Consider the following 57,671-nt stretch of genomic DNA (forward strand, 5'->3'; position numbering starts at 1 on the left):
TGATAAACCAGCCGCCATGGCAACACCTTGCGCTCTACCTAGTTTTAACATACTTTGTACGTTCTTTCCAAAAAAAGGTGCTTCAATGGCAATTTCATCAGGGTGATGGCTTTCAATAAGTTCTATAGTGCGTTCAAAAATTAGCTTCAACTTTAAATAATGGTCGTCATACTTTTTCAAATCCAACTCATTAAGTTGTATAAACTGCATGGATTTTCCAGTTACTTTTATGAGTCCGAAACCCATGATACTTGTTCCTGGGTCTATACCTAATATAATTTTTTCTTTGACCATTATATATTAAAATCCATACTATACATCATTATAGTATATTAATGATTTATTTTGCGTCTTAATTTATGATGTATTCGTTGCCATACAAAACTAAACAATTCTTTATTGTGCTCAATTTTTAAATTCCCATATAATAAATTAATATGCTTATAATTGGTTTTATAATAACACTTTTTTATGTTCTTTTAATTGGAAGTTTCATTCTCGGTTTTGATAAAATAAAAGTTTTTAAACTAGAAAAGGCGGTTTCAAAAACAACATATTCGGTTATTATTCCATTTAGAAATGAAGCTAAAAATTTACCTGTTTTATTGGAATCCATTTCTAAATTAAACTATCCAAAACATTTATATGAGGTTATTTTTGTTGATGATGAATCTGAAGATGAATCAGCGAATATCATTCATAAAGTTCTCGATACATCTCGATTGCATCGAGACACTCGAACTGACATGACGATAATTAACAATGAACGAAAAACCAAGTCCCCAAAAAAAGATGCCATTACTTCGGCCATTAATTTGGCAAAACATGAATGGATTATATCCACCGATGCCGATTGCCAGCTTCCTGAATTTTGGTTAAACTGCTTTGATGAATTTATCCAACAAACTAATGCCAAATGTATTGTAGCTCCTGTAACTTACTGTGAGGACACTAATTTTTTAAACAGATTTCAAGCGCTGGATTTGATTAGTTTACAAGGCGCTACCATAGGGGGTTTTGGTATTAATAAACCCTTTTTATGTAATGGCGCTAATTTTGGGTATCAAAAAGCAATTTTTAAAGAACTGAACGGGTTTGAAGGTAATACCAATATGGCCAGTGGCGATGATATTTTTCTTTTGGAAAAAATGATTAAATCATATCCAAAAGAAAGTCACTATTTAAAATGTGACAATGCTATTGTAACAACAAAACCTCAAGAATCATGGAAAGAATTGCTTATGCAACGTATTCGATGGGCTGCCAAAACAAGTGCTTATAATAATGGGTTTGGCAAACTAACCGGACTTATTGTTTTGTCAATGAACGCACTTATTGTTACAGCTTTATTATTGTCTTTAATCAACATGTTTAATGCCAAAACATTGCTTTATATTTTAGTTATTAAACTCTATTTAGATTTTTTACTTATTTATAAAACGGCTTCTTTTTTTAATCAGAGAAGTGTGTTAAAAAGTTATTTGGCAGGGTTTTTAGTGTATCCTTTTTTTAGTGTTTTTATTGCTTTTTTGTCCATTTTTAATGGTTATACTTGGAAAGGCAGAACGTTTAAAAAATAACCTAATTAACACTTATAATTATAGGTAATTTAAATTCGGTCGTCACTTGTTGACCACGCTTTATGGCTGGAAATATTTTTGGCAAAGAATCTAAGCTTTCGGTAAGTAGCTGTTTGATATTTGGTATTTCAGTATTGGTCAATGAATCTATTTTGGTATCTAAAAGAATTAAATCGCCCGTATCGGTTACTTTAAATTTCAAGTTTATCGTATCATGAATATCTTGGGTCACTATAATGGCATCTTTTTGTAAATAACTGGTAATAAAACCGGTTAATGTTTGCACAAAACACGCTTTTCTTTCTTGTTTTGTAGACTGTGAATCGCAGACAGAAAACGTAGGATATTCATCTACATCATTCCAATTGAATGTTTGTAGTTCTTCCTTTAAAATAGTTTCAGAAGACACTTTTTTCACATTAAAATACTCGCATGAACAGAGCATCAATAATAAAAGAAAAGTAGAAATTTGTTTCATGGATTAAAACTGATGCCGAAAAGTACGATTTTTTCTTAGATTTCAATCGTTTACAGCCCCTTCCTTAACGAATTTTTCATTTTTAAGTTCACTAATTCGGGCATCAATGTATTGCGCGTAGGGATCTGAAGCAAATCTCCTTTTAAAATCTTCATAAGCTTCTATTCTGGAGTCTATATCGGCATAATATCTATCTTTTGTTAACACCAACATAAATTCTGTGCCAATGTTTTCAGGGTTTTCTTTTATAGCCTTTTTTAAAGCAGCTATGGCTTCATCATGTTTTTTCTGACTGTTCAAAACAACTGCCAATTTAGAATATTCGGCATCCAAAGGATTATCCATTAACTCTAAAGCTTCTTTTATATACTTTTCTGAATTGACAAAATCATTATTTTCATAATAATACGTGCCAATAACGTAGATGGCTGTAGCATTTTGGGGATTAAATTTTAAAGCTAATTGTCTTTGTTCTATGGCTTTCTCAAAATTATATAACCAATAGTAACAAAAACTAAGTTGTTCATGAATAAACTCCGATGATTCCCCTAATGCAATCAACTTTTCAAACCAAACGGCTGCACTTTTATAATTTTTCTTCAAATAATAATTTTGGGCCTTTAAACTTATGAGTTCCAGATTATTTTCATAGGTTTTTAAACCGATGTCTGCATAGTCTTCAGCTAATTGGTTTTTACCTTTTTGAAGAAAATATTTGGCTATTTTATAAATGGCTTTTTGATGGGTTGAATCTAATTCGAAAGCAGAACGAAAATGATTAATAAATGTGGAGTCATTCATTTTTTCTAGGGTTAAACCCAATTGGTAATGGTAATTTGGATTTTTATTATCCACATTCAACAAATCTTTAAAAACCACTGAAGCCTCTTTATTCTTTTTTGTTTGGGAAAGCAATATGGCATATTCGAATTTTATTAAAGCATCATTGGGGTTGGCAGCAATGTAGGCCTCAAAATTATTTATTGCTTCATTGTAATTACCAATGGCTACATAAGATTTTGCCATTTTGTTATATACTTCACTCGGTGTTTTGTATAGCTTATAGTGTTCTATGGCTTTGGAATAGTTTCCTGTAGCATACAAACTATCTGCAAAGTTTAAAACCGAAGTTTGAGCTTCGGTTCTAAACATAATTAATAACAAAAAAATTAAAGCAGGTCTTGTCATTTACTTTAAATCAATATATAATTCACTTCTTTTCTAATTCAGGTTCATCGCCTTGTACCACAAAAACAATGGGTAAAGAATATGGTACAATAACGGGTTTTCCTCTTTGTTTACCAGGTTGCATTTTTGGCAATAATTTAATTACACGAGTTGCCTCTTCTTCCAGCGCTGGATGTGGTGCTCTTGATTGCACACTAACAATATTGCCTTCTGTATCAATTTTAAACATAACAGTAATGCGTTGTCTACCAGATAACCCTAAATCACTTGCTAAGTCTGTATTGAATTTTTTTCCAACAAATTCTTGAATCTTTTCAGACATACATTTTTTCTTTTGCTCATTATTCCCTTTTTCACAACCAGGATATGTAGGAACATTTTCAATAACTGCAAAAGGGACTTCTACCTGCCCATCTACCACTTCACCTTCACTTACATTTGTAGCTACACTAACTTTCCAAGGGCTATCTTTATCTTTTGCAAAGTTTACATTTTCCAATAGTTTTAGCAAACTTTGCTTTTCCTCATCAGTAAGTTGTCCGTCCTTAGCGTTCATTGTTGCTTTTAATGTCTCAATTTGTTCTGAAATCGACAACGACGATTCTTGAGGTAATTTGTTAACTTCATCTTTAGCACACGATGTATAAACCAACATCCCAAAAACTATGGGGATTAATAGTGCATACTTAAATAATTTGACTTGTTTTGATTTTGATTTTTGTAACATAACGATTCGTTTTTTGATTAATGATTGATGAAAAAATGGATTGATGAATGATATATTTTGAGTTTGAAAAACCTGTGATAACAAGTTTTGATAATAATGTGATTTATCTAGATGCTTAACGGCTTCTTGGTCGGCAATAAACTCGTGCAGAGCCATGATTCTATTTTGGTACATATACACTAAAGGATTAAACCAAAAGAGAATACGCATCGCCTCAAAAAACAACAAATCGAACGTATGCTTTTCTCTAACGTGTACCATTTCATGTTTTAAAATAGCGTTTTTATCATTGTCATTTAATCGTTCTCCTAAAAATATATAATGGAAAAAAGAAAACGCAGCATTGCTATTTAATAGATTTATGATAAGCAAATTGCCAAACCTGCTTTTAGGATTTTTAATAAGCATCAAAATCACTTTTACAATTTTAAAAACAAATAAAAGTGTAGCTATGATGATGCCCACGTATAATATATTTTCCCAAGTCCAAAATGGTCTCGATTCTATTACAACTGTTTCCAATTGTATAGCATTTTGGTTTGTTGGTGCATTACCAATAATTACTTCAGGAAGGTTTATAATGTATTGTTGCGGTAAGGTATTTTTTAAAACTTCCAATCTAATAAATGGAATAACAACCGACAGCAAGGCAGTGGCAAGCAAATAGATTCGGTTCCAATTAAAAAAGGTTTCTTTTTTTAAAAAGGCATCATAAATCATTAAAAACACCAATTGAAATGCCGCAACTTGTATAAAATATGCTATCATGACTATTCTTTTTTATTGATTTCCTTTAAAACAGATTCCAACTCTTTTAAACTAATATCATTTTTCTTGACGAAAAAGGATACCATGCTTTTAAATGATCCTTCAAAATAATTATCCACCAATTTATTTATAGACTGATTACTGTAATCTTGTTGCTGAATTAATGGAAAATACACATGCCCCTTACCTTCTTTTTTATAATCTACAAAACCTTTGCTTTCTAAAATCCTAACAATGGTAGATACCGTATTATAAGCGGGTTTGGGCTCTGGAAACTCTTCTACGATGGCTTTTACATTGGCTTTTTTTAATTGCCAAAGTATTTGCATAATATCTTCTTCTGCTTTTGTAAGTTGTTTCATATATAGATAATTATTTGTTTTTAAAGGTCATATGGAATCGCTTATCTCATTGGTGTTTGCAGGCAAACTTCTTGTTTATTGCGATTTCATCTGTGTGTTTTTATTGTTCTATTTCTGTCAGATGCAACATTCATTTTAATATTTAAGTTTAATTAAATAATCGTTTATGAATGTTTCATTTTTTAACGTAATTTTATAACTAACTATTTAGTTTAATAAAACAAATATAACTAAAATTATAGTTCAAACTAATTTTTTAGTTAAAAACTTTCATTAATACTTAATTATTGTCCTACAATAAAAAATTATTACTATGGATATCATTATAATCACCTTTGCATCTTTACTGATGGTTTTGGGCCTTCTTGGAAGTTTTTTGCCTGTTATACCAGGCCCATTTACAAGTTGGGTTGGATTATTACTATTATATTTTACCGAAGCCATACCTACTAATTTAACATTAATAATTGTTACTCTTGTTATTGCCGTACTCATTTCTGTTTTAGATTATATCATTCCATCCATGGGTACTAAACGGTTTGGCGGTACTAGAGCCGGTGTTATAGGAACGTCAATAGGATTGGTTGTCGGTTTATTTGCACCGATTCCAGGAGGCATCATAATTGGGCCATTTATTGGCGCATTTATTGGAGAGCTGATAAATAAAAGCAATTCTAAAACAGCTTTAAAGGCAGCCTTTGGAAGTTTTATAGGCTTTTTGGCATCTACCTTTATAAAGTTTATAGTGGCCGTGATTTATTTCGGACTATTCATTTCCATTATTTGGGAGTATAAAGAAGCTCTTTTTTCTTTTTAAAAGAAGAAGTCCCGTGGGTCTCTCACCTCCACGGGACTTATGTAAATTGCTATTATCAACATAAAAATTGAGGGATCAATTAATTTTGAAGTGTTGACACAACAAAGATAATTATTCATTTTTTGTTTAAAGTGTGGGAAAACCGTAATGAGGTTACGGTTAAGACCGACTTGTTAGATACAGCCTAGTTTTTTCACAGATAAAAAAAATGTTAAAATAGAAACTTTAACATTCTATAAGATGAAAAATATTACGCATATCTAAACAAAACCCTTTTTCCTTGCTTCTTCGAGTAATGTTTCATCTTGTCCATCTTCAACCGAAAACAGATTTTTAAGTTGCTTTTTACGTTTTTCAACAGCACTTAAGGAGATATCTAAATGCGCTGCTAAATTTTTAGTCTTTACACCTTGTGATAGTAAATGGAGTATTTTTCTGTTTTTTTCATCAATGACAATATCTGAAGTAATGGATTTTCGAATATGGCTGTTGACTGTTCCGCTATAAAATGGCGGATTTTTAAGTACCGCTTGAAAGGCACTTGCTAACTCACTAGATGTTAAATCACTTTTAATTAAAAACCCTTCAGGATCGATGTTTTTTATAATATTATGAATCCTAAACGACTCATTGAACATGGTTAAAATAATAATTTTAGCCTTGGGTAAAATAGTACGCGCATATTCTGCCAAATCTTCTCCAGATTGCATTAAACCGTCTTTAGATGGTGGCAAACTAATATCAACAAACAACACATCGTAAGGGATACCCCTTTCTAAGGATTTATCCATAAATGCTATGGCTTCATCACAATTATTGGCAATATCTATATATAATTCTTGATTTAATTTTTTAGTAAATTGTAATGTGTTTTGATATCCTTCTATTATCATAGGGTGATCATCAATCATCAATATTCTAATTTTTTCTGACATAATTTTAATTGACGGTTATTAATTGGCAGGTTAAGTGGGTATATTAATTTTTATGGTTGTTCCTTTTTGTTTTTCTGAGATGACATCTAATGTACCGTTAATCTCTTTAATTCTGGAGTTAATATTTTTAAGGCCAATTCCTGCTTTTGCTTTATGAACATCAAAACCAGAACCATCATCTTCAATCAGTAAGCAAATTACATCATTTTTCAATTTAAAGCTAATTTTAATCTTTTTGGCATTGGCGTGCTTATAAATATTATGCAAAGATTCTTGTACTATTCTATAAATATGTATTTTGTTTTTGTTAGAGATTTCATCCCAATTAATAGCGCCGTCATGGTCTATTTTATACTTTAAATTATAAACGTTGGTTTGAGTTTCTACCAATGTATTAATGATATCAACAAAGCCTGAACCTGCAACAAAATCGGTGTTCAATTCATGGGATACTTTTCTAATATCATGCTCAATAGTTTTAAGTTCATTAATATATTGCCCCCTTGTTTTAATGGCATCTGGTGTTGTACCCATATTCAAACTATCAAGACTTAATCTTGTGCCAAACAAACGGCCCAAAACACCATCATGTAATTCTTGAGAAATACGTTTTTTTTCTAAAGCTCTAGCTTCTTCAACACTTTCATTTTGATTTAACATGAGGTTATATATTTCTTCATTGGCTTCTTGTTGCTTTTGAATAAACTTTAACTCTTTGTTTTTGTTTCGTTGGTGTATAACTATATATATTAAAAACGAGCTTATTATTAGAACTATAGACGTTATTAATAACCACATGCGTTCCCTTGTTATTTTAATATTCTCTTCTTCAATTTTATTGGTTTCGTACTGTATTCTAACAAATTTATTTCTGGTGGCTCTTTCATTTTTTATAAGACTATCATTTAACGTAATATACTGATCATAATATTTTACAGCAATACTATCATCTTCCACTTCAGCAATAACAGCATACGATTCCAGTAAATTATCAGTATAATTTGGATAAGCAATATCCTTTGCTCGATAAGCATAATACTTAGCTGAGTCTTTTTGATTTTTGAAATTATAATATTTTGCTAAATGCTGATTAATCACAATGGTTTTATAACTGTCACCAATGCTATCACAAATTCTCAATGCTTTGAGAAACAAACCGGGAAGCTGTTCATAATTTTGGGATAAAAACAAGGTGTGTGCATAATTATCAAGCACAATTGCATAAAAATCGGGTCTTTCAGCCATTAAATTTTTATTCTCAAAAATCTCATTGTAATATTTAATTGCCAAATCATAGTCTTTAGAGTTTTTATATACGTTTGCCAAATTATTTTTTTGGTTATCTATAAGCATGGTATTGTTCCCTTTTAACCGTTTTTTTAAATCAATGGCTTTCAAATTATACTTTATTGATTCATCAAACTGGGAAAGTTCTTTAAACAAAATGCCTAAGTTATTATAGAAATAAGATTTGTACATTATAACTTCATCAGATTCATCTAATTGGTCCAGTAAAGATATGCCTGTTATAGAAGTTATTTCGCTCCCGGTATAATCCTTATCATTTTTTTGAAGCAAAGCAATATCGAGAAGCACTAAAGCTGTAGTAAAATTGTCTTTAAGATTTCTATATAATTTTTCAGCTTTATTATTATAATAGTAGGCACTATCAACAGATATATCAAAATAATAATAACCTAAATTCTTGTTGACTTCAGCTAATGATAACGAATCATTTAGTCTTATGGCTAACTTTAATGCCTTGTGATTATCCTTTAATAATAGAACATCATCATAATTTATATTTAATTTGAAATTTTTATTATTGTCAAAATAAATGGAAGATAACTCTAAATAACTTTTTAGTTTAAGAGAGTCTAAATCATATTGTTCGGAAAGTTTTTTGGCTCGTTTTGCATTTTTTAGTCTCCCCCCAATATCCGACATATTTCTATTTGAATTTTTCAAATAAAACTTCACACTATCAACAATAGAACTGTTATCTTTTTGAGCAAAAGAAACACATGAAAAAAAAACCGCTAAAATAAAAATTCTAAGATTCAATACAATTACATATATGAATCTCAAATGTATCTATAATTTTTGTTTTTTAAAAAGAGAAAGCCTTTATCTTAAGATAAAGGCTTCAATTATATTACGTATGCTAATATTATCTTTCAATAACATCACCATCACCAATTAAAACAACTGGATTTTGGCCATCCAATAAATCATCTTCATTTAGGTCTTGTTTTGTACATGATGACAAAGTTCCAAAAAGCACGGCTAATAATAAGGTAATTTTTAGGGTTTTCATATTTATTCAATTTTAAGGTTATACAGTTTTTCTCTATTTGTTTTTAAAAAATTTTAAAATGTTTACAAGGATTTTGAAACCAAAATCACTGCTGAGGGAAAAAATGGATAATTAACTTAAAATCGAATGCACGTAAAACGGCAAAGATTTTTTATTTTAAATTTTGAGGGAACTGACTGTTAAGTCAAAAAATGGATTAATTTATCTTACTGAACTGAGGGGATATTTGGGGCGTTCGTTAAGATGATGTAAATGTATGTCAAACGGTAGAGTATATTACAATAAAATCGATAAAATGTAATATTTAATCGATTAAGTGTAATTTCTCGGTATAGTTATTAACTTTTAACTGTTGATAACTCTTTGGGGAAACTATAAAGTTGATCCGTTTTTTATCAAACTTGTCTTGATGATTCGAGTGGAGACATCACTATCGGAAGCATTTTTATTTTGCAAACGTTTAATTAATAATTGCGCTGCATTGGCGCCTATATCTTTCGCATGCTGCCTTATACTTGTTAATCTGGGTATAGAATGGTTAGAAATGAATTTACTTGAAAATCCTATTACAGATACATCTTTTGGAACATTAAGCCCCATACTAATAGCTGTATTAATAGCTATAACGCCAGATGCGCTATCTGCTGCGATAACACCATCAATATGATTACTCTCTAAAAATGCTTTTATTTTTAATTGAGAATCTTCCATTTTAGAGATTCTTAAAACCAAAGGCACTTGATTATTGCTCTCCAATATGGCTTTATTATAACCTCTCTCTCTTAACTTCCCTACACTTAAGTCATCAATACTACTAATAAAACCTATTTTTTTCCTTCCTTCAAGCAATAACACTTTAGCCGCATTATAAACGGCATCAAAATCGTCAACAATGACTTTATCACACAACACATCATGCGCCACCCTATCAAACATGACTATTGGCAATCCTTGACTAATTGCTTTCTTAAAGTGGTTCACTTCGTTTTTTATCTGGGTTTCTTGTGCAACCGATAAAATAAAACCATCTACACTCCCATTGGCTAATAGCTGCAGAGCTTCCTTTTCCTTGTCAAGAGTTTCGTTTGAAATACAAGTAATGATATTATAACCATGTAATGTCGCTTCTCTTTCAATTCCAAACAACACTTTGGCCAAAAAGTGATTCAATATATCTGGTATTATAACGCCTATGGTTTTGGTTTTATTCTGCTTTAAACTCAAAGCCACTCTATTGGGTTTGTAATTATAAAGCTCGGCAAGTTCTTTAACACGCTTAATAGTGTCCTCACCTATTTCTTCGCTATTATTAAGCGCTTTTGAAACGGTTGATATCGAAACATTTAATTCTTTGGCAAGTTGTTTAAGGGTGACCATAATAATGCATTAACTAAAAGCACCGTAATTTACAAAATTACAATTTGCCTTGTATATTAGTGATAAAGAAGTTACCATATAATCATTTAAAAATGTGTTTTTTTTAATTAAAAAAAAATGGCGTATATTAAAATATACGCCAAATTGCTATTAATTTCCTCAATTCTCTAAGGAAAATTTTGAAGGTAACAAATATCATATTATCACAAAAAATGTTATGTAACATTTGTTACATAATATTGAATGAAGGTTATAAAAAGATTAAAATTAGACTTTAATAATCATTCTACATTAATTTTCTTATTTACCACTCCATTGTTCGTATTTAATTTTACAATATGAATTCCCGAATCTGGCGTTAGTGGTATTGATACGTCTTCTGAAGAATCAAGCTTGATGGTTTTTTTGTTCTGACCAAGAATATTATATAACCTAACTTCAGAAATATTGATATTATGCTTATTAATGATTCTGAGTTCAGATATTTTAGAATTATAAAATACCGAAATAGTGTTATCAATGTCTACTTCACTAAAAGTTTCAGATGTTGCGAATGCTTCACCTGGTTGAAAGACGAGTTTAAATCTATCATTATAGTTTCCAGATTCTAGATAAATCTCAAATGGCTTATCATTAATTTCAAACACTTCTTTGGTAACCTCATCTTTAATATAAAGGCTTAGCTTTGGGTCTATATTTTCTAGTGCATCAACTTTTATTCGTACCGAACCAGCTTTTTTAACAATAAGTCCAAGTGATAATTCTTGGGATGCATCAAAATCACTAACCCCTTGTATTACAAATTTACCACCATCAATAATCCAATACATGTCTTCTTTGTTAATATCTACCATAAAGGCATCATAACCTATATCAAATTTATTAGACGCTTTATCGCTTGTACCCAGCACAAGCTGCCTGTGATAGCCCTGTGGGGAATCATACATCAATCGAATTACAGGATTATTAGCAATAATTTGTTTACTAGTTTCTGTTCCTCTTTCTCTTGTTGTAATTTTTCTCCTAATAGAAGGTTTCAAAAACAAAGAGGTTGACCCATCTTCTGGAGCAAAAACACGTTGACTGTTTTTAAACACAATATCACCCCCATTTACTGTAGTTATGGGTACGCCATTGTCATTCTCAAATCCTTCTACAATAGTAGACACAAAAAACCCTTGATTCACAGGAATATATTGCCCAGGAACTTTTGAACCAGTTGATAAATTAGCATCAATTCTAACATCGTTGGAAATAGCAACTGCGCCACCAATTAAACTGTATGTAGCATAACCGCCCACATAATCTTTTAATACATGTGAGTTTTGTTCTCCAAAATGATCCCAAAAATATAAGGCTCCGTTAAAAATGGTCCCATTAGTATTGTTTCCGCCATCAGCTACACTTAGATTGTCCAATATAAACTCAATAGCATCAATGGCTGACGGGTAAGGGTTTCCTATGAGTCTATCTACATTACCCCCAGATATTTTATTTAATGGCAAACTAATATCCCCATTATTTGGCAAACCCTTAAACACATAGTTTTGGTAATCTGATAAAGCTGTTGTACCCGATGTGCCTTTCATTGTAAAGCCTTCCCCTGCAAGCAACGAAGAGAATTGGGTTATTTTAGCCCATGAACTATAACTATCACTTGGCCCATAAAATTTGTATAACCAATAAGCACTTGTTGTTTTGGGGGTAGTTGGTGTGCTTGAGTCGGCAGCAAATGCAGATGTTCCATAAGTTAAACCTTGATAGGATGAAGACGATGTGCCATCATTTAAAACTCCTGCTATGGTATAATTTGAATTTGTACTTGAAACACCTGTTCCTCTGGTAGATGTATTGCCTCCTATCGGCCCTACCGAAGACGACCAATAATTATAGTTAAATGAATTTGCTATGCCTTGTTGATCTCTTTCAATATAGCCACCACTATCGGCATCAATAATACTTCCTTCTGTTTGCACTAATTGAGATTCTCCAACCAAATCTATAACACCATCTAATTCCAAATAATTTATGATGACTAAGGCCTGTCCCGAATTTGTTTCATCTTGCGCATCAACCGGATCGGCAATTGTTAATGTCCCTGCCGTTTGTATTAATCCCAAAAGGTAAATATCCCTATCACCAGAAGTGATATTATGATTTATTTGAACAATATTCCAATCTATCATGGTTACTCCATCTAAACTTAATGAGTTTGGAATGATTTGGTCCATACTATTACTCCATGTAGCATCTGAATCCCAAGCGCCATCATTTGCTGAAATATAAGGTAATGGGGTAGTTTGATTATCAACAATGTCTTTATTCTTAGCTAAGTAATTTATTCTTAAAAAATACCTGTTATCTGCCAATCCCTCGACTGTAGAGCCATAAAAAGAATTAAAATCATAATATGCTTTTAGCTTGCTCCAAGGTATCATTGCCACTTCATTACTTGACGATGATTGAGGAATGAGCTTGCCAGTTACAAAGTCACCAGTGCCTTTTTCTACCTCCTGATTCATTAAGAATTGGACTTGATCTTCTGTAAGTCCTTGATCCCAAATATAAACCTCGTCAATTTTTCCTAAGAAGGGGTTGATTATATTGTTTTTATCAATATAGAGTGCTCCAATTGAAAACCTATTATAATTTGGTGATGGTGCCACTACATTTTGCTCAGATTTGTCCAGAACGCCATCAACGTATAGATATATAGTACCACTTATGTATACAAAGGATATTTGATGCCATTTATTATCATTTAATGCCATGGATGATATAAATCTTGGGGTCGTTTCATCATCTAACATGACTTCAATTTGATGTGATGAGTTCAATCTCAACTGAAGTTTACTTCCTTTAGCCATAATGGTTCTAGTGGAAGTTTGACTCGCATCAGCTTTCACCCAAGCTGAAATTGTAAAATCGTTAGCATTTAAATTCAAATCATATTCACCAACCAAATAATCACCTGAACCAATATGTATGGAATGATTTTCAGATAATTTAGGTGCTTTACCAAACGTAAAATATTTGATTCCATCAAAATCATACCAAGTTTTAAGATTTCCAACCCCATCTAATTGTAAAGGAATAACATCTATTATGTCTCCATTTGCAAAAGCATCATCATCTGCAACAATTAACACATATTCTTCATTAGCACTTAATGCAAAACTACTAAACGCATCTATAGGTATGGAGACTTCTATGTTTTCAATATCGCTATTTATATCTTCAGTTGATTCAACAATTTTCCATTGTCTCAATATTCTAGTAACCGATGTAGTAATACCTGAAGCTATTGTTATGGCATTACTTCCACTTGCTGAATAGGCATCATTATTACTGCCCCAAACTAAAAAATCTCCATCTTTATTAAACTCGTTAATATTTAAATTATTTGTCGCAAATACGCCATTCAATCCAATAACAACTTCATTTGATGTATTTAAGGTTTTTGATTGTTTTTGGTTTAAATCAGAAATGGAGTCCCTGCCTATACCTGCTACATGATAATTATATCCTGAATTTGCTGAAATGTCCCAAACTTTGGTGCCAAAAGAATTTATATAATCCTTTTGTGCTGTGTTTGAACTCCCAAGTGTAATACCATATTTAATAGCTAGGTATGATTCTATTTTATGTCTATCTGCATCAGACACACGTTCTGCAAAAGTAAATATTTCAGCAACCCGTCCATTTAGATTTCCCAGAGTGGAATTAGTATTTTTTCCTATAAAATAAGGAGTTCCATAAATAACATCTGGATCGGGAACCGTATCTATATAGCCAACGTTTTGAAAAGAAGTTATGGTTTGAGTTGAAGATAACGCATCATCTACGCTATTAAAAATTATACGCATGCCATCTGATACTGTTGTTGTTTTATTTCCTGCATTAATAATCCCTGGTGTATTATAAGTTCTACTTGAAGCTGCGGGTAATGCGTAATAAGGGTTGGCGGCAGAAGATCCTTGATTGTACCATAACCGTTCTCCTGTTAAATTAGTTGTGTAATTACCCAATCCTATACCTGTAATATCATCCACATCATCCACATAATTTTCAGGCGTAATAATATTTGAAATAGATCCTGAAAAAATCGTCATTCCTGTAGAACTCGTAACATCTTCATCAGGTTCCATAACAATAAATATATCTTGATTATAGAAACCATTATCTAAATTATACAAGTGCTGACTGATGGTGCTTCCGTCATTTTCAAATTTTATGACTGGATTAAAATTAATATTTGATGCTTCATCATCTAAATAAGTAGGTTGGGCACTAGAAATTGGTTGGATGGCATGTTTACCATTTGTACCTATATCTGACCACTGCGATACTTTTGAACTTGATTTTGTAACACCGCGAGTTGATTTTAACCATAACCTAAAATCGGCTGTTATGCCTCCTGGTCCAGGTATATTATAATTAAACATTTCTGCACTTACATTAAATGTAAACAAGGTATTGGCCGTATTTGATATACTAATCGTGGATGTTAGAGTTCCAGAACCTGCAACTGGGGCAATAAAAGTAACAGGTAGTATTACATAAGAACCCGCAGCTACATTTGCTGTTAAAAATGATTGCGAGTTATTGGGTAATAATACATAAGGTGCTGGGGATGTTGGCACAACAAAATCAGTTGACGAACTTGTTATCGACGTGATACTTAAAGGACAGCTCCCTGTATTTGCAATAATGTAATACCTTGTCTCTGTATTGCCTTCATCCACCACTCCAAAATAAGTGCCATTTGTAGGAGCCGTAGTTGTTGATCCATTAAGTATATTGGCAGAAGGACTACCGCCTAACAAATTAATTTCTGGATTTCCGCTAATTGAAAATGTAAATAAAAAATTAGGATCTTTTTTAACTTCAATTATTATATCTGTCGATGCCCCACAGTTACCACTTATATTGGTTATGGTAAAGTCTATGTTATTAGTATTGCCTTTACAATCTGGAGAATCTACATTTTTAGGCACTTTATCTGCTGATAAACTAAAGTCTGCAGTATTGGTTATGCTTATGGATTCAATTTTAACTTTTTCGCAATCAGTCCTAATATTTGTAATTCTAAAGGAAATTGTGTTACCTGCAGAAATTGCAACTATTGAACCATCTGATACCGTAGAGCCCCCTAAAACTTGGACTTGGATATCTTGAGCACTACAAAAAAAACCAAATAGTGACAATACAAATATTATTCTTATTGAGCGTACCTTTAAGAAATGTTTCATTGAGAAATTTATAGCATTTTACAATCCAAAAATAAAATTAATTTTTAAAAATATACGATTAAATACATATAAATGCGATAAAGTGCGAATTACTTACCGTTCATCGATAAAATATCGTTTTGCAGATTACTTTTGTAAGAATATACTATCATCATTTTGCTTAGATTATAACAAAACTTATAAGCATATCTGAGAAATTTTGTGTCAATTAAACTCATATTATTAAGAATATAACCACTTTTGTAACAATCGAATAGTAAAATTTCTTAGTTTTATTGATTCAAACTTACAGCATAAAAAAAATGACTAAACTAAAATTTGCAATACTAATTGCCTCATCCCTTTTACTTAACTGCTTTTCACAATCTGAAAAAAAAGAATCCATAATTGCCCCCAATGCAACATTAGAATTGGTGACATCGGATTATGAATTTGCCTTTACCGAAGGTCCCATTGCTGATAAAAAAGGTCGCGTATATTTTACAGATCAACCTAAAAACAAAATCTATATCTGGGATGAAAAAAAAGGGGTTAGCCTATACACTGAAGACGCTAAAAGAGCCAACGGTCTGTTTTTTAATGCTAAATGGGAATTATTTGCTTGCGCTGAAGAAGACAACCAAATTGGTTATTTTGATAAAAAGAAAAACTTTCATGTCATTTTTGAGGATTATGATGGAAAGCATCTTAACGGCCCTAACGATTTATGGATTGCTCCAAACCAAGGCATCTATTTTACCGATCCTTATTGGCCAAGACCATTTTGGACAAAAGACCATAAAGAAGTCCAAGACACCAAAGGGGTATATTATATAAACCCGAAAGGAGAAACAATCAGGGTTATAAATGATTACAGGATTCCAAACGGTATTATAGGAACTCCCGATGGAAAAACACTTTATGTTGCTGATATGGGAGCAAGAGAAACGTTTAGGTACAACATTCAACCCGATGGTTCTTTAACAAATAAAACGCCATTCGTAAAGTATGGAAGTGATGGTATGACAATAGACAATAAAGGGAATGTTTATTTAACCACCTCAAATAAAGTCATGGTTTTTAATCCACAAGGTGAACTTCTTGAAGAAATTGTAGTTCCTGAAGCACCAACGAATGTATGTTTTGGAGGTAAAAAACGAAATATTTTATTTATTACATCAAGAACCACAAATTATACATTAAAAATGAACGTGAAAGGTGTAGACAAGGTATAAATAATAAGTTTATAATTTTTAATTTAGTTGTTCGTTTATAATTAAAAAGGCCATGCAAAAATTAATACTTATTGCGATTATATTTCCTTTACTATCTTTTGGTCAAGCAAACAAGTTATTAAGGCAAGGTTTAAAGTCAACAAATTTTAATGAGCAAATTGAACTCTTTACTCAAGTCATTGAATTAGAACCAAAAAATCTGGATGCTTATTTTTATAGAGGACTTGCAAAATATAATTTGGGCGAATACACTGGTGCTATTTTAGATTATACAAACGTTATATTTTATAAGCCAGATGCCGATACGTATTACAACAGGGGCAATAGCAAGTTTGCTCTTGAAGATTATGCTGGTGCAAAAGAAGATTACACTAAAGCATTAGAATTAAACAAAGGACTTATAGATGCTATTTATAATTTAGCACTCACAAACGTTTATTTAGGCGAATTTAAGGAAGCCATTATAGATTTTGATAAAATCACCAATTTGTTCCCAGGTGATGCTAATGCATATAATCAAAAAGGAATGGCTTACATGGAGCTTAAAAATTACAAAGAAGCTTTTAACAACTTTGCGAATAGTATTTTGTTAAATCCAAATAGCAATGCCTTTTACACACGTGGCATTGCGCTGTTAAGTATTAATTATTACAAAGAAGCCCAATCCGATTTTTATAAAGCCATAGAACTTGATAGAAATAATTTGCCTTGCTATTTTTACATAGGCGTAACCCACCTTTTTTTAGGAGAGTTTGTCCCTGCCGTTACAGCATTTACTGAATCTATTAAGTTTGATGGTTTAGACTTTGATGCTTATTTAGGATTAGCCATGACCCAATACAAGGCCAATGATAAAACACAAGCAAAAATAAACTTTCAGAAGGCAAAAAATATTATAAGTCCAATTGCCCCCGACGATGATAGTATAGAAGTGTTCAGCAATACTTATTGGTATAAAAACCAATCTTTTTACTTCAATGATATCTTTAAAGAACTTAGTGCTTTATAAATAGCTATCCTTTGTATTTTAAAGGCAAGTACACTAGTTTTTTAGTTTCATAAAACCCCTCTGTGAAATAATCGCTTAAATTATGAACCATAACGTTTTTATAATCTTTTAGCTCTTCTTCTAAGTCGCCCCCCTTCAAATATAAAATGCCATTCTTGATGGTATGCTTTTGATCCTTAGCTATTTTTCCTTTTGTCCAATGTACAAAGGTAGGCATCGCTGCTACCGCTCTACTAATTATAAAGTCGTAATGACCATGAATGTCTTCCACACGGCTATTGGTGGTTTTTACATTTTCTAAACCCAATCCTTCAACAACCTCATCAACAACCTTTATTTTTTTTGCAATACTATCCACCAAATGAAAAGAACATTCGGGAAACATAATGGCTAATGGAATGCCAGGAAAACCCCCACCTGTACCCACATCTAAAATGTTGCTTCCATTGTTAAAACTTATAAATTTAGCAATCCCTAAAGCATGTAAAACATGACGCAAATAAAGCTCTTCAATATCTTTCCTTGAAACCACATTAATTTTTAAATTCCAATCTTCGTAAAGAGACTGCAAGGCTGTGAATTTAGTTATTTGGTCTTCGGTGAGATGTGGGAAATATTTTAAAATAAGCTCCATTTACTTGATATTTACAGCAAAAATATACTTTTTAAAGTCATAATTTTACTTAAAAACGTTATTAGTTAAACTCGTTTATACATATCTTTGCACCACCTATGGTATAACGCCAAAAACTAAATATCATATTTAAATTAATAGCATGAACAAACAAGCACTTTCATTTTCAAGAACAGATTCTGCAAATTTTTTTAGAACGCTTAATAAGCGTGTTAATGATTATTTTAAAGAAAATAATATAAAACGCACTGGAAATTGGAAAATTTGGTTAAAGACCGTAGTTATGTTTTCTTTATTTTTAACTCCCTATTTTTTATTATTGACATTAAGCATTCCTGGTTGGGCACAATTATTACTGACTATTGTTATGGGTATTGGTATGGCAGGTGTTGGTATGAATGTGATGCACGATGGTAACCATGGATCGTTTTCTAACAAGGATTGGGTAAACCGTTTGATGGGAAGCAGTATTTATATCCTCGCTGGAAACACCTATAATTGGAAAGTACAACACAATGTGTTGCACCATACTTATACAAATATTCATGGTCATGATGAAGATTTAGACGCTGGACGTATTTTGCGTTTTACTGAACACACCGAATGGAAATGGCATCATAAATTTCAGCACTATTATTCTGTTTTGCTATACGGCTTGTTAACCATTAATTGGGCAATAACTACAGATTTTATGCAAATGAGACGTTACATGAAACGTAAATTGTCTTATGGCAAATTCCCTAATCCAACATGGAACTGGAGCAAACTTGTTATTTCAAAAGTGATTTATGTCAGCATTTGGATTGTTATTCCTATGCTTATTTTAAGCATTGCTTGGTGGAAAATACTCATTGGCTTTTTTATAATGCACTACACGGCTGGTTTAATTTTAAGTGTGGTATTTCAATTGGCGCACGTTATGGAAGATGCTGAGATGCCATTACCAGAAGCAGATGGCACTATGAAAAATACTTGGGCTGTACACCAGCTTAAAACAACCATAAACTTTGGTACAAATAGCAAAATCGTAAATTGGTTTACTGGTGGCTTAAATCACCAAGTAGAACATCATATTTTTCCGCATATTAGCCATGTTCACTACAAGAAAATATCAAAAATAGTTAAGGAAACCGCTAAAGAATTTAACTTACCTTATAACGAATATCAAACAACCCGTAAAGCCATCGTCGCTCACTTTAAACACTTAAGGGATATGGGCATGAAACCTGCTTTACAAGTCTAACCATTATTATTTATTAAATGCAATTACTATCCGATAGAATTTTAAACATGGCTACGTCTGCTACTTTAGCAATGGCCGCTAAAGCCAGAGAGCTTAGAACTGAAGGAAAAGACATTATTGGTTTAAGCCTTGGCGAACCAGATTTTCATATTCCCGATTTTATTAAAGATGCTGCAATTCAAGCTATTAATGAAAATTATAATTCTTACTCACCAGTTGATGGGTATGTAGAGTTAAAACAAGCCATTATTACCAAGTTTAAACGTGATAATAACTTAACTTATACCCCAGCTCAAATAGTTGTTTCAACAGGAGCTAAACAATCTTTAGCAAATATTGCAGCGGTTATGACCAATAAAGGGGATGAAGTGATTTTACCTTGTCCGTATTGGGTTAGTTACGCCGACCTTATAAAACTTAATGATGGTATTCCTGTTGAAGTTCCAACAACCATTGCTACCGATTTTAAAATGACTCCAGCACAATTGGAAGCTGCTATTACACCAAAAACTAAAATGATTTGGTTTAGCTCTCCCTGTAACCCAAGTGGATCTATTTATAGCAAAGATGAATTAAGGGCCTTGGCAGATGTATTGGTAAAATACCCTAACGTTTATGTAGTATCTGATGAGATTTACGAACATATAAATTATGTTGGGAAACATGCCAGTATGGCTCAATTTGAAGATATGTATGACCGCACTATTACCGTAAATGGTGTTTCTAAAGCATTTGCTATGACTGGTTGGCGTATTGGATATATTGGTGCACCAGAAAAAATTGCGCGTGCTTGCAACAAAATGCAGGGACAAATTACCAGTGGCGCCAATTGTATTGCGCAACGTGCTACAATAACCGCTTTAAATGAGCCACCATCTAGAGTGCAATATATGATTGATGAGTTTAAGGTACGTCGTGATTTAATACTTGGTTTACTTAGCGACATTGAAGGTTTTAAAACCAATACACCTGAAGGTGCTTTTTATGTATTCCCAAATATTTCTTATTTCTATGGAAAAACAATAAAGGGAATGACTATAAACAATGCCTCTGATTTCTCCATGTTTTTATTGGAAAAAGCTCTCGTTGCTACTGTTGATGGAGAATCATTCGGAAATCCGGATTGTATTCGAATTTCGTATGCAGCTTCACAAGAGCAAATTATTGAAGCGATTAAAAGAATAAAAGACGCTGTTAGTTAAACAAATACAATATAAATATTTAAAGCTGCTAATAATATTAGCAGCTTTTTTTATATTAAAAAAACAATTAAAGCGATTAACAGAAAAATTGTTATTGCATAAAAACCAATTTGTTTTGTTCCATTCCGCCTCTTATCTAATTGAATTTTTTCCTTTATCAGTTTTAATTGTCGTGGAGTTGATTTTGGAAAATTAAATTGCTGACTTTTAGTCCAATCAAAGCTTCCTGGGGTTTTTACAAATCTTTTTGTCTTATCCAACATAATGGATTTGTTACTCCTAATTGTGCTTTGAAATGATTCTCCAAATGGCATATTAAAAGAATTAGAAATAATAATAAAAAACTAAAAGTAAAATAATCATTACTTCAATAGCAACAATAATTCTCCTTCTCATTATTAATTGGTTTTCTCTTCGAATTCTTTCACGAAGAAATCTTAATTCAGAAAGTGTCGCTTTACGAGCTTTAAATTCAACTTTATTTTCACTAAGGCCAGAAAGAGTGCTTTTAAATTTATTTCTTTTTGAAATTAATTTTCGATTGTTATTTATAACTGATATAGCAGATTGTACAACACCAAAACTCATGGCTTTCAGGTTTTAAATTGAACAAAAAGAGAGCGATTTATTTAATATTAGATAGATTATATTCCAGTATAATCATCATTCAATATTAAATAAGGTGCTTTATAGGTAAGTAGTAAGTTTTAGAAAAATGTTACCATATGGGACTGAAATTTCCATATTAACGATTGTAGTGCTTAGTGTAACCTTACACTATCAAGGGAATGTCAAAATAATAATTGGCCAAAAATTTCAAATATTATTTATTCAATTCCTATTTAAGATAATAATTTACAATAAAAAGAGTTAACAATAAAAACTGCCTAGAATTTTATAACGTGTTTTTAATTCCCAAACTAATACAAGTCATGCCTTTAATGATTCTAGACAGTTTTTTATAGGTTTTATAACCTTAAACAAAGGTAATATTGTAGAGCTTATATTAAATTACACAATTATTGCTAATTATTATAAGATTCAATGAAATCGTGTTTTGAAAGGTTGGTTATAACTATTAAATACTAAATACTTTTATCTATTCCTCCAAAAGAAAGGTGTAAATAAAATAAGTACCGTAAAGAGCTCTAATCGACCAATAAGCATCAAAAAAGATGACCACCATTTTGCCAACGGAGGCAATGCCGAATAATTATTAACTGGACCAAAATTACCAAGTGCTGGACCAATATTACCTAAACTAGAAGCCGATAAGCCTATTGAAGATTGAAAGTCTATTTGAAACATGGAAAAGACCAGAGCCCCCACTATAAAGGAAAGCATATAAAGAATAAAGAATGCCAATATATTAAAAACAATAAACCTATTAATGGCCTTATTATTATATCGAACAGGTACGATGGCATTTGGATGCAGTGTACGTTTAAATTCTAAAAAGCCATTTTTAATAAGAATTAAATGCCTTACTACTTTCACACCACCTGCCGTACTTCCTGCCGAACCACCCAAAAACATAAGTCCGAAAAAGAAAACCAATAAAAAAGGTGTCCACAAGGTATAATCTGCGGTTATAAAACCTGTCGTAGTAATTACCGTTAATACTTGAAACAAGGCGTGCCTAAAAGCACTTTCACCCGCTCCCCAAACCATAGGGTGCTGTATTGACGATATAGATACATCTGCTCTAAAATAAATAATAAGCGCTGCTATTATTGTAAAAACAAAAATAAACTTAAAATACAGTTTAAACTCTTCGTCATTAATTATTTTTTGAACCTTTCCTTTAAACGCAAAATAACTAAGCACGAAATTTGACCCGGCCAAAAACATAAATAAAATTATGATATACTGAATAATTGGTTGATGATTCCAATAAGCCACACTTGCATTTTTTGTTGAAAATCCTCCTGTTGACAAGGTTGCCATAGAATGATTGATAGCATCAAAAAAAGACATTCCAGCTAGTTGAAGCAGTAATGTTTCGGCAATGGTGTAACCAAAATAAATTAACCATAAACGCTTAGCTGTATCGGTAATTCTAGGATGTAATTTATCGCCACTGGGACCAGGGGCTTCTGCTGCAAAAAGCTGCATGCCTCCAATTCCCAACAAAGGCAAAATAGCTATTGCTAATACAATAATACCCATACCTCCAATCCAATGCGTTGTGCTACGCCAGAATAAAATCCCTTTGGGCATTATTTCAATATCATTTAAAATAGATGCTCCGGTAGTTGTATAACCAGATATCGTTTCAAAAAAAGCATTTGTGAAATTGGGAATGCTACCTGTTAATACATAGGGCAATGTGCCGGACAATGACATAATAACCCATCCAAAAGCTACTACAATGTAACCTTCACGCTTATTCATTTCTTTTTTATGGCTTCGCGTAAGCAACATTGCAACCACCCCAATAACCAATGTTAAAATACCAGCAAGACCTATTTGAAATGTTACTCCATCTTTATAAATAAAACTAACAAGTGCAGATAATAACATAAAACCACCATTAAACAATAATAGTAATCCTAAAAAATGAAAAACGATTTTAAAGTTAAGTTTCAATTATATAATTATGTTTTATTAGCCAAGAATACACGAATTTTTTTCAATTGTAAAATATAAATAATTCGTGTATTAGTGGCGGATTGATCTTTACAGGAAAAATTTCTCTACCCTTTTTATAGATTCAAGTAAACAGCAAACTACAACACGATCGCCTTCCTGGATTTTAAAACTACCAAGTGCTATCATTCCAACACCATTTCTAATAACGCCCCCAATAATAGCTGTTCTAGGAAAGTCAATGGATTTAATGGTTTTATTACAAACAGCTGATGTTGATTTTACTTCAAACTCCAACAACTCTGCATTTAAATTGCTGAGTTTGGTCATGGCAACAACCTCTCCTTTTCGTATGTACCTAAAAATATTATTGGCCGCCAACAATTTCTTATTAATCAATGTGTCAATTCCTATAGAATGTGATAGTTCAAAATAGTCCATGTTTTCAACCAAAGCAATGGTTTTTTTAACCCCTTTAGATTTAGCGACCAGACAAGACATAATATTAGTTTCAGAATTTGCTCCAACGGCCACAAAAGCATCCATATCTGCAATGTTTTCTTCATCTAATAAATCAACATTACGACCATCACTATTAATTACCAATACTTTAGTCAATTCCTCAGCCAGTTCAAATGCCCTATCTCTATTTTCTTCTATAAGTTTAACATTAAAATCTTTTTCACTTAAATCTCTAGCAGTTTTATAACCAATTAGGGTGCCACCTAAAATCATAACGTTTTTAATAGTTCTATTAACTTTTCCTGTAAGCCTACAAAGCTCGTCTGCTCCGCCTTCAGATGTTATAAAAACCACACTATCACCACGTTTGAACTTTGTATCTCCTCGAGGTATTATTGTGAATTGCGTTCCAAAACGTTGAATGGCAATAGGTACAAAATGTATTTCTGGAAATATTTCGGCTGCTTCCTTTACGGTTTTCCCAACAAATAAAGCAGACTTAGAAAGTGTTAAACCCGCCATCGTAAGTGCCCCACCTTCAAACTCGTAATTTTCGTTGAAAGACGATTGCTTTAACGATAACTCAATTTCTGAAGCCGCTAGAGCTTCGGGCGAAATTAACTCATCAACACCAAATTTTGTAAATCCAACTTCTTCTTTATGGTGTATAAATTCAGTATTTGAAATTCTGGCAATGGTTTTTTTAGCCCCTAATTGCTTTGCAACCGCGCAAACCGTAATATTTGTTGTTTCACTTGACGTTACCGCTATAAATAAATCACAGTTAGCAACACGTGCATCTTTTAAAACAGCGATAGAAGTGGAATCGCCTCTAATGACCCTAATATCTAAATGAGTATCTGCGTATGCCAAACTTGCCTTGTTTGTGTCTATTAAAGTAATCTCTTGAGATTCATAAGACAATAATTTGGCTAAATGGAACCCAACCTCACCAGCACCAGCAATAATTATTTTCATCTGTTTACATTATTTTAAATTTCGGTCAGATGCAACACCCTGAAAAATCATCCTCTAGTGTAAATGTGATTACCATGCGTGTTTCATTTGTTACGTGTCATAAAAAGTATAACAAATATACTATAAATTAAATATTGCGTTTTACAATTATTTATAATGGTATTGTTTCATGTTTTTGAAAGATTTATTTTTCATATTCATAATAAACTTGTCTAATACCTTTTAAAAATTATTTTGATTTTGAATGACATTTAAAAGCTGAAATAAATTATGTAGGTTTGTCAAAAAAAATAGCGATTTGTCAAAGATAAAGCCATACAAGAATAGCGATTTAGGGAAAAAAGAGCAGGTTACAAAAATGTTTGATACCATTTCTGGGGACTATGATGGTTTAAACCGTGTAATTTCTTTTGGAATAGATATAAAATGGCGAAAAAAAGTAGTCCATATTATTAAAGAAACCAACCCTGAAACCATTTTAGATATTGCCACGGGAACTGGCGATTTAGCCATTGCTTTAACAAAAACCAATGCCACCAAAATTATTGGATTGGATATTAGCATTGGTATGCTTGAGATTGGAATAGAAAAAATAAAAAGACAGGGCTTAGATAACAAAATTGAGATGGTTTTAGGTGATTCTGAAAACATGCCTTTTGAAGATAACACGTTTGATGCCATTACAGTTGGCTTCGGAGTTAGAAACTTTGAAACACTGGAAAACGGTTTAAAAGAAATTCTTCGTGTTTTAAAACCTGGAGGCTGTTTTGTTATTTTAGAAACTTCGATGCCAACAAAAACACCATATAAACAAGGATACAATTTTTACACAAAAAATATTTTACCAGTTATTGGGCGACTGTTTTCAAAAGACAAAAGTGCCTATAAATACTTATGCGAATCAGCTTCCGTTTTTCCTTATGGGGAGGCTTTAAACAATATTTTGCGTAAAATTGGGTTTATTAGTGTTGAAGATTTTCCGCAAACCTTTGGTGTGGCAACCATTTATGTGTCATCAAAATAATTTTATGAAGCACTTTTTTATATTATTATCGTTTTTATTCATATTCCAAACTTCCAACGCACAGTTATTCAGAAAAGAAAAAGTGAGTTATGATGCCAATCAAGGAAAAGGGTCTACCGATTATAATTTGTTAAGATGGGGCTATTTTTTAGGATTTAACAGCTACGATTTTAATTTTGACTACAATCAAGATTTAAGGGATATTTATGTAAAAAGAAGCACTGGCTTTAATGTTGGTCTTATTGGAAACTTAAGAATCAATGATTATATTGATTTGCGTATAGAACCGGGTTTATTAATTACAACTAGAGAGTTATATTACAGTCAAACTTATTTTAGTGGCATTCCTTCAAGTTCTGATTTGACCCGTGAAGTGAAATCCACATACATACATTTACCACTTTTGGTAAAATTTTCTACCAAACGCATCAACAACTTTAAACCTTTTGTAGTTGGTGGATTTTCAACAGCACTAAATCTTTCCAGTAATGAAGACAACCCAGATGACAATAGCAACGGTCAATTTAGAACTACAAAGAACACCCTGTTCTATGAGCTAGGATTTGGTATTGATTTTTATTTGTATAATTTTAAATTCACACCTTCCATTAGAGGTGTATTTGGTATGAATGATGAGCTTGTACCCGACGAAGACCCAAATAGTCCATGGACAAGCAATATTAACAGTATGAAAACCCGAGCGGTTTTTATAAACTTCACATTTCAATAACATTATTGTTTGTTGTTAAGGCGTTTAGTTTTTAAGCTTTTTAAATAGCTAACTTCTTCTGAATTCGCTGAGCAAAATAGCGGTTGCGGTTGCAACATTTAAACTTTCGGCAGCTTGTATATTTCCAAATCTAGGTATTGCTATTTTTTCTTTAATTAATACTTCTATGTCTTTAGAAATACCATTGGCTTCGTTACCTAAAACTAAAACTCCTTTTTTTGGCAAACTTTTGTTATACACGTTTTCACCATCCATAAAGGTTCCAAAAATAGGCACATCAACGTTTTTTAAAAACGCTGGTAAATCAACATAAGTTATATTCACTCTGGTTATAGAACCCATAGTAGCTTGAATGACTTTTGGGTTAAAACAATCTACCGTTTCGTTACTACAAACCAAATCTTTAACCCCAAACCAATCGCAAAGTCTGATGATAGTTCCTAAATTCCCTGGATCTCTTATATCATCTAAAGCGACAATCAATTCACTTGTATCAATAGGATTAAACGAAGGTATTTTAAAAATGGCAAGTGCTTTATTTGGCGTGGTTAAAAAACTAATGCGTTTTAAATCGGTTTCAGAAATTAAAATTTCATCATTGTAACTATCTGGGTTGGCAGCATTATTGAACCTTTCGGTTGTATAAAGTGTATGAAGCTCCATATTAGAGTTTAACAGTTCCCTAATCGTTTTAATACCTTCAACAACAAAAAAACCATGTAACAACCTATACTTTTTTTGCTTTAAACTAGTTATTAATTTTATTTGGTTTTTAGATAGTGATTGTACCACAATGCTTGGTTTATTTTAATTTATAAAGAAAATGAAAAAATATTGAACCCCTTGTTTAGACCTTTCTTTATTTAATTATTTTTAAGCGTAAATGACCATATTTATAAAATATGAACAAACAAAAATGCTAATTAAAAAAAATAGAAACAAACACATGAAATATTAGTATTTTTGAATCCATATATAAAAACTATTTTATATCCTTTTAAATTGGTTTCACAACAAAATCGAACAACTTTAATTAATTAAAATTTTTCATTTGAAATGAGCAATGAAAAGTTCTAAAATAAAACATCATGTTCCATATACGAATTACATCTGGCCAATTTAAAAAAACAGAAATTAGCAGATGAAAAATCAACTCTCAAAAATAGTATTATTTATTATCACTATACACTTAATATCATGTGATAGTACAAAAAGAGTTGCTGAAAACGAGTATTTGCTTACTAACAATACCGTTTATGTAAATGGTAAAAAAGACAAATCTGAAACCATAACCAATCTAATTTCCCAAGAGCCAAATCAAAAAATTCTAGGATTTCCATTACGCCTTCACTTTTATAATTTGGCCAGGCCCAACATAGATTCAATTATAAATACAAATCTTGATAAAAATCCTAAACACAGAGAGAACTTAGAAAATATTCTGTCTAAAAAACAATTGGATAAATACATTCAATCTCGTATTAACTTTAATAAATGGATAAAAAAAACAGGCCAGCCCCCTATATTAGTTAATGAAGATAAAACCATAAGTTCGGTTAAAAGGCTTCAAGATTATCATATAAATAACGGATGGTTTGATGTTAAAGCTTCTTACGATATTCAAAAAAAAGAAAATAAAAGTGCAGATATTGAATACAAAGTAGAAACAGGCAAAGCCTTTATTATTGACTCTATCTCAGAAGAAATTTCAACACCAATAATTGATACTCTTTATAGAAGATCAATTAAAAAAAATTCTTTAATAAAGCAAAACGAGCAATATAAAACGGTGAATTTTGAATTAGAGCGTAACAGGATTTCAAATGAATTACGCAATATGGGCATATTTCATTTCGGTCAAGATTATATAACCATGGAAATGGATACCATAGGCACAAATAAAAAGGTAAATGTTGAAATACAAATTCAAGATAGGGCCATAAGAACACAAGACACAACGGTTAGGGTTCCTTTTAAAGTCTATACTATTGATGAGGTAAAAATAATTACAGACTATACTTTTGAAAACAGCGGGAAACCATTTCAAGATTCTATTTCTTATAACAGTTTTAAATTATATAGTTATGGAAAAATGCGTTATCGCCCAAAGGCTTTAACAGATGCCGTTTTTATTTCTCGTGGAGAAACTTTTAGAGATTTAGACAGAACAAGAACGTATAGCTATTTGAATGAATTACGCACTTTTAAATACCCCAACATCGAGTATATAGAAAATTCTAATAATACACTTAGTACAACTATTAGTTTAACACCATTAAAAAAATTCAGCTTAGGCTTTAGTACAGAAGTATCGCAAAGTAATATTCAATCTATTGGCTTGTCGTTAAATCCAAGCTTACTGATTAGAAATGTTTTTGGAGGAGCTGAAACCTTTCAAATTTCTGCCATTGGAGCTATAGGCTCTTCAAAAGGTCGTTCAAGGGACAAAAACAATGTTGATGACCCGTTTTTTGATATCAATGAGTATGGTGTTGATTTAAAATTAACCATTCCCAGATTTTTCACGCCGTTTTATACAGAGGGCATTGTGCCAAAATATATGTCGCCCAGCACAAGAATGAGTTTATCAACTACCAGCCAAACCAATATTGGGTTAGACAAACAAACCTTTAATGGTATTGTGAGTTTCAACTGGAGGCCTTCGTCAAAAGTAACCAACAGGTTAGATGTGCTTAATTTACAATATGTAAGAAACTTAAATGTAGGCAGATATTTTGAAGTTTATAGAACATCATTTAATTCGTTAAATCAAATTGCAAAAGATGTTAACTATATTAATCCAGATGACGATTTAATTACTGAGGAAGCAAACACATTTATTGCATACGCTTTGGGAATACCTACACCAAATGGAATTTCAGAAAACCAGCTTAGAACGGTTAGTAATATAGGCGAGAGAAAAAATAGATTAACTGAAAATAACTTGATTATTTCATCAAGTTTTAGTTTAACCAATGATGAACGTGTTAATTTGTTTGATGATGATTTTTCAATTTTCAGATTTAAATTAGAACTGGCAGGAAACCTATTATCATCAGCTTCAAAACTAGTAGGGCTCAAAAAAAATGAAAATAACAATTATGAAATTTTCAATGTTGCCTATTCCCAATTTGTAAAAACAGAATTAGATTACGTAAAACATTGGAACTTAGGCAAAAAGAATATTCTTGCCATGAGAACTTTTTTTGGTATTGCCATTCCTTACGGAAATTCAAATAGCATTCCATTTTCAAAAAGTTTCTTTGCAGGTGGCCCTAACGATAATAGAGCTTGGACAGCTTATAATTTAGGCCCTGGAAGTTCTCAAAGTTTAAATGAATTTAATGAAGCCAATTTAAAGTTCTTATTTAGTGTCGAGCAACGCTTTAACTTATTTGAGAGCTTAAATGGCGCTTTTTTCGTTGATACTGGAAACATTTGGAATGTTATGGATAACGTTACTACAGAAGGTGCCACTTTTAAAAACCTAAAATCTTTAGAAGATATTGCTATTGGCTCAGGGTTTGGCCTTCGTTATGATTTTAACTTTTTTGTATTTAGGTTTGATATTGGTTTTAAAACCTATGACCCCTCCTATCCAAGTGGCAATAGATGGTTTAAGGATTACAATTTTGGGAACGCCGTTTACAACATTGGTATAAACTATCCTTTTTAACCTATTTTCTAAACACTTACACTATAACGTTTTCGCATTTTTTAAGCTTTTCCAGCGGTTAAATCAAGAATATATATTCAAAAAATGCTTACTTTTGACTTAAATTATTAATTAAATAAAATAAAATGGGACATAACATAAAACCAGGTGTTGCTACAGGCAGCGAAGTTCAAGCTATTTTTAAACATGCAAAAGAAAATGGCTATGCTTTACCCGCCGTAAACGTTATTGGTTCGAATACTATAAATGGTGTATTAGAAACCGCAAAAGCATTAAACGCACCAGTCATCATACAATTTTCTAACGGCGGGGCACAATTTAATGCCGGAAAAGGCTTAAGCAATGAAGGTCAAAAAGCGGCTATTGCGGGTGCTATAGCAGGCGCAAAACATGTACATATATTATCTGAAGCTTATGGGGTGCCTGTTATTCTTCATACAGACCATTGTGCTAAAAATCTTTTACCTTGGGTAGATGGCATGCTTGATGCCAGTGAAAAACATTTCTCTGAAACCGGCAAACCTCTTTTTAGTTCTCACATGCTAGATTTATCGGAAGAACCTATTGAAGAAAACATAGAAATATGTAAGCAATATTTGGCCAGAATGAGCAAAATGGGCATGACTTTAGAAATTGAACTGGGCGTTACAGGTGGTGAAGAAGATGGTGTTGATAATACGGATGTAGACGATTCTAAAATGTACACACAACCAGAAGAAGTCGCTTATGCTTACGAAGAATTAAGCAAAGTAAGTAGTCAATTTACAATTGCTGCCGCTTTTGGGAATGTTCACGGTGTTTACAAACCAGGAAACGTAAAACTAACTCCTAAAATATTAAAGAATTCCCAAGAATACGTGTCTAAAAAATATGGTGTTGAACATAATCATATAGATTTTGTATTCCATGGCGGTTCGGGTTCTACTGTTGAAGAAATTCGTGAAGGGATTAGCTATGGTGTTATTAAAATGAACATCGATACCGATATGCAATATGCATTTATGAGTGGTATTCGTGATTATATGAGCAGTAAAAAAGACTATTTACAAACGCAAATAGGAAACCCTGATGGTCCAGATTCACCAAATAAAAAACACTATGACCCACGTGTTTGGTTACGTGCTGGTGAAGTTACCTTTGTAGAGCGTTTAAAACAGGCCTTTGCAGATCTTAACAATGTAAATACATTATAAAATAGGTTTATTTTATATAAAAAATCCTGCTTGTAGCAGGATTTTTTCATTTATATAATCTAAACAATAAAAAAATTCAATTAATAAAAAAAAGAATGGCCTGACTACTAAATTAAAATAAAGCCTTAATTTTGTAGTTAGGCTTTTTGCTTTATCATTTTTATTTTTACACATTAAGTGTTTCTCAAAAAAGAATTTAGCAACGATCCTTAACGAAAATATCGATGCACAAGGTTTTTAAAATCTAAAATCGTAAATCTAAAATCATATATCACTATGTCTTGGTTTAAAAGAAAAACAAAAGGTATAACTACAACAACCGAAGAGAAAAAAGACACCCCAAAAGGTCTTTGGTACAAATCGCCTACAGGTAAAATTGTTGACGCAGAAGAACTGGAAAAAAATTTCTACGTAAGTCCAGAAGATGGCTATCATGTCCGCATTGGAAGCCACGAATATTTTGAGATTCTTTTTGATGATAACAATTTTAAAGAACTGGATGCTAATTTAGAATCCAAAGACCCGCTAAAATTTGTCGATACCAAAAAATATCCGGACAGGTTAAAAGCTGCTCAAGAAAAAACAAAATTAAAAGATGCTGTCCGCGCTGCCGTTGGTAAATCTAAAGGAAAAGATTTGGTAATAGCATGTATGGACTTTGCTTTTATTGGAGGTTCCATGGGAAGTGTTGTAGGTGAAAAAATTGCACGGGCTGCGGATTATTCTCTAAAAAATAATATTCCTTTATTGGTTATTTCAAAATCTGGTGGTGCCCGTATGATGGAGGCCGCTTTATCCTTAATGCAATTGGCCAAAACATCCGTAAAACTGGCACAATTGGCTGAGGCAGGAATCCCATATATTTCTTTGTGTACCGACCCAACCACAGGAGGTACTACAGCGTCTTTTGCTATGCTGGGAGATATTAATATTGCAGAACCCGGCGCTTTAATCGGCTTTGCCGGCCCCAGAATTGTTAGGGATACTACGGGCAAAGAATTACCTGAAGGATTTCAAACATCTGAATTCTTATTAGAACATGGTTTCTTGGATTTTATTACTCCTAGAAAAGAGCTTAAAGATAAGGTGAACCAGTACTTAGATTTAATTTTAAATCAGCCTTTAAGAGCTTAAAAATAAACAATGTAACTTCTTGACCTGATTGGTTTTCAGCCCATCAGGTCTTTTTGTTTAAATGGTTTGCAAATCATTAAAATTTACTATATTTGCCGCTCGAAAGATAGACTTTCGTGTACATAACAATTATTTACAATAATATTAGCATGTATTTAGCAAAAGAAGTAAAAGAAGAAATCTTCACAAAACACGGTAAAGGAAAAAACGACACCGGTTCTGCTGAAGGACAAATTGCGTTATTTACGCACAGAATTAATCACTTAACGGAACACTTAAAAAAGAATCGTAAAGATTATAATACAGAGCGTTCGTTAGTAAAATTAGTAGGTAAAAGAAGAAGCTTACTAGATTACTTAACTAAGAAAGATATCTTAAGATATCGTGCGATAGTAAAAGAATTAGGATTAAGAAAATAATAAAAAGAGGCTTTTCAGCCTCTTTTTTGTTTTAGATATAACATAGTTACAATGTCATTACGAGGAGTGTAACGACGTGGTAATCTTTTTTAAAAGAAACAGATTGCCACAGCAAATTAAAAAATTTGCTTCGCAATGACGTAAAATAGAAGAAGCTTATTATAGTTTTTCATTGGTCACACAACAACTACACACAACAACACAACGACCATTGTTTAATTAGAATTAAAAAAAATTTATGATTCCAAAAATTTTTAGAGAGGTCATTGACCTTGGTGATGGACGTACAATATCCATCGAAACCGGAAAATTAGCAAAACAGGCCCATGGTTCTGTTGTTGTACAATCAGGAAAATGTATGCTTTTGTGTACAGTTGTTTCCAACTACCAACAAAGTGATGTTGACTTTTTACCATTAACGGTAGATTACAGAGAAAAATTTGCTGCTTCTGGACGTTATCCAGGAGGTTTCTTTAAAAGAGAGGCAAGACCAAGTGATGGCGAAGTATTAACCATGCGTTTAGTGGATCGTGTTTTACGTCCGTTATTCCCAAAAGATTACCATGCAGAAACACAAGTAATGATTCAATTAATGTCTCATGACGACCAAGTTATGCCAGACGCTATGGCTGGATTGGCAGCTTCTGCAGCGATTCAATTATCAGATTTTCCTTTTGAATGTCCAATTTCAGAAGTAAGAGTTGGTCGTGTAAATGGTCAATTAATCATCAATCCTACAAGAGCTCAATTAGAAGTTTCTGAATTGGATATGGTTATTGGTGCTTCAGCAGATTCAGTAATGATGGTTGAAGGTGAAATGCATGAGATTTCTGAAGAAGAAATGGTTGAAGCTATTAAGTTTGCACATGAGGCTATTAAAATACAATGCGCTGCTCAAGTAAAATTAGCGGAAGCTTTTGGTAAAAAAGAAACCCGTACTTACGACGTAGAACGTGAAGATGAAGTTTTAGCAAAAAAAGTAGAAGCTTTAACGTATGATAAAGTGTATGCCGTAGCAAGAGCTGCTTCAGCAAAACACGAGCGTAGTGCGGCTTTTGATGCTATTAAAGAAGAAGTAAAGGCAAGCTTTACTGAAGAAGAATTAGCTGATTTTGGAGGTTTGGTTTCTAAATATTTCTACAAAGCTGAGAAAAAAGCGGTAAGAGATTTAACGTTGAACGAAGGGTTACGTTTAGATGGCCGTAAAACAAACGACATCAGACCCATTTGGTGTGAAGTAGATTATTTACCTTCTGTTCATGGCTCTTCAATATTTACTCGTGGAGAAACTCAAGCTTTAGCAACAGTTACTTTAGGAACTTCTAGAGAAGCAAACCAAATAGATATGCCATCGTTTGAAGGCGAAGAGCGTTTCTATTTACATTATAACTTCCCACCTTTTTCTACAGGTGAAGCGAAACCCTTAAGAGGAACGTCACGTCGTGAAGTAGGACATGGGAATTTGGCACAACGTGCATTAAAAAACATGGTTCCTGCCGATTGCCCATACACAGTAAGAGTTGTGTCGGAAGTATTAGAATCTAATGGTTCGTCTTCTATGGCAACTGTTTGCGCTGGTACTATGGCGTTAATGGATGCTGGGGTTCAAATGAAAAAACCAGTTTCTGGTATTGCTATGGGATTAATTTCTGATGCTGAAACTGGAAAATACGCAGTGTTATCTGATATTTTAGGTGATGAAGATCATTTAGGTGATATGGACTTTAAAGTGACTGGTACTGCTGATGGTATTACCGCTTGCCAAATGGACATTAAAGTAAAAGGCCTTTCTTATGAAATTTTGGTAAATGCTTTAAAACAAGCACAAGCTGGACGTTTACATATTTTAGGAAAACTTGTTGAAACCATTGCGCAACCAAATGCCGATGTGAAACCTCATGCGCCTAAAATGATAACCAAAATTATTCCTAATGCGTTTATTGGTGCCTTAATTGGTCCTGGTGGAAAAGTGATTCAGGAGTTACAAAAAGCAACAAAAACAACGATTGTTATTAATGAAGATCCGATTACCGAAGAAGGTATTGTTGAAATATTAGGAACCAATCAAGCTGGTATTGATGCTGTGTTAGCTAAAATCGATTCGTTAATGTTTAAACCAGAAGTTGGTGGCACTTATGAAGTAAAAGTGATTAAAATGCTTGATTTTGGTGCTGTTGTAGAATATTTAGATGCTCCAGGTAACGAAGTATTATTGCACGTAAGTGAATTAGCTTGGGAACGTACCGAAAATGTAACCGATGTGGTTAATATGGGCGATGTTTTTAATGTGAAGTATTTTGGTTTAGATCCAAAAACGCGCAAGGAAAAAGTATCCCGTAAAGCATTATTGGAAAAACCAGAGGGTTATGTTGCAAGACCACCAAGAGACAATAACGACCGTGGTGGACGTGATAATAGAGGTGGAAGTCGTGATAATCGCGGACGTGATAATCGTCGTGATGATAGAAGACCTAGAGAAGATAGAAAAGAAGATTAAGTTCTCTTTATTATCATAATTTAAAAGCTGTCAAAAATAAATTTGGCAGCTTTTTTTATTTGGATTTAATGTTAATTCTAGAATGGATTTTTCAATTTTTAAATGTTAGCTATCAATTGGATTTAAAGTCAAAAAAAAAAATAATTATCTTTACTTATGAAGTTAAGTATAATTATTCCAGCTTACAATGTTGAAGAATATATAGAAACTTGTCTAACAAGTTGTTGCAACCAAGATCTACAGCTTTATGATTTTGAAATCATAGTAATAAACGACGGATCTACAGATGATACTGAAAAAAAAGTGTTACAATTTGTAGAAAATCATTCCAATATACTTCTAAAATCTCAAAAAAATAGCGGCTTAGGAGCATCTAGAAATTTAGGAGTAGCCCTCTCAAAAGGTAAATATATTTATTTTTTAGATGGAGACGATTATATAGCTAGGAACACGTTAGGTTCTCTAATTACATTAATTGAAAAACATAGCTTAGATGTCATTGGTTTTAAATCTAAAAATGTTACGGATAGCAACCTAATAGACTCAAAACACACAAGTAAAGATATTGAAGTAGATAATATATTCAATGGAATTGATTTCATGGCGAAATACAATTATATGCCAGAAGTATGGTCGTACATAACTAAAAGATCTTTTTATTTAGATAATAAATTCAATTTCTACAATAGAAAATTTTTACAAGATTCCTACTTCACGCCTAAGCTAATAAGTAAAGCCAAAAGAATAGCCTTGGTAGATTATGATGTTTATAGGTATAGAAAATCTATTAACTCTGTCACTAGAAATAAATCAATGGAGCATGCTAAAACACATATGGAAGATATGTGTTTTGCTATTCATAAATTAGAAGAACTAAAAAATGAACTAATTAGCCAAGGCATTACTAATAAAAAGGTTCTTCAACGCATGGATGTAAAACAACAACACTATGTATTTATTTTAATAAGTAGATTTGTCAAATCTGATTTGGATAATTCAATGCTAAAAAAAATATTATCAGATTTTAAACTTATTGGGGCATACCCTTTAATTAAATTTTTGTCTACTTCAGATTATAAAAGCAATTTATATCACATACTTACTTTTGTATATAATAGAAAATATCTGCTTTATCCAAGCATAAAAATATATAGACTATTGAAAAGATAGCGGTATGCTTAAAAGTTATAACATACTACTTATATGTTATTATGTAAAGTTTTTTATCATAAAACCCTTTAAAAAAACGTTATTTTATTTCACTCTTTAAAAGCATAAAAACCTTTGTTTTTAGTATCTACTTTTTAAGGCTATCTTCTCGAACTTCCTTATTTTTGCACTAACAAAATCCTAATAAAAATGAACAAAAAAGTCATCCTTATGATTCTTGATGGTTGGGGAAAATCACCAGACCCAAAAGTATCGGCCATAGATAATGCCCACACCCCTTTTATAGATTCTTTATATACCAAATATCCAAATGCATCCTTGCGTACCGACGGCTTACATGTAGGTTTACCAGAAGGTCAAATGGGAAATAGCGAAGTAGGACATATGAATCTGGGTGCTGGACGTATCGTGTATCAGGATTTGGTAAAGGTTAATCTGGCTGTTCAAAATAAGACATTAAATACCGAAAAAGTACTTGTTGATGCTTTTAATTATGCCAAAGACAATAATAAAAGTGTCCATTTTCTTGGTTTACTGAGTGATGGCGGGGTACATTCCCACTTCTCACATTTATATGGTTTAGTTGAGGCTGCAAACGACTTTGGGTTGAAAAAAACGTATATCCATGCCTTTACTGACGGTCGTGATGTGGACCCAAAATCTGGTGCTAGCTTTGTTTCGGATTTACAAAATAATTTAATTAACACACCTACAAAACTGGCTACTGTTACCGGTCGTTATTACGCCATGGACAGAGATAAGCGATGGGAACGTGTTAAACTAGCTTACGATGCCATTGTAAATAGTGTTGGCGAAAAATCATCTAATATAGTAGCATCTATTGAAAGTAATTATGCCAATGACATTACCGACGAGTTTATAAAACCCATTATTGCTGTTGATGCTGACAACAATCCGATTGCATCCGTAAAAGAAGATGATGTTATTATTTTCTTCAACTTTAGAACAGATCGTGGACGCGAACTTACAGAAGCCCTGTCGCAACAAGATTTTCATGAGCAAAACATGCATAAACTTAATTTGTATTATGTTACGCTTACCAACTATAACGATACATATGAAAATGTGAAGGTTGTCTTCAATAAAGACAACTTAACAGAGACTTTGGGTGAGGTTTTATCAAAAAACAATAAAACCCAAATCAGAATTGCCGAAACGGAAAAATACCCTCACGTAACTTTTTTCTTTTCTGGCGGACAAGAAATTCCTTTTGAAGGTGAAACCAGGATATTAAGAAATTCACCTAAAGTGGCTACGTACGATTTAAAACCTGAAATGAGTGCTTTTGAATTAAAAGATGCTTTAATTCCTGAACTTGAAAAAGGAGATGTAGATTTTGTATGCTTGAACTTTGCCAATGGTGATATGGTTGGCCATACAGGCGTTATGGAAGCTGCTATTAAAGCTTGCGAATCTGTTGACGCCTGCGTTAAAGAGGTTGTAACCACAGCACTAAATCATGGCTATACAACACTGCTTATTGCAGACCACGGTAATTGTGAAACCATGATTAACCCAGATGGTTCTCCAAATACGGCACATACCACAAACCCTGTGCCTATTATTTTAATTGATAATGATTTAAACCGTATTCAAGATGGTGTTTTAGGAGATATCGCACCTACTATATTAAAATTAATGGGTATAGAACAACCAAAAGCAATGACAAGACATTCATTAGTTTAGATTTAAAGCAAATATTTATAACTTTACAATAAAAATCGGATCCAAATTGATGAATTTTAATGGTGGACTTGTAATAGCAGTTGATTTTGATGGAACCATCGTGGAAGATGCCTATCCAAAAATCGGCAAGCCTATACTTTTCGCTTTTGAAACCTTACAAAAACTTCAAAAAGAAGGGCATCGCTTGATATTATGGACCTACCGAAGTGGCGATAAATTAGATGAAGCCGTCGCATTTTGCGAAGAGCATGGCATCTTTTTTTATGCCGTAAACAAAAGTTTTCCAGAAGAAGAATTTGACGGCTCTTTTAGCAGAAAAATAAATGCCGATTTATTTATTGATGATAGAAATATTGGAGGGTTTTTTGGATGGGGCGAAATATACCATTTGCTTATAAATTCAGATGAGAGTCCTGTTCAAACGGAAAAGAAGAAAGGATTTTTCGATTTTTTAAAATAATTTTCTGTACTTCAAAAGAATTATAAACCCAATATATATTCAAAATTTCTAACATTTTAATTTTAAGTATCTTTGCCATTATTTTTTAAAAGATGATTGTAGTAAAAACAAGAGAAGAGATTGAATTAATGCGCGAAAGTGCTTTAATCGTATCAAAAACGTTAGGAATGCTCGCCAAAGAGATTAAACCTGGAGTCACCACTGTACAACTGGACAAACTTGCTGAAGATTTTATAAGGGCTCAAGATGCATTGCCTGGTTTTTTAGGTTTATATGACTGTCCATCCACCTTACTATGTAGTGTTAACGAAGCTGTTGTACATGGTTTGCCAACAGCTATTCCGTTAAAGGAAGGCGATATCGTGTCTATAGACTGTGGTGCTTTAAAGAATGGCTTTTACGGCGACCATGCTTACACTTTCGAAATAGGCGAAGTAGCCCCAGAAACCAAAAAACTCATTGAAGTTACCAAGGAATCATTGTATGTTGGCATTAGGGAATTTAAAATAAACAATCGCGTTGGCGATGTTGGCTATGCCATCCAAAAATATTGTGAAGATCATGGTTATGGAGTAGTAAGGGAATTGGTTGGTCATGGTTTAGGCAAAAAAATGCATGAAGATCCAGAAATGCCAAACTACGGAAAACGAGGTAGAGGTAAAAAATTTATTGAAGGTATGGTGGTCGCCATAGAACCGATGATCAATATGGGAACACACCGCGTAAAACAACTTAAAGACGGTTGGACCATTGTAACTTCAGACGGTAAACCAAGTGTTCACTTTGAACATGATGTCGCCATTATTGATGGAAATCCAGAAATACTTTCCACGTTTGCTTATGTTCATGAAGCCTTGGGTATTACTTCTAATGAAGAAGATGAATTTAGGCAAGAAGCATTAGTGCTTTAAAATGAAAACGTTCTTCAAAATAGTTCTGAACATTATTCCAAGACCTTTATTAATAAGGCTTAGTTATATTATCCGCCCTATTTTAGCCTTTTTTTTAAAAGGAAACAAGTTTACCGACCCTATAGATGGTAAAAGCTTTAAAACCTTTCTTCCATATGGTTACGGAAAACAACGCACTAATGTATTATCGCCTTCAACATTGAGTTTAGAACGTCATAGATTATTGTGGCTTTACTTAAAAAATGAAACGAATTTTTTTTCTGCAGATACTGAAACAAGTTCAGCACAAAGAAAAAAAGTACTCCACTTTGCTCCCGAACAGGCTTTTTACAAACGCTTTAAAGCCATGAAAAATTTGGATTATACCACAACGGATTTAAATTCGCCTCTGGCCGATGTTAAAGCCGATATTTGTAATCTCCCTTTTGAGGACAATAGTTTTGACGTCATACTTTGTAATCATGTATTGGAACACATTCCAGATGACACCAAAGCGATGCAAGAACTATATAGGGTTATGAAAGTGGGCGGTATGGGTGTTTTTCAAATTCCGCAAGATCTTTCTAGAAATACGACTTTTGAAGACAATACCATTACTGACAAAAAAGAACGTTCTAAAATTTTTGGACAATACGATCATGTACGCATTTATGGCTTAGATTATTTCAATAAATTAAGATCTGTTGGTTTTAAAGTGGAGGAAATTGATTATACCGCTAAACTTTCAGAAGAAGATGTTACTAAATATTGCTTAGCTAAAGGCGAAATTATTCCTGTGGTTTATAAGTAATTTATCATTCCTGCGAAGGCAGGAATCTAATAAATCTATGTTTTTATATATCAATGGATTCCTGCCTTCGCAGGAAATCAAGGATTCGACAATTCAATGTCAGTTAATTTTCAGGAAACCCATTAAGGGATAACGTTTCCAATTCTTGCTTATCATTTTCAAAAATCAAAAACACTTTAAGCTCTGGATGCTGTTGTAAAAATGCTTTTACTTTTTCAATACCCATAGCCTTGAAAGCCGTTGCATAACCATCAGCCATCATGCAATTTTCTGCAATTACTGAAATACTCAATAAATTAGTCGCACTTGGATAACCCGTATTTGTATCAATAATATGCGAATAGCGTTCACCATTTTCATCTACTTTAAATTTTCTGTAAGTGCCAGAAGTCGCCATGGATTCATCTTTGAGTGAAATGGCTTTTAAAATGGATTGTGTACCATCAAAATGTGGCATTTCAACACCCACTTTCCAATCAGCTTTTTTTTCAATATTCATACCTTTGGCTCTAATTTCACCGCCTATTTCAACCAAATAATTATGCAAACCTTTACGTTCTAAAAACTCACCAATCACATCAACACCATAACCTTTAGCAATGGCATTAAAATCTATAAAAGCATTTGGGTCGTCTTTAATAATTGTGTTTTCTGCACGTATTATTCTATCAAAACCAACAGAAACCATTAAACTATCAATTTTAAGACTATCCAGATTAACTATTTTTCCTTCGGGCCCAAAATCCCAAGCGTTAACCACATCACCAATAGTTGGGTCAAAAACACCTTCTGTAAATTGATGAATAATTTTAGAAGCTTCAAAAACTTTTATAAAATGTTCGTCAATTTTTACTGATTCATTTCTATTGATTTTTGAAATATCAGAATCCTCTATATATGTTGACATGGATTGATTGATAACTGTAAACAAACTATCAAATTGCCTTTCAAAATTAATTTCAGAATGATATGTGATGTTGTAAGAGGTGCCAAAGGCCTCACCCGAAAGCTTTATGTTTTTAATATCTTTATTACAGGAAAAACAACATACAAAAATTAATAAAGTAATAATTCTGTTCATCATAATTTTATGATTCAATTAATTAGATTTCTGCCTACGCAGTAATGACAAATCAGTTCAGATTGGTTTCTAAAACTTGAATACCGTTATATTCTATTAAGTATTCTTCATTTAAATAAATAGGCAAATGGTCTCCATCAGGATTACCAACACCAACGCCTGCATACAACACTTTAGCATCATTTTCCCTTGCATGTTCTTTAAATGATTCCATCCAAAGAATATCATAATTATTTGGGTTTTCTGGCAGAATAACGGCCCTTACTATTACAAAATAATACTGTTTGTTTTTATCGATACATACAAACTGAGGATGCTTTTTAAGTTTACTGTTAATGGCAATAAACTCAAATCCACGAGTTTCCAAATCTTTACCAACATGGTTCATGGCAAGATTGTGCAATTCTTGTTGATTAAGTGGTTTGCTCATGGTGCAAAAATACAATAAACCATGATTTTACAATAACACATTCACAAATTGAATCGCTGTTTACTCGGGAAAGCTAGAAATGTGTAACTTTAAAATCGCTAAACCAACGTAATAAGTACATGCCAAAACATCCTACTTCAAAAAAAATAGGTCTTTTTTTAGGCCCACTTCTATTTTTAATTGTTCAGTTTTTACCCTTTGAAATATTATCCGAAAAAGCAGATACCGTAATTGCTATTGGTTTATGGATGGTTTGTTGGTGGATCACTGAAGCTGTTTCAATTTCTGTAACGTCATTGTTACCACTTTTACTATTTCCATTATTCAAGGTTATGAGCATTGATGATGTGGGCGCTAATTACGGAAGTCCGATTGTGTTCCTATTTTTTGGTGGTTTTGTTCTGGCTTTAGCCATAGAAAAAGTGAATCTCCACAGACGCATTGCCTTAACTATTATAAAAAAAACGGGGACTACACCTAATAAAGTGATTCTTGGTTTTATGATTGCTACAGGATTTATGAGCATGTGGATTAGCAATACGGCTTGTGTTGTAGTGATGCTTCCCATTGCCATGTCGGTGATATCCTTATTGATGAATGATGCGGACGGATTTACCAAAAAAGATCAGAATTTTGCACTTAGTGTTATGCTTGGCATCGCGTTTTCCGCAAATGCAGGTGGCATTGCTACGGTTATTGGTACGCCACCAAATTCCGTTTTAATAGGGTTATTGGAGAATGAATACCATATTGAAGTCTCCTTTTTTAAATGGATGCTTTTAGGTTTACCGATTTCAATCATTTTAATTACTATTATTTATTTTGTGTTGGTTAAATGGATGTTTCCAAATAAAGGGCTTGTTTTTAACGCATCAAAAGATGTTATTAATACAGAGTTAATAAAACTTGGAAAAACATCGGCTAGGGAAAAACAAGTGCTTGTAATCTTTAGCATTATGGTTTTTCTATGGATTTTTAGAGTCCCCATTAATTCGTTAATTCCAGGATTGGGACTCTCTGATACCATGATAAGTATTTTTGGAGCTTTGGCCTTTTTTACGATTCCCTTTAATTTAAAACAAGGTGATTTTATATTAAATTGGAATGATACCCAAAAACTATCTTGGGGCATCTTGATTTTATTTGGTGGTGGTTTGGCTCTAGCGAATGGCATGTCTGAAAGCGGTATCATTGAAATAATCGCAACCTCAATTTCTACCAGTCAGATTAGCATCCTTTTAATGGCAGCATTACTTATTACCTTGATGTTGTTTATGACCGAATTGATGAGCAATGTCGCATTAACAGCGGTATTAGCACCTGTGGTAGCTGGTATTGCCATTGGATTAAATATTCCGCTTCTTTATTTATTGATTCCTGTAACTATAGCTAGTAGTTGTGCCTTTATGTTGCCTATGGCCACCCCACCCAATGCCATCGTTTTTGCAAGTGGTTATGTTAAAATAAAAGACATGGCTAGAGTTGGTTTTGTTTTGAATATAATTTCTGTGGTTCTATTGATTTTGGTATTTAAGTTTTTTGTGCCTTTGGTTTTTTAATCAAAATTAAAAGTCCTTAATCAGTTTTAACTTATAGTATGTCCTTTAAAACCACCCATACATTTTCTGCCATTATTTTTTGCCCTTCCACGGTAGGATGAATACCATCGCCTTGGTTCAATTCAGGAATACCTGCTACATTTTCAAGTAAAAAAGGAATAAGTTCTATATTGTTTTTCTCTGCTAATTCTGGAAAAATATTTTTGAATTCTGTGGTATAATCTTCTCCTAAGTTTGGAGGCATTTGCATGCCTGCCAAAATAATCTCTGTTTCGGGATTTTTTTCTCTAACGACATCAATAATAGCCTGCAAATTGCTTTTAGTTTCACTGGGAGGAATCCCACGTAAACCGTCATTGGCACCAAGTTCCAACACAAAAACAGCCACTTTTTGATTCAAAATCCATTCTACCCTATTTTTTCCGCTTGCAGTGGTTTCGCCACTTAAACCAGCGTTTATAACCTTATAGGACAAACCTAGCGAATCCAACTTTTGTTCTATCACAGCTGGAAAGGCTTCCTCCACATCTAAACCCATACCCGCAGTTAAACTGTTTCCGAAAAATAAAATAACCTTATCTTTAGACGTTGTAGCTTGCATGTTATCTTCAGCCTCAATGTCCTCAATGGAAGTTGACGTTTTTTTATCACTGGTTTCACGACAAGATGTACTCGTAATCAGCAATAAAATATAACAAAACATTAACAGGATTCTCATAGCTTTAGAAGACATATTTAAAATCATTTATCTAATTTGTCGGATATATACAAAATACACCCTAAAAAATTCATGACAAAGATATTAAACGTTAATAACTTAGGGAAAAGTTATTTCAGTGGTTCAAAAAAACTCACCATTCTCAAGGACATAAGTTTTTCTGTGGAGGCCAAGGACACTTTTTGTATTGTAGGTCCTTCAGGTAGTGGAAAAACCACGCTACTGGGTTTATGTGCCAGTTTGGACCAACCCGATTCTGGAAGCATTGAACTTTGCAACACAGAAACTGGCAATTTAAGTGAAGATGAACGCGCCCAACTCCGCAACCAAAAGGTAGGCTTCATTTTTCAGGATTTCCAGTTGTTACCTACTTTAACGGCTTTAGAAAATGTAGCCGTACCACTAGAACTTCAAGGTAATAAACTGGCCAGCAAAAAAGCTATGGAACTTTTGGAAAAAGTAGGACTTAGCGACCGTTTAGACCATTATCCTTCGCAATTATCGGGAGGAGAACAACAACGGGTGGCATTGGCAAGGGCTTTTTCCAATAGCCCAACCATATTATTCGCCGATGAACCCACTGGAAATCTCGATGCCGAAACTGGGGAAAAAGTGATTCAGTTGCTTTTCGACCTTAATAAAGAACTGGGCACAACTCTAATCATTGTAACCCACGATATTGAACTAGCACAAAAAACTAATCATATTCTTAAACTTAAGAGTGGACGCATTGTTGAAAACACCACAATGGCTAAATGAGTAGAAAAACAAATATTTCAAAAGCAGACTTAGGTTGGCTATTAAAAATGGCTTGGCGGGACGGTAAGACCAGTTGGAAAAAGTTAATGCTTTTTATGGCCTCGATTGTATTGGGAATAGCGGCATTAGTTTCCATACAATCCTTCAGTGACAATTTAAAAAGCAATATTGCCTCACAGTCCAAATCTTTAATGGGTAGTGATTTTAAAATTGATAGTGATAAACCAGCTAGTGATAGCTTAGTTGTCATTATGGATTCATTAGGAGGTTTCGATGCCCGTGAAATTAGTTTTGCTTCCATGGTAGCTTTTCCCAAAAATGAAGGATCAAAGTTAGCTCAAGTACGCGGTATTGAGGGTAGCTTTCCTTTTTATGGTTCTATGGAAACGGAACCGGAATCAGCCGCAACCACCTATCAAGAGCAAGGTGCGGCATTGGTAGATGCCACGTTAATGTTGCAATTTGGACTTAAAACGGGAGATACCATAAAAATAGGAAACGCCACGTTGCCAATTAGTGGCGCTTTAAAATCCGTGCCGGGCAGCAATTCCTTTTCCATTTCTATAGCGCCACCTGTGGTCATTCCCTTTAATTATATTGAAGCTTCAGGGCTTGTACAAACAGGTAGCCGTTTGGATTATGAATTTTATTTTGTGGCCAAACCCGAAATAGACCTTGACCTGTTAAACGAAGCTATTGGTGAGAGGCTGGATGCTATAGACGCAGATTTAGACATTCATACAACGACCAGTGAAAGATTGGGAAGACGCTACGACAATTTTGGTAAGTTTCTTAATCTTGTCGCATTTATAGCTTTGTTATTGGGTTGCGTGGGTATTGCCAGCGCGGTTCATATTTATATTAAAGAAAAACTACGATCTATAGCGATTTTAAAATGTTTGGGAGCAACCAAAAAACAAACCTTTTTAATCTACCTTATTCAAATTGGTTTTGTAGGCTTAGTTAGTGGTTTTATTGGGACATTAGTTGGATTATTGTTGCAACAGCTATTTCCACTGATTTTGGAGGGCTTATTACCAGTAGAAGTTCAAATAACGTTAGTGCCAACAGCCATTTATTCGGGTATATTACTTGGTGTTTTTATGTCCGTTTTGTTTGCTTTATATCCGCTGATTGGAACTATTTACACGTCGCCATTACAGACTCTTCGTATTGAGGAAAATAATAATTCAAAATCAACAAAAGCTGGGTTATTGGTATTGACTGCCATATTTTCTTTTATCTTTTTGTTTGCCTATTGGTTGTTAAGAGACATTACCTTCGCCCTAGCCTTTCTTATTGGTATCATCATAACCTTTTTAATACTTGGTGGTATAGCTCATGGGTTTATGAAAGCAATAAAAAAATTCTTTCCGTATTCCTGGGGATTTGTGGCACGCACCAGTATGCTGAATTTGTATCGTCCAAAAAACCAAACTCTTGTATTAATAATGACCATTGGTGTAGGAACGTTTTTAATTAGTACACTGTATTTTAGTAAAGACCTATTGTTGTCACAAGCATCTATTGAAAATAAGGCCAATAGTGCTAATATGATATTGCTCGATATTCAAAACGAACAAGTAGACCGTGTTGTAGCTACCATTGCAGATAAAGGACATCCTTTAATAGACAATATTCCTATTGTAACCATGCGTATTCACAGCATTGCTGGAAAAACCGTGAATGAAATACGAGAGGACACGACATCTACAATTCGTGGATGGGCATTAAGCCATGAATTCAGGGTAACTTATCGTGATTCGCTAATTGCTTCGGAAACACTACAATCGGGGACATTTACTCCACAGGCAACCGCCGGTAATCTAGTGCCTATATCGGTAAGCAATGATTTTGCTGAAGATACCAAAGTAACTATTGGTGATAAAATGACCTTTAACGTTCAAGGGGTTTTAATCAATACGGTTGTTGGTAGTATTAGATTGGTAGACAGGAGCAATATTCAGCCTTTTTTTAACGTATTGTTCCCACGGGGTGTGTTGGAGGATGCTCCACAATTTAGGGTGCTAACCATGAATGTCCCCAATGAACAGGCTTCTGCTGTTTTGCAACAGGAACTGGTAACTAAGTATCCCAATGTTTCTATTTTAGATTTGCGACAAATATTAAAAGTAGTAGAGGAATTGTTGAGTAAAATTGGGTGGATTATCAATTTTATGGCATTTTTTAGCATTCTTACAGGTATTATTGTACTGATTGGTGCCGTGCGTACCAGCAAACACCAACGAATTAGAGAAAGTGTATTGCTCCGAACTCTGGGCGCTAAAAGCAATCAGATACTTAAAATGATCGCCTTGGAATATACTTATTTGGGAATTATTGGGAGTTTAACCGGGATTTTACTTTCGTTAGTAAGCAGTCAGTTATTGGCTTTGTGGATTTTTGAAACACCCTTTACGCCCTCCATCATTCCATTTGTTGTCCTATTTCCATTCATCACATTTTTAGTAGTAAGCATAGGAATAGCCAATAGCAGGAGCGTTATTAATAATACGCCTTTAGAGGTATTGAGAAAAGAAAATAACTAGTAAGAGGCTTTTTTGAAATTACGACAAATAAAAAATTGTCATTTTTTTTATATCTTAGAAATAAAAAATGGAAACTTCAATTCGTTTAGAGCAGGCCATAAAAAAACTTTATATAGCATTTCACAACAATCATCTAAATCCTGAATGTTGTAAACAATGTGCGGTTGGCAATATTTTAGATAATAAGGATAGTTGGAAACATCTATCAGACCACCATGGCTCTTTGGAGCTAAACTATGTGGGGAAAGTACATGAATCGTTTGGTAGAAAATTTAATGGCTATTCACCTTTAGAATTATTAAAAATTGAAGCTATATTTTTAAAGGCTTGTGGCTATCAATTACCATTTCATCATAAAAATAGTAAACCTAAAAACCCTACGCATAAAGATATTTTGTTTGATGGTTTAACTGAAGTCATTACTTTTTTATGTGAGTTGGATGACGTTACCAATATTATGGATTACACCAAATTATTTGAGTTTAAAAATGATAAGCCTCTCCATGATATTACTGAGGCAAGTGCTTAAAAAAAAATTATTACTTAAAATAAGTAATATTATTTTTTGAAGTCAATACGAAATTTTACTAAATTTATCACGTCTCATTTCTATGCAAGTGTCATTTCAAACCAACCAAGCATATGAAAACAAACATTTTAATTTCTGTAACGATCCTCTGTGTATTAATAAACGCATGTAATTCCAAAGAAGAAAAAAAATCTCCTGAACTTTATGAGCCAGCTAAAACGATTACTGAAGATCCAGTAAAACGAGGTGAATATCTTGTTAACTCTATCGGATGTCATGATTGCCACACGCCAAAGAAATTTACTGAGCATGGGCTAACCTTAGATACCGACCGTCTACTATCTGGCCACCCTGCTGAGGAAACATTGGCGGAATATGATGCGAAAACAGCTAAATCCTATATCCTTTTTACAATGGGACTCACCGCGGCAACAGGCCCATGGGGTACTTCTTTTGCAGCTAATCTAACCCCAGACGCTACGGGTATTGGTTCATGGACGGAAGGTCAATTTTTAACAGCTATTAAAAAAGGACTTTACAAAGGGTTGGAAGGAAGCAGACCCTTATTACCGCCAATGCCTTGGGAAGGGCTTAGAAATTTATCTGATGATGATTTAAAAGCCATTTTCGCTTATCTTAAAACTATAAAGCCCATAGAAAATGTTGTGCCAGCTGCCATTCCTCCTCAAATAAATTAATTTGGTGTTTTACTAAACAAAAAAAACCAACACTTTTTTTGTGTTGGTTTTATTATATGAGCTGCTGAAATTTAAAATGTTTAAATTATGATTAAAACTAGTTCAGCATGATAGAGGGATTATCCTCCAAAATCATCAAAACGTATATGTTCGTCAGGGATACCAAAATCTTCTCCCATTTTTTGAACTGCTTTGTTCATTAATGGTGGTCCACAGAAATACAATTCAATATCTTCTGGCGATTCATGTTTGCTTAAATAATTATCAATCACACAATTATGTATAAATCCAATAAAACCATCTCCAGGAGCATCAATATCTGTTTTTACCTTCCAGTTATCTTCAGGTAAGGGTTCAGATAATGCTAAATAGAATTTAAAATTAGGGAAACTATCTTCCAATTGTTTAAAATGGTCTAAGTAAAATAATTCTCGTTTAGAACGTCCACCATACCAATAGGTTACTTTTCTACCTGTTTCTAAGGTTTTGAATAAGTGGTATAAGTGAGAACGCATTGGAGCCATACCAGCACCACCACCAACATATAACATTTCAGAATTGGACTCATTGATAAAGAACTCACCGTAAGGTCCGGAAATAGTTACTTTATCACCTTTTTTCTGATTGAAAATATAGGATGAGGCTACTCCAGGATTTACATCCATCCATCCGTTTTTATTTCTATCCCAAGGTGGTGTAGCAATACGAACATTTAACATGATTTCACGACCTTCTGCTGGGTAAGAAGCCATAGAATAAGCTCTTTCAACAGTTTCGTTATTTTTCATAACCAACGTCCATAAACCAAATTTATCCCATTCTGCTTGAAATTTATCTGGGGTTTCATGTTCTTGAGGGTGAGCCGTAATATCAATCTCTGAATATTTTATTTCGCAAGGTGGAATTTCAATTTGAATATAACCTCCTGCTTTGTAACCCATATCTTCTGGAATTTCAACAACAAATTCCTTAATAAACGACGCCACATTATAATTACGTACAACGGTTGCTTCCCATTTTTTGATACCAAAAACTTCTTCAGGAATGGTAATATTCATGTCTTGTTTTACTTTAACCTGACATGCCAAACGTGCACCATGCTGTAATTCTTTACGCGTGAAATGCGGTGTTTCAGTAGGCAATGCTTCACCACCTCCAGAAAGCACATGGCATTCACATTGAATACAAGTTCCACCACCACCACAAGCTGATGGTAAAAATATTTTTTGATTCCCTAAAGTTGAAAGTAAAGAACCTCCTGAACTTACTTCTATTTCTCTTTCACCATTAATGGTAATCTTTACTGGCCCTGAGGGCGATAACTTTTGTTTAACTACTAATAACAATGCCACTAATAATATGGTAACTACTAAAAATACGGTTACCGTAGCTATAATCGTCCCTAATGTTCCTGCTGCTAAAATCATCATATTATTCAATTATTTTAGTGTTATTAGCTAACTCTTTTTCTGTTTTATCTTTAGTAGAGTCTTCAACTTTTACAGTTTGCCCTTCTTTTTTAGCAGGTTCATCGCCTCCTGTTAACATACCACCAAAACTCATAAATCCAATGGCCATTAATCCTGTAATGATGAACGTAATCCCCAAGCCTCTTAATGCTGGCGGTACATTTGAGTATCTAATTTTTTCACGAATGGCTGCAATGGCAAGGATAGCCAAAAACCAACCAATTCCTGAAGCAATACCATAATTAAATGCCAATCCTAAAGTTGGGATTTCGCGAGATTGCATAAATAACGAACCTCCTAAAATAGCACAGTTAACAGCAATAAGTGGTAAAAAAATACCCAACGAATTGTATAATGAAGGTGAAAACTTTTCAACAACAATTTCTACCAATTGAACCATGGTTGCAATCGTTGCAATAAACATGATGAATGATAAGAAACTTAAATCGTAATCGGCATATTCTGCGCCTAGCCAAGCTAATGCTCCTGGTTGTAATAGATATTGGTCCAATAGCCAGTTTAAAGGAACTGTAATAGCTAATACAAAAATCACCGCAGCACCTAAACCTACTGCTGTAGCTACTTTTTTCGATACAGCAAGATATGAACACATCCCAAGGAAGGTTGCAAATACCATGTTATCTATAAATATTGATTTGAAAAATAATTCTATGTGTTCCATATATTTTAAGTTTTCAGTCTCAGTCTCAGGTTACAGTTTTTACTGTTCACTGTGACTGTTAACTGGTATCTAATTAATCTTCTATTAAAGCTTTATTTCTACTACGTTGAATCCAAATAATAACTCCCAAAACAATCAATGCCATTGGAGACAGTAACATAAATCCGTTATTTTCATACCCTAAAGCATATAATCCAGTTTTTTCAATAGGATCTCCTAAAACTTTAAATCCTAATAAGGTACCAGAACCTAAAAGTTCTCTAAAAAAACCAACAATAATTAATATTAATCCATATCCGGCAGCATTACCAATCCCGTCTAAAAATGATTTCCAAGGGCCATTAGCCAAGGCAAATGCTTCAAAACGTCCCATAATAATACAGTTGGTAATAATCAACCCAACAAATACTGACAACGTTTTACTTAGTTCATACGAATATGCTTTTAAAACTTGGTCTACAATAATTACTAAGGCAGCTACCACAACCAATTGGACAATGATTCTAATTTTAGAAGGTATAATATTCCTCATCAAAGAAATAACAACATTACCAACTCCTAATACCGCAATAACCGAGATTGCCATAACAATAGATGCTTTTAACTGTGCCGTAATAGCCAATGCAGAACAGATACCAAGAACCTGTATGGTAATTGGATTATTGTCTGTTAATGGATCCAGTATTAATTTGCTGTCTTTTTTTGATAAAAGTCCCATGTTATTAATTGTTTTTTAAAGATTTAAAATAAGGAGCGTAAAGCTTCAAGTCACTTCTTATCATGGCAGTAACACCATCACCAGTTATTGTTGCACCAGCTAAAGCATCAACCTCATTATCTGTTTTATTTTCATTTTTTGGATCTGCATTTCCTTTTGCAACTGTAATTCCTACAAATTCACCTGATTCGTCTAATAGGTGTTCGCCAATAAAATCATCCATAAAATAACGTTCTTTTATGTTTGCTCCCAATCCTGGCGTTTCGCCTTTATGATCAAAATAAGCCCCTTGTACCACCATATTTTCATCTATGCCAACATAAGCCCAAATAGCATCCCAAAGTCCTTTACCATAAATTGGCACTACATAAATGGTTTTTCCATCAATATCGCCAACAAATAATGGCAAACGTCTTTTCGACGGATCATCTTTAGCACTTGATTTTTCTTTTTTAACATCTATCAAATAAGCTTGATCATCTTCTGTTACATTTCCATCTTGAATCACCAATTGCTTGGTAACATATGTTGAAAACTCCTCAGCAACTTTATCAGCAGCCACAAAATTGGCGCTGGTTTCATCATTTTCATTAATACCTAGTGCATACAAAATGTTTTGTTGCTTTTCAATACGTTGGTTTTCTGAAATTTTTCCTTTTAATGAAGACGCTGCATATGCTAAAACAGAGCCCACAATTAAAACCATAACGATGGCAAAAATAATGGTATATGAATTTTTATCTGTTCTGTTTTCCATAATTAAGCTGTTTTAACTTTTAAACGTTTCAACCTCTGTTTAATGTTTCCTTGTATGACATAATGATCTATAGTAGGAGCAAACACATTCATTAATAGAATGGCTAACATGACACCTTCTGGGTAAGCTGGATTAAAGATTCTAATTAATATAGATATAAACCCTATTAAAAACCCATAATACCATTTTCCTTTATTTGTTTGTGACGCTGTAACAGGGTCGGTTGCCATAAAAACAACCCCAAAAGCAAAACCTCCTAAAATTAAATGCTGCCAAAAAGGCGTACTCATTAAAGTATAAAATTTACTGCTTTCGGTAATAATACCTGCACTAACAACTTGATTGAAAATCAATCCCATAACTATGGCTCCTAATGCTGATGACAGCATAATTCTCCAGCTTCCTATTTTGGTGAAGATTAAAAATAATCCTCCCAAAATAATGAGTAATGTGGAGGTTTCTCCAATGGAACCGGGAATAAACCCATAAAACATGTCTGATACCGAATACGCCATTTCTTTTCCTTGAGCTAAACTTCCTAATATAGTTTCACCAGAAATCGCATCTAAATTAGCCCCTGCAGCAATATCATTCGTTCTTTGAACCGCACCTTCAACCCATACCTTATCACCACTCATCCAAGTTGGATAAGCAAAGAATAGAAAGGCCCTTATAGTTAATGCCGGATTTAAGATATTCATTCCAGTTCCACCAAAAACCTCTTTCCCAATAACAACGCCGAATATAACGGCAACTGCCAACATCCATAACGGAATATCAATAGGGACAATCAACGGCACAAGCATACCTGTTACCAAATAACCTTCTTCTACTTCGTGATTTTTAATGACGGCGAATAAAAACTCAACACCTAAACCAACTCCATAAGACACAATAACCAATGGTATGATTTTCCAAAAACCAATCATAAAGTTATCTAACGTCCAAAATTCTGAACTAAAAAATCCAGAAGTTACCGCCTGAATATCGCCAACTGCCAGGTTATGTTGATACCCAGCATTGAACATGCCAAAAATCAAACATGGTATCATAGCCATGATAACCGTGTTCATGGTACGTTTTAAATCGTCTGCCGACTTAATATGTGTGCCATTATGCGTGGTATCGTTTGGTGTATATAAAAAAGTATGTAACGCATTGAATGCAGGGGCCATTTTAGTGCCCTTATACTTTTCTTTTAAACTATGTAAATTACTTTTTAAACTCATTATCCTATCTCTTTAAGCATTAAGTCTAAGCCTTTTCTTATAATATCTTGATGTGGTTGTTTAGACACACAAATAAACTCTGTTAATGCAAAATCCTCAGGAGCTACTTCGTACATGCCCAAAGCTTCCATTTCATCTAAATCTTTATACATACATGCTTTTAAGATTTGCATAGGGTAAATATCCAAAGGAAATACTTCCTCATAGTTACCTGTAGTCACAAAAGCTCTGTGCTCTCCATTGGTATTGGTGTCTAACTCGTATTCTTTTTTAGGGTTTAACCAAGAAAACGTTAATGCTCTTGAGTTTGAAATTTTATTGAAAACCGGTTTGGTCCAACCGAACAATTCATAGTCATCACCTTCTGGAATTACGGTAATTACATTACTGTAATAATCTAAATAACCATCTGGTTTTATGTGTTTGCCACTTAATACGTTTCCTGAAATAATTCTCACATTAGCATCTTGAGGAACCCCTTTGTCATAAATAATGGTAGCAACTTCGCTACCTATTTTAGTAACAAAATATCTTGGTTTTTCTATGGAAGACCCTACTAAAGCCACGATACGTTCTGCATTAAACTTACCTGTTAAAAGCAATTCGCCAATAATGACCAAATCTTGAGCATTAACGGTCCAAACCACTTCGCCTTTATTTACAGGATCAATTCTATTGATTAATGTCCCCACATTTCCTGATGGATGCGGTCCAGAAATGCTATGAATGGCAACACCTTTTAATCCTGCTAACGGTGAGTTTGAAGATTTTCCTATCCCCACATGTACGTTGCCTGCTGTAAGTTTCCCTAACGCAATAACAGCTGCTTGCAATTCTGATTCTTTACCTTTTAAGGTAAAATCTAAATCGGCTGCCAAGGGCGCTGTTGCATAACCCGAAACAAAGATGGATTTTGGCGATTTGTTTGGGTTCGCAATCACGTCGTACGGACGTTGCTTAATAAATGCCCAACATCCAGATTCTAATAAGCGCCCTTTAATAGCTTCTGCACTAGCCGTATCTGGATTAACAACACCATAATTTTTAAAGGTTTGTATTTTATCTGCTTGAATCTTTACAGATAATATTTTTCGCTTTTCACCACGATTAATTTCTATAACTTCTCCAGAGACAGGAGTAACAAACTTTACGTTTTCGTTAGATTTATCATAAAATACTGGGTCTCCAGCGTTTACTTTTGATCCAACTTTAGAAATTAATTTAGGTGTTAGTCCGTGGAAATCTTCAGGCCTTAAAGTATAAAAGTTGCTTAAAATAGCCTTTTCAAGGGTTTTTTCAGCTTCACCTTTAAGTTTAATGTCTAGACCTTTTTTAATGAGAATGTCTTTTGACATATTTTTTTTATTGAAATTATTGTCTAAAAATCGGTGCAAATTTACAAATTAAAAAACCAGTTTTCATAATAAATTAACAGATTTTTGATAAGTGCAAGATATGTTTATTTTTGGGCATAAAATTTGATTATATTTACAAAAACTGCTTTAAAATGCCGCTTAAATACACATTCTTGTTTTGCTTCATCTTTATAGGTACTATTGCCTTTTGCCAAGTTAGCGAGGTGAATCCGCCCGATTTCATAAAAACCATTGCTTTTAAGGGAAATACTGCTGAAAGCCAATTGCCTGTATTAAGACTTGGTGAATACTTGGTTTTAGAGTTTGATGCGCTGAATGGGAATGAAGATGATTATTACTATAAAATACAACATTATAATTACGATTGGACGCCGTCGGTGTTGGTAAAATCTGAATACATGGATGGTTTTGATAACCAACGCATCAGAAATTACGAAAATTCATTTAACACCTACCAAATTTATTCCCATTATAAACTTACCATTCCCAATCCACAAACCAAACAGTTAAAAATTTCGGGAAACTACATGATCCAAATTTTTAATAATAGTGATGAATTGGTTTTTTCAAGAAAGTTCATGATTTATGAAAATACTGCCAATGTTGGCGTAAGCCTCAAACGTTCTCGAAGCATTGAATTTATAGAATCCAAGCAACGGGTTGATATTGTTATTACCTCCAATAACTTACAGCTTAACAACCCAAAGGAAAACGTGAATGTGGTTATTGTTCAGAACAACAACTTAAATACCGCTATTTCAAACTTAAAACCGCAATATACCATTGGCAATCAGTTGATTTATAAATACGACCATGAAACCAGTTTTTGGGGAGGTAATGAATATTTGTATTTTGAAAATAAAGACGTAAGAGCTGCCAATACGGGCATTCAATATGTAGACCTAAAGGACTTATACCACAATTATTTATTCACCAATTTTTCAAGAGCGAAAAGACCATATACTTACAATCCGGATATCAACGGCAATTATTTAATTAATAATATAGATGCCGATAATCCAAGTATTGAAGCCGATTATGTTTGGATGCATTTTTCATTGTTACCTGACCCTTCGTTTAAAAATAAAGACATTTATGTGTACGGCAATTATAATAATTATGCCTTAGATGAAAGTAATAAAATGATTTACGACGAACAAGATAACGTTTATAAAAACGAGATGTTGTTAAAACAAGGTTTCTATAATTACAAATATGTTGCGGTGAATAACGATAATACTTTAGATGAAGGCGCCATTAGCGGAAATTTTTATCAAACCGAAAACAATTATAAAGTGATTGTTTATTATAGAGATTTAGGTGCTAGATACGATAAAATCATTGGTTTGGGCGAAGGCAGTTCCATAAATATCTCCAATTAAAGTTAATTAATCGTTATAATTAATTTTAAACACGTTTAAAAATTCGGCTAACATATTAATATTTATTAATTTAGCAGCATTAAATACAACTCTCAGTAGTATCAAATATGGTTCAACAAGTAACAAAAGGCATAAAAATTTCGGTGGAAACTACCTTCGAAGGCTCGTTTTATAAAAACTATAAAATACAGTACGCTTTTGGTTATACCGTAACTATTGAAAACCAAAGCAAAGATTCCGTACAGCTTAACGCACGCCATTGGGAAATTTTGGATGCCCTAAATAATGTGGAAATTGTTTCTGGTGAAGGTGTTATAGGTAAAAAACCGGTTTTAAAACCTGGCGAATCGCACACCTACACCTCTGGCTGTTTGCTTACCTCACCTTTTGGGGCCATGTCTGGACATTACAGCATGATTAACTTTACAACGGCTAAAAATTTTAAAGTTAATATCCCTACATTTAAGTTAAGCGCTCCTTTTGCTATAAACTAAGATCATTGTGAGGTATTTCGCTGAAGCAATCTGTTGATTTTATTTGTTTTTCTTTGAACTATTTTTTTCAATAACCAATGGCTCATAGCACAAAACTTTACAAGACAGCTTTCGCCCTGGCTATTTTTACCATCCTTTACAATATTGCTGAAGGGTTGATATCAATCTATCTTGGATTTGAAGATGAAAGTTTAGCTTTATTTGGTTTTGGATCAGACAGTTTTATAGAGGTTATTTCTGGATTAGGAATTGCGCATATGGTGTTACGAATACAAAAAAATCCTAATAGTAATAGAGATGATTTTGAAAGAACCGCTTTACGGATTACCGGAGTAGTGTTTTATATAATGGTATTTGGGTTGGTATTGACCAGTATTTACAATATTTGGACGGGACAC

The 57,671-nt window shown here is 33.2% G+C and carries 51 protein-coding genes (2 of these 51 only partly in view); 26 read left to right on the forward strand and 25 right to left on the reverse strand.

What is annotated here, in order from left to right; all coding sequences use genetic code 11:
* On the reverse strand, positions 1-294 hold the start of the coding sequence (gene ruvC, locus CSW08_RS17320; RefSeq protein ID WP_238987307.1) for a crossover junction endodeoxyribonuclease RuvC. Its footprint begins 309 nt before the window's first position; only the first 294 of its 603 coding nucleotides appear in the window; the start codon lies at positions 292-294; its stop codon lies off the left edge, out of view.
* A 143-nt stretch (positions 295-437) separates the two neighbouring features.
* Between ruvC and CSW08_RS17325 the strand changes: the two genes are divergently transcribed.
* Complete coding sequence (locus CSW08_RS17325) at positions 438-1,580, forward strand: glycosyltransferase family 2 protein (RefSeq protein WP_106661171.1); 1,143 nt, start codon at positions 438-440, stop codon at positions 1,578-1,580.
* Between the two features lies 1 nt (position 1,581).
* Here the strand turns inward: CSW08_RS17325 and CSW08_RS17330 are convergent, their stop codons facing one another.
* The 4 genes from CSW08_RS17330 to CSW08_RS17345 are packed head-to-tail and all read right to left on the reverse strand — an operon-like array spanning position 1,582 to position 5,103.
* On the reverse strand, positions 1,582-2,058 hold the full coding sequence (locus CSW08_RS17330) for a hypothetical protein (protein WP_106661172.1): 477 nt from the start codon (positions 2,056-2,058) through the stop codon (positions 1,582-1,584).
* Positions 2,059-2,100: 42 nt separating this feature from the next.
* Positions 2,101-3,210 carry a tetratricopeptide repeat protein gene (locus tag CSW08_RS17335; protein WP_238987308.1) on the reverse strand — a complete coding sequence of 370 codons (1,110 nt, stop codon included), beginning with the start codon at positions 3,208-3,210 and terminating at the stop codon, positions 2,101-2,103.
* A 58-nt stretch (positions 3,211-3,268) separates the two neighbouring features.
* The gene (locus tag CSW08_RS17340; protein WP_106661174.1) at positions 3,269-4,741 is read right to left on the reverse strand and encodes a M56 family metallopeptidase; all 1,473 of its coding nucleotides are present in this window, start codon (positions 4,739-4,741) and stop codon (positions 3,269-3,271) included.
* Positions 4,742-4,743: 2 nt separating this feature from the next.
* The gene (locus tag CSW08_RS17345; protein ID WP_106661175.1) at positions 4,744-5,103 is read right to left on the reverse strand and encodes a BlaI/MecI/CopY family transcriptional regulator; all 360 of its coding nucleotides are present in this window, start codon (positions 5,101-5,103) and stop codon (positions 4,744-4,746) included.
* Positions 5,104-5,416: 313 nt separating this feature from the next.
* On the opposite strand from CSW08_RS17345, the gene CSW08_RS17350 reads away from it, so the two are divergent.
* Positions 5,417-5,920, forward strand: coding sequence for a DUF456 domain-containing protein (locus tag CSW08_RS17350; RefSeq protein ID WP_106661176.1), 504 nt, complete (start codon positions 5,417-5,419; stop codon positions 5,918-5,920).
* Positions 5,921-6,180: 260 nt separating this feature from the next.
* On the opposite strand, the gene CSW08_RS17355 is transcribed toward CSW08_RS17350, so the two are convergent.
* The 5 genes from CSW08_RS17355 to CSW08_RS17370 all read right to left on the reverse strand — a co-directional run bounded on the left by CSW08_RS17355 (position 6,181) and on the right by CSW08_RS17370 (position 15,801).
* Positions 6,181-6,855: a response regulator gene (locus CSW08_RS17355; RefSeq protein WP_106661177.1), complete on the reverse strand. Its 675-nt coding sequence runs from the start codon at positions 6,853-6,855 to the stop codon at positions 6,181-6,183.
* Between the two features lie 30 nt (positions 6,856-6,885).
* Positions 6,886-8,802, reverse strand: a complete 1,917-nt coding sequence (locus CSW08_RS17360) for an ATP-binding protein (RefSeq protein WP_157831528.1) — start codon at positions 8,800-8,802, stop codon at positions 6,886-6,888.
* A 223-nt stretch (positions 8,803-9,025) separates the two neighbouring features.
* Complete coding sequence (locus CSW08_RS18170; protein ID WP_157831529.1) at positions 9,026-9,172, reverse strand: hypothetical protein; 147 nt, start codon at positions 9,170-9,172, stop codon at positions 9,026-9,028.
* A gap of 372 nt (positions 9,173-9,544) precedes the next feature.
* Positions 9,545-10,549: a LacI family DNA-binding transcriptional regulator gene (locus CSW08_RS17365; RefSeq protein ID WP_106661179.1), complete on the reverse strand. Its 1,005-nt coding sequence runs from the start codon at positions 10,547-10,549 to the stop codon at positions 9,545-9,547.
* Between the two features lie 281 nt (positions 10,550-10,830).
* Entirely contained in the window at positions 10,831-15,801 is a 4,971-nt protein-coding gene (locus CSW08_RS17370) for a LamG-like jellyroll fold domain-containing protein (RefSeq protein WP_106661180.1), read from the reverse strand.
* A gap of 302 nt (positions 15,802-16,103) precedes the next feature.
* Between CSW08_RS17370 and CSW08_RS17375 the strand changes: the two genes are divergently transcribed.
* Both CSW08_RS17375 and CSW08_RS17380 read left to right on the forward strand, forming a co-directional pair.
* Positions 16,104-17,015 (forward strand): SMP-30/gluconolactonase/LRE family protein, encoded by a 912-nt coding sequence (locus CSW08_RS17375; RefSeq protein WP_106661241.1) that lies wholly within the window; start codon positions 16,104-16,106, stop codon positions 17,013-17,015.
* Positions 17,016-17,067: 52 nt separating this feature from the next.
* On the forward strand, positions 17,068-18,024 hold the full coding sequence (locus tag CSW08_RS17380; protein WP_106661181.1) for a tetratricopeptide repeat protein: 957 nt from the start codon (positions 17,068-17,070) through the stop codon (positions 18,022-18,024).
* Between the two features lie 4 nt (positions 18,025-18,028).
* On the opposite strand, the gene rsmG is transcribed toward CSW08_RS17380, so the two are convergent.
* Complete coding sequence (gene rsmG, locus CSW08_RS17385; protein ID WP_106661182.1) at positions 18,029-18,658, reverse strand: 16S rRNA (guanine(527)-N(7))-methyltransferase RsmG; 630 nt, start codon at positions 18,656-18,658, stop codon at positions 18,029-18,031.
* Positions 18,659-18,800: 142 nt separating this feature from the next.
* On the opposite strand from rsmG, the gene CSW08_RS17390 reads away from it, so the two are divergent.
* On the forward strand, positions 18,801-19,901 hold the full coding sequence (locus CSW08_RS17390) for a fatty acid desaturase family protein (protein ID WP_106661183.1): 1,101 nt from the start codon (positions 18,801-18,803) through the stop codon (positions 19,899-19,901).
* 17 nt (positions 19,902-19,918) lie between these two features.
* Complete coding sequence (locus CSW08_RS17395; protein WP_106661184.1) at positions 19,919-21,103, forward strand: pyridoxal phosphate-dependent aminotransferase; 1,185 nt, start codon at positions 19,919-19,921, stop codon at positions 21,101-21,103.
* A gap of 50 nt (positions 21,104-21,153) precedes the next feature.
* Here CSW08_RS17395 and CSW08_RS17400 read toward each other — a convergent pair whose 3' ends face one another.
* The 4 genes from CSW08_RS17400 to trkA form a co-directional block, all read right to left on the reverse strand.
* A complete protein-coding gene (locus CSW08_RS17400) occupies positions 21,154-21,417 on the reverse strand; it encodes a hypothetical protein (protein WP_106661185.1) in 264 nt (87 codons plus the stop codon).
* A 10-nt stretch (positions 21,418-21,427) separates the two neighbouring features.
* Complete coding sequence (locus CSW08_RS17405; RefSeq protein ID WP_106661186.1) at positions 21,428-21,691, reverse strand: hypothetical protein; 264 nt, start codon at positions 21,689-21,691, stop codon at positions 21,428-21,430.
* 507 nt (positions 21,692-22,198) lie between these two features.
* Positions 22,199-23,692: a TrkH family potassium uptake protein gene (locus CSW08_RS17410; RefSeq protein ID WP_203226919.1), complete on the reverse strand. Its 1,494-nt coding sequence runs from the start codon at positions 23,690-23,692 to the stop codon at positions 22,199-22,201.
* 90 nt (positions 23,693-23,782) lie between these two features.
* Positions 23,783-25,132, reverse strand: coding sequence for a Trk system potassium transporter TrkA (trkA, locus tag CSW08_RS17415; RefSeq protein WP_106661188.1), 1,350 nt, complete (start codon positions 25,130-25,132; stop codon positions 23,783-23,785).
* A 298-nt stretch (positions 25,133-25,430) separates the two neighbouring features.
* Between trkA and ubiE the strand changes: the two genes are divergently transcribed.
* Both ubiE and porT read left to right on the forward strand, forming a co-directional pair.
* Positions 25,431-26,156: a bifunctional demethylmenaquinone methyltransferase/2-methoxy-6-polyprenyl-1,4-benzoquinol methylase UbiE gene (gene ubiE, locus CSW08_RS17420; RefSeq protein ID WP_106661189.1), complete on the forward strand. Its 726-nt coding sequence runs from the start codon at positions 25,431-25,433 to the stop codon at positions 26,154-26,156.
* A 4-nt stretch (positions 26,157-26,160) separates the two neighbouring features.
* A complete protein-coding gene (gene porT, locus CSW08_RS17425) occupies positions 26,161-26,886 on the forward strand; it encodes a type IX secretion/gliding motility protein PorT/SprT (protein WP_106661242.1) in 726 nt (241 codons plus the stop codon).
* Positions 26,887-26,934: 48 nt separating this feature from the next.
* On the opposite strand, the gene CSW08_RS17430 is transcribed toward porT, so the two are convergent.
* Complete coding sequence (locus CSW08_RS17430; protein WP_106661190.1) at positions 26,935-27,678, reverse strand: TrmH family RNA methyltransferase; 744 nt, start codon at positions 27,676-27,678, stop codon at positions 26,935-26,937.
* 349 nt (positions 27,679-28,027) lie between these two features.
* Between CSW08_RS17430 and tamL the strand changes: the two genes are divergently transcribed.
* From tamL to CSW08_RS17480, 10 genes are all read left to right on the forward strand, one after another.
* The gene (gene tamL, locus CSW08_RS17435) at positions 28,028-30,562 is read left to right on the forward strand and encodes a translocation and assembly module lipoprotein TamL (RefSeq protein ID WP_106661191.1); all 2,535 of its coding nucleotides are present in this window, start codon (positions 28,028-28,030) and stop codon (positions 30,560-30,562) included.
* Positions 30,563-30,687: 125 nt separating this feature from the next.
* Positions 30,688-31,755, forward strand: a complete 1,068-nt coding sequence (gene fbaA, locus CSW08_RS17440; RefSeq protein ID WP_106661192.1) for a class II fructose-bisphosphate aldolase — start codon at positions 30,688-30,690, stop codon at positions 31,753-31,755.
* A gap of 276 nt (positions 31,756-32,031) precedes the next feature.
* Positions 32,032-32,889, forward strand: coding sequence for an acetyl-CoA carboxylase, carboxyltransferase subunit beta (gene accD, locus CSW08_RS17445; protein WP_100610952.1), 858 nt, complete (start codon positions 32,032-32,034; stop codon positions 32,887-32,889).
* Positions 32,890-33,038: 149 nt separating this feature from the next.
* Entirely contained in the window at positions 33,039-33,308 is a 270-nt protein-coding gene (gene rpsO, locus CSW08_RS17450; protein WP_100613381.1) for a 30S ribosomal protein S15, read from the forward strand.
* Between the two features lie 238 nt (positions 33,309-33,546).
* On the forward strand, positions 33,547-35,805 hold the full coding sequence (locus CSW08_RS17455; RefSeq protein WP_106661193.1) for a polyribonucleotide nucleotidyltransferase: 2,259 nt from the start codon (positions 33,547-33,549) through the stop codon (positions 35,803-35,805).
* A gap of 156 nt (positions 35,806-35,961) precedes the next feature.
* Entirely contained in the window at positions 35,962-36,975 is a 1,014-nt protein-coding gene (locus CSW08_RS17460) for a glycosyltransferase family 2 protein (RefSeq protein ID WP_106661194.1), read from the forward strand.
* Positions 36,976-37,164: 189 nt separating this feature from the next.
* Entirely contained in the window at positions 37,165-38,682 is a 1,518-nt protein-coding gene (gpmI, locus tag CSW08_RS17465) for a 2,3-bisphosphoglycerate-independent phosphoglycerate mutase (RefSeq protein WP_106661195.1), read from the forward strand.
* 49 nt (positions 38,683-38,731) lie between these two features.
* Positions 38,732-39,142 carry a BT0820 family HAD-type phosphatase gene (locus CSW08_RS17470; RefSeq protein WP_106661196.1) on the forward strand — a complete coding sequence of 137 codons (411 nt, stop codon included), beginning with the start codon at positions 38,732-38,734 and terminating at the stop codon, positions 39,140-39,142.
* A 92-nt stretch (positions 39,143-39,234) separates the two neighbouring features.
* The gene (gene map / locus CSW08_RS17475; protein ID WP_106661197.1) at positions 39,235-40,053 is read left to right on the forward strand and encodes a type I methionyl aminopeptidase; all 819 of its coding nucleotides are present in this window, start codon (positions 39,235-39,237) and stop codon (positions 40,051-40,053) included.
* 1 nt (position 40,054) lies between these two features.
* Positions 40,055-40,843: a class I SAM-dependent methyltransferase gene (locus CSW08_RS17480; RefSeq protein WP_106661198.1), complete on the forward strand. Its 789-nt coding sequence runs from the start codon at positions 40,055-40,057 to the stop codon at positions 40,841-40,843.
* A gap of 103 nt (positions 40,844-40,946) precedes the next feature.
* Here the strand turns inward: CSW08_RS17480 and CSW08_RS17485 are convergent, their stop codons facing one another.
* Positions 40,947-41,927, reverse strand: a complete 981-nt coding sequence (locus tag CSW08_RS17485; RefSeq protein ID WP_238987309.1) for an FAD:protein FMN transferase — start codon at positions 41,925-41,927, stop codon at positions 40,947-40,949.
* Positions 41,928-41,976: 49 nt separating this feature from the next.
* Positions 41,977-42,354 (reverse strand): Na(+)-translocating NADH-quinone reductase subunit F, encoded by a 378-nt coding sequence (locus tag CSW08_RS17490; protein WP_106661200.1) that lies wholly within the window; start codon positions 42,352-42,354, stop codon positions 41,977-41,979.
* A 119-nt stretch (positions 42,355-42,473) separates the two neighbouring features.
* Here CSW08_RS17490 and CSW08_RS17495 point away from each other — a divergent pair, with 119 nt between their 5' ends.
* Positions 42,474-43,913: an SLC13 family permease gene (locus tag CSW08_RS17495; RefSeq protein WP_106661201.1), complete on the forward strand. Its 1,440-nt coding sequence runs from the start codon at positions 42,474-42,476 to the stop codon at positions 43,911-43,913.
* 31 nt (positions 43,914-43,944) lie between these two features.
* On the opposite strand, the gene CSW08_RS17500 is transcribed toward CSW08_RS17495, so the two are convergent.
* Positions 43,945-44,631, reverse strand: a complete 687-nt coding sequence (locus CSW08_RS17500) for an arylesterase (protein ID WP_106661243.1) — start codon at positions 44,629-44,631, stop codon at positions 43,945-43,947.
* Positions 44,632-44,703: 72 nt separating this feature from the next.
* Here CSW08_RS17500 and CSW08_RS17505 point away from each other — a divergent pair, with 72 nt between their 5' ends.
* From CSW08_RS17505 to CSW08_RS17520, 4 genes are all read left to right on the forward strand, one after another.
* Positions 44,704-45,390 carry an ABC transporter ATP-binding protein gene (locus CSW08_RS17505; RefSeq protein WP_106661202.1) on the forward strand — a complete coding sequence of 229 codons (687 nt, stop codon included), beginning with the start codon at positions 44,704-44,706 and terminating at the stop codon, positions 45,388-45,390.
* Positions 45,387-47,939: an ABC transporter permease gene (locus CSW08_RS17510; protein WP_106661203.1), complete on the forward strand. Its 2,553-nt coding sequence runs from the start codon at positions 45,387-45,389 to the stop codon at positions 47,937-47,939. The genes CSW08_RS17505 and CSW08_RS17510 overlap by 4 nt, the downstream gene beginning before the upstream one ends.
* A 67-nt stretch (positions 47,940-48,006) precedes the next feature.
* Positions 48,007-48,468 (forward strand): Na(+)-translocating NADH-quinone reductase subunit F, encoded by a 462-nt coding sequence (locus CSW08_RS17515; RefSeq protein WP_106661204.1) that lies wholly within the window; start codon positions 48,007-48,009, stop codon positions 48,466-48,468.
* A gap of 113 nt (positions 48,469-48,581) precedes the next feature.
* Positions 48,582-49,166, forward strand: a complete 585-nt coding sequence (locus tag CSW08_RS17520) for a c-type cytochrome (protein WP_106661205.1) — start codon at positions 48,582-48,584, stop codon at positions 49,164-49,166.
* A 119-nt stretch (positions 49,167-49,285) separates the two neighbouring features.
* On the opposite strand, the gene nqrF is transcribed toward CSW08_RS17520, so the two are convergent.
* From nqrF to CSW08_RS17550, 6 genes are all read right to left on the reverse strand, one after another.
* Entirely contained in the window at positions 49,286-50,593 is a 1,308-nt protein-coding gene (gene nqrF / locus CSW08_RS17525) for an NADH:ubiquinone reductase (Na(+)-transporting) subunit F (RefSeq protein ID WP_106661244.1), read from the reverse strand.
* Positions 50,594-50,597: 4 nt separating this feature from the next.
* The gene (gene nqrE / locus CSW08_RS17530; RefSeq protein ID WP_106661206.1) at positions 50,598-51,317 is read right to left on the reverse strand and encodes an NADH:ubiquinone reductase (Na(+)-transporting) subunit E; all 720 of its coding nucleotides are present in this window, start codon (positions 51,315-51,317) and stop codon (positions 50,598-50,600) included.
* A gap of 73 nt (positions 51,318-51,390) precedes the next feature.
* Positions 51,391-52,035, reverse strand: coding sequence for an NADH:ubiquinone reductase (Na(+)-transporting) subunit D (locus CSW08_RS17535; RefSeq protein WP_106661207.1), 645 nt, complete (start codon positions 52,033-52,035; stop codon positions 51,391-51,393).
* 4 nt (positions 52,036-52,039) lie between these two features.
* Entirely contained in the window at positions 52,040-52,792 is a 753-nt protein-coding gene (locus CSW08_RS17540; RefSeq protein WP_106661208.1) for a Na(+)-translocating NADH-quinone reductase subunit C, read from the reverse strand.
* 2 nt (positions 52,793-52,794) lie between these two features.
* The gene (locus CSW08_RS17545; RefSeq protein WP_106661209.1) at positions 52,795-54,021 is read right to left on the reverse strand and encodes an NADH:ubiquinone reductase (Na(+)-transporting) subunit B; all 1,227 of its coding nucleotides are present in this window, start codon (positions 54,019-54,021) and stop codon (positions 52,795-52,797) included.
* Positions 54,021-55,376, reverse strand: a complete 1,356-nt coding sequence (locus CSW08_RS17550; RefSeq protein ID WP_106661210.1) for a Na(+)-translocating NADH-quinone reductase subunit A — start codon at positions 55,374-55,376, stop codon at positions 54,021-54,023. The genes CSW08_RS17545 and CSW08_RS17550 overlap by 1 nt, the downstream gene beginning before the upstream one ends.
* Before the next feature lie 152 nt (positions 55,377-55,528).
* Here CSW08_RS17550 and CSW08_RS17555 point away from each other — a divergent pair, with 152 nt between their 5' ends.
* The 3 genes from CSW08_RS17555 to CSW08_RS17565 form a co-directional block, all read left to right on the forward strand.
* On the forward strand, positions 55,529-56,779 hold the full coding sequence (locus CSW08_RS17555; protein ID WP_106661211.1) for a type IX secretion system plug protein: 1,251 nt from the start codon (positions 55,529-55,531) through the stop codon (positions 56,777-56,779).
* A gap of 107 nt (positions 56,780-56,886) precedes the next feature.
* The gene (apaG, locus tag CSW08_RS17560) at positions 56,887-57,273 is read left to right on the forward strand and encodes a Co2+/Mg2+ efflux protein ApaG (RefSeq protein ID WP_100610988.1); all 387 of its coding nucleotides are present in this window, start codon (positions 56,887-56,889) and stop codon (positions 57,271-57,273) included.
* A 77-nt stretch (positions 57,274-57,350) separates the two neighbouring features.
* Positions 57,351-57,671 carry the 5' portion of a cation transporter gene (locus CSW08_RS17565; protein ID WP_203226920.1) on the forward strand. 207 nt of this gene lie beyond the right edge of the window, so 321 of the gene's 528 nt are visible here — the first part of the coding sequence; the start codon lies at positions 57,351-57,353; its stop codon lies off the right edge, out of view.

The organism is Confluentibacter flavum (assembly GCF_002843175.1).
Taxonomy (GTDB): domain Bacteria; phylum Bacteroidota; class Bacteroidia; order Flavobacteriales; family Flavobacteriaceae; genus Confluentibacter; species Confluentibacter flavum.

Excerpts from the sequence above, each read along its gene's own strand:
- CSW08_RS17330 (WP_106661172.1), bottom strand. The coding sequence starts at position 2,058 with ATGAAACAAATTTCTACTTTTCTTTTATTATTGATGCTCTGTTCATGC.
- CSW08_RS17365 (WP_106661179.1), bottom strand. The coding sequence starts at position 10,549 with ATGGTCACCCTTAAACAACTTGCCAAAGAATTAAATGTTTCGATATCA.
- trkA (WP_106661188.1), bottom strand. The coding sequence starts at position 25,132 with ATGAAAATAATTATTGCTGGTGCTGGTGAGGTTGGGTTCCATTTAGCC.
- CSW08_RS17535 (WP_106661207.1), bottom strand. The coding sequence starts at position 52,035 with ATGGGACTTTTATCAAAAAAAGACAGCAAATTAATACTGGATCCATTA.
- nqrF (WP_106661244.1), bottom strand. The coding sequence starts at position 50,593 with ATGATTTTAGCAGCAGGAACATTAGGGACGATTATAGCTACGGTAACC.
- CSW08_RS17335 (WP_238987308.1), bottom strand. The coding sequence starts at position 3,210 with ATGTTTAGAACCGAAGCTCAAACTTCGGTTTTAAACTTTGCAGATAGT.
- CSW08_RS17350 (WP_106661176.1), top strand. The coding sequence starts at position 5,417 with ATGGATATCATTATAATCACCTTTGCATCTTTACTGATGGTTTTGGGC.
- CSW08_RS17395 (WP_106661184.1), top strand. The coding sequence starts at position 19,919 with ATGCAATTACTATCCGATAGAATTTTAAACATGGCTACGTCTGCTACT.
- rsmG (WP_106661182.1), bottom strand. The coding sequence starts at position 18,658 with ATGGAGCTTATTTTAAAATATTTCCCACATCTCACCGAAGACCAAATA.
- CSW08_RS17355 (WP_106661177.1), bottom strand. The coding sequence starts at position 6,855 with ATGTCAGAAAAAATTAGAATATTGATGATTGATGATCACCCTATGATA.
- CSW08_RS17520 (WP_106661205.1), top strand. The coding sequence starts at position 48,582 with ATGAAAACAAACATTTTAATTTCTGTAACGATCCTCTGTGTATTAATA.
- CSW08_RS17490 (WP_106661200.1), bottom strand. The coding sequence starts at position 42,354 with ATGAGCAAACCACTTAATCAACAAGAATTGCACAATCTTGCCATGAAC.
- tamL (WP_106661191.1), top strand. The coding sequence starts at position 28,028 with ATGAAAAATCAACTCTCAAAAATAGTATTATTTATTATCACTATACAC.
- CSW08_RS17550 (WP_106661210.1), bottom strand. The coding sequence starts at position 55,376 with ATGTCAAAAGACATTCTCATTAAAAAAGGTCTAGACATTAAACTTAAA.
- fbaA (WP_106661192.1), top strand. The coding sequence starts at position 30,688 with ATGGGACATAACATAAAACCAGGTGTTGCTACAGGCAGCGAAGTTCAA.
- map (WP_106661197.1), top strand. The coding sequence starts at position 39,235 with ATGATTGTAGTAAAAACAAGAGAAGAGATTGAATTAATGCGCGAAAGT.
- CSW08_RS17325 (WP_106661171.1), top strand. The coding sequence starts at position 438 with ATGCTTATAATTGGTTTTATAATAACACTTTTTTATGTTCTTTTAATT.
- CSW08_RS17400 (WP_106661185.1), bottom strand. The coding sequence starts at position 21,417 with ATGCCATTTGGAGAATCATTTCAAAGCACAATTAGGAGTAACAAATCC.
- CSW08_RS17485 (WP_238987309.1), bottom strand. The coding sequence starts at position 41,927 with ATGATGAACAGAATTATTACTTTATTAATTTTTGTATGTTGTTTTTCC.
- CSW08_RS17510 (WP_106661203.1), top strand. The coding sequence starts at position 45,387 with ATGAGTAGAAAAACAAATATTTCAAAAGCAGACTTAGGTTGGCTATTA.
- CSW08_RS17360 (WP_157831528.1), bottom strand. The coding sequence starts at position 8,802 with ATGTCGGATATTGGGGGGAGACTAAAAAATGCAAAACGAGCCAAAAAA.
- gpmI (WP_106661195.1), top strand. The coding sequence starts at position 37,165 with ATGAACAAAAAAGTCATCCTTATGATTCTTGATGGTTGGGGAAAATCA.
- CSW08_RS17340 (WP_106661174.1), bottom strand. The coding sequence starts at position 4,741 with ATGATAGCATATTTTATACAAGTTGCGGCATTTCAATTGGTGTTTTTA.
- nqrE (WP_106661206.1), bottom strand. The coding sequence starts at position 51,317 with ATGGAACACATAGAATTATTTTTCAAATCAATATTTATAGATAACATG.
- apaG (WP_100610988.1), top strand. The coding sequence starts at position 56,887 with ATGGTTCAACAAGTAACAAAAGGCATAAAAATTTCGGTGGAAACTACC.
- CSW08_RS17495 (WP_106661201.1), top strand. The coding sequence starts at position 42,474 with ATGCCAAAACATCCTACTTCAAAAAAAATAGGTCTTTTTTTAGGCCCA.
- CSW08_RS17370 (WP_106661180.1), bottom strand. The coding sequence starts at position 15,801 with ATGAAACATTTCTTAAAGGTACGCTCAATAAGAATAATATTTGTATTG.
- CSW08_RS17515 (WP_106661204.1), top strand. The coding sequence starts at position 48,007 with ATGGAAACTTCAATTCGTTTAGAGCAGGCCATAAAAAAACTTTATATA.
- CSW08_RS17380 (WP_106661181.1), top strand. The coding sequence starts at position 17,068 with ATGCAAAAATTAATACTTATTGCGATTATATTTCCTTTACTATCTTTT.
- CSW08_RS17455 (WP_106661193.1), top strand. The coding sequence starts at position 33,547 with ATGATTCCAAAAATTTTTAGAGAGGTCATTGACCTTGGTGATGGACGT.
- CSW08_RS17460 (WP_106661194.1), top strand. The coding sequence starts at position 35,962 with ATGAAGTTAAGTATAATTATTCCAGCTTACAATGTTGAAGAATATATA.
- CSW08_RS17375 (WP_106661241.1), top strand. The coding sequence starts at position 16,104 with ATGACTAAACTAAAATTTGCAATACTAATTGCCTCATCCCTTTTACTT.
- CSW08_RS17405 (WP_106661186.1), bottom strand. The coding sequence starts at position 21,691 with ATGAGTTTTGGTGTTGTACAATCTGCTATATCAGTTATAAATAACAAT.
- CSW08_RS17345 (WP_106661175.1), bottom strand. The coding sequence starts at position 5,103 with ATGAAACAACTTACAAAAGCAGAAGAAGATATTATGCAAATACTTTGG.
- CSW08_RS17480 (WP_106661198.1), top strand. The coding sequence starts at position 40,055 with ATGAAAACGTTCTTCAAAATAGTTCTGAACATTATTCCAAGACCTTTA.
- CSW08_RS17470 (WP_106661196.1), top strand. The coding sequence starts at position 38,732 with ATGAATTTTAATGGTGGACTTGTAATAGCAGTTGATTTTGATGGAACC.
- CSW08_RS17500 (WP_106661243.1), bottom strand. The coding sequence starts at position 44,631 with ATGAGAATCCTGTTAATGTTTTGTTATATTTTATTGCTGATTACGAGT.
- CSW08_RS17545 (WP_106661209.1), bottom strand. The coding sequence starts at position 54,021 with ATGAGTTTAAAAAGTAATTTACATAGTTTAAAAGAAAAGTATAAGGGC.
- rpsO (WP_100613381.1), top strand. The coding sequence starts at position 33,039 with ATGTATTTAGCAAAAGAAGTAAAAGAAGAAATCTTCACAAAACACGGT.
- CSW08_RS17390 (WP_106661183.1), top strand. The coding sequence starts at position 18,801 with ATGAACAAACAAGCACTTTCATTTTCAAGAACAGATTCTGCAAATTTT.
- CSW08_RS18170 (WP_157831529.1), bottom strand. The coding sequence starts at position 9,172 with ATGAAAACCCTAAAAATTACCTTATTATTAGCCGTGCTTTTTGGAACT.
- CSW08_RS17505 (WP_106661202.1), top strand. The coding sequence starts at position 44,704 with ATGACAAAGATATTAAACGTTAATAACTTAGGGAAAAGTTATTTCAGT.
- CSW08_RS17540 (WP_106661208.1), bottom strand. The coding sequence starts at position 52,792 with ATGGAAAACAGAACAGATAAAAATTCATATACCATTATTTTTGCCATC.
- CSW08_RS17555 (WP_106661211.1), top strand. The coding sequence starts at position 55,529 with ATGCCGCTTAAATACACATTCTTGTTTTGCTTCATCTTTATAGGTACT.
- accD (WP_100610952.1), top strand. The coding sequence starts at position 32,032 with ATGTCTTGGTTTAAAAGAAAAACAAAAGGTATAACTACAACAACCGAA.
- porT (WP_106661242.1), top strand. The coding sequence starts at position 26,161 with ATGAAGCACTTTTTTATATTATTATCGTTTTTATTCATATTCCAAACT.